This window comes from Streptomyces sp. NPDC060232 (assembly GCF_042726555.1).
Taxonomy (GTDB): Bacteria; Actinomycetota; Actinomycetes; order Streptomycetales; family Streptomycetaceae; genus Streptomyces.
The window spans coordinates 1-51,158 of the sequence record NZ_JBHXAG010000019.1; the positions used below are offsets into that span (position 1 = coordinate 1).

Sequence of the window (51,158 nt, forward strand, 5' to 3'; positions counted from 1 at the left end):
GAGGGAGTCGACGCGGAGCGTCGGCGACTGACGACAACGCCGGAAGCGGCGGCACCAGACACCGCAACGCCGCGGGGGAACTCCAGACAGGACCTAGGCCGTACATGACCGACGCATCGCTCCTTCCGGCCGACCTCGCCGGTCGCGCCACCGCCGTGGCCGACCTGATCGGGGAGCGCCTGGACACGCCGGCGCGCGCCGACGCCGCGGCCGTGCGGGCCGCCCGGCAGACCGACACGCCCTTCTGGGCCGGTGCCTCCCTCAGCGAGGGCCACGCCGGTCTCGCCCTCCTGCACCTGCATGCCGCGCGCAGCACGGCGAAAGCCGGGACCGGTGAACGTGAGAAGGGGGTCGAGCGCGCCTGCGCCTTCATGCGTGCCGCCTTCTGTGCCACCCGGGAGGAACCCCTGGACCACCCCGGTCTGTTCGACGGGACGGCCGGGTTGGCGTTCGCCCTCCAGGACCTCTGCCGCGACGAGCCGCGCTTGCGCCCCAGTCTCGGCCGGCTCCACGAACAGCTCGCCCGGCAGGTGCTCGCCGCCGACTGGCCCGAGCAGCCCGGTGCCGTCGCCGACCACCATTACGACCTCGTCTACGGGGCCGCCGGAATCGCCGTCCAGTTGTGCGCCGCCCCGACCTCCCCGGTCGTCGAGGAGGCCCTCGAACGGTGCCTGCGGTACCTCGTGTGGGGTGCCGCCACCCCGAACCGGGCCGTCGCAGGCCGTCTCGACACCGGCATGTCCCACGGCGCCGCCGGGATCGCCGCCGCCCTCGCCACCGCCTGGCGCCTGGACCGCCGGGTGCCCGGGCACCGCGCCGCCCTGGACGGGCTGACCGGGTGGCTGCTGGCCGTCGGCCGCGGTGACGGGCGCCGTCTGCAGTGGCCGCGGGCCGTGCCGACGGACGACGGCGAAGCCGTACCCTCCTGGTGCCACGGCACCGGGGGCGTCGCCGCCGGGCTGCTCGCCGTGGCCCGCGCGACCGGTGACCGGAGCCTGCAGGACCGGGCGTTCGCCGCGCTGGACGGGCTCCTCGACCGGGTCGACGCCGGGGACGTACCGCGCTCGCCCACCGTGTGCCACGGCCTCGCCGGCCTGGCCGCGCTCGCCCACGAGTTCGCCGCCCACGGCAGTACCGGGGCAGCCCGCGCCCTTCCCCGCCTCGCCCGACGGCTGGTGGACGCCGCCGACCCGGACCTTCCCCTGGTCTACCGCGACCACGAGACCACCGGGCACGTCGTCGACAACCCCGGTCTCCTGACGGGCGCCGCCGGTGTCGCGCTCACCCTCCGGACCCTCGCCACCGGCCACCGGCCCACCTGGTGGACCGCGCTGCTCCCCCAGTGACCCGACCGTGCGGTGACCCGACCGTGCCCGAGACCCACAAGGACCCGACCCGCGCCATGCAGCGGTACCACGCCCTCGACTTCCACCTTCTGCGCGCACCGGCCCTGCCCGTCGACGTGTGGCGGAACGCCCTCGACGGGGGCGACCGCGACCGCACCCGAGCCCGGCTGCGCGACCTCACCGACGACCCCCGGGTCCGGCACGGGCTCGTCGCGGCCGGGAGCGGGCTGCTCGACGGGCTCGCGAAGCTCGACGGGACCGACCGGGCCGACCGGGCCGCCGGCACGGACAGCGGCAGCAAGGAGGCCCGGCGGGTCCACTCGCGCGCCCTGCGCTACCTCACCCGCATGAGCACCCGTCCCACCCCCTTCGGCGCCTTCTCCGGCGTCGCCCTCGGCACGTTCGGCGACACCACCACCGCGCGCCTCGGCGGCACCGCGCTCGGCGGCGCGCACGTACGGACCGACATGGCCTGGCTGCTCGCCCTGGTGCAACGCCTGGAAGGGGATCCGGAGGTCCTGGCCCGGCTCGGCGTCTGCGTGAACGGTATGGCGCGCCCGGTGGGCGACCGGCTGGTGCTGCCCTCCTGCGGAGTGCACGGTGACTCCGCCGACCGCCGAGCGGTCCGCGTCCGCCTCACCGCGCCCCTCGCCCGGATCCGAAGCCTCGCCCCGCCCGCCGCCCCCGCCCCGTACGCCACGCTGGTCACCGAACTGACCGCGAGCTTCCCCGCGGCCGGCCGTCAGCGGATCGGCGCGTTCGTCACCGAACTGGTCGGCCTGGGGGTGCTCGTCACCGACCTGCGCCCGCCCGTCACCGAGCCGCGCCCCGAGGCGTACGTCCTGGACCGCCTCTGCGCCGCCGGCGTCGACCATCCCGCGGTGGCCGCGCTCCGGGAGGTCGTCGGGCTGACCGGCCCCGCGGCGTACGGTGACACCGCCACCCTCCAGCGGCTGCGCACCGTCCAGCGCGCCCTCGTCCCCGGCCACAAGGCCCAGCCGTTCCAGGTCGACTCCGCCCTCGACCTCACCGCGGGCACACTCAACCGGCAGGTCGCCGACGAGGTCGCCGAGGCCGTCGGGTGCCTGGCCCGGCTGAACCGGGCCGCGCCCGCCGGATACGACCACCTCGCGGCGTACCACCAGGCGTTCATGGAGCGGTACGGCACCGACGCCCTCGTGCCCGTCCTGGACCTCCTCGGCGCCGAACACGGCCTGGACGCGCCCAACGGCTACCTCACCCCGCCTCGCGCCATGGTCATGAACCAGCACGCGGGGGAGGGCGATCCGCACACGGACCGGGCGCTCCTCGCCCTGGCGGCCGATGCCTGGCGCCGCGGTGCGGACGAGGTCGAACTGACCGACGAGGTGCTCCGGCGGCTGCTGCCCCCTGCCGCACAGGACACCCCGAACACCCGTGGTGCCCGGACCGACGACGCTCCCGGCCGCCCCGCCTGCCCCGGCGTCGACGCGTACGTCCAGATCAGCGCCGACAGCCCCGAGGCCGTCGACCGGGGCGAGTGGCGGGCGGTGCTCAACGGCGACGGCCTCGGCGAAGGCGGCCGTACCTTCGGCCGGTTCTTCCACCTCCTCGGACCGGACGCCACCGACCGCCTCCGTGCATACGCGCGGGCCCGCGAGGCCCTGGAGCCGGACGTCGTCGTCGCCGAGCTGGCGTACCTTCCCGCCAACGGCCGCGGCGCGAATGTGGCGATCAGGCCCGCGGTCCACGCCTACGAGATCCCCGTCAACGTCGCCCCCTCGGGTGACCCCGAGCGGACCATCGGCCTCGCCGACGTCCACGTCGGCGCCACCGACGAAGGCTTGCGCCTCTACTCGGCCCGGCTCGGGCGCGAACTGGTCGTCGTCCAGAACCACATGCTCAGCCCCTTCGGGGCACCCAACGTCTGCCGCTTCCTCCTGGAAGTCTCCCGGGCCCGCTACGCCACCCCCGCCGGCTTCGGCTGGGGCCCCGTCGAGGGCGCCCCGCACCTGCCGCGCGTCGTGCGCGGCCGGGTCGTCGTGCGCCCCGCCGAGTGGAACCTGTATCCGGCCGGCGCGCAGGCCTCCCCCGCCGCGGCGGGGCCGGTGGCCGTGCCGCGCACGGCGGACGACGTGGCCGGGTGGCGCCGCACCTGGGGGGTGCCCCGCCACGTCTACCTCGCGGACGACGACAACCGGCTGCTGCTCGACCTCGACCACCCGGCCTGCGTCGACGAGCTGCTCGCCGACCTGCGCACCGCCACCGGCCGCATCACCCTGCAGGAGGCCCTGCCCGGCCCGGACGCGGTGTGGCTGCGCGACGGCTCGGGGCACGGCCACCTGTCCGAGGTGGTCGTCCCGCTCATAGCCACCCCGCAGGAGGCGGCGGCGCAGGACCGTCCGCGTGCCCCGGAGGAGATCCGGCGCAGGGCCGCGCCCGACGCGCACCCCGCCCACCTGCCGGGCTCTGCATGGTCGTACCTCAAGCTGTACGCGGCCCGGGACCTCCACGACGAGATCGCCGCCACCGAACTCCCCGCCCTGATCGAGCAGATGCGGGAGGCGGGCGCCGACCCGGACCGCTGGTTCTACATCCGGTACGCCGATCCCGATCCGCACCTGCGCATCAGGACCCGTACGGCGCCGGCCCCGGACTCCGGTACGGCCGCGCTGCCCGCGCTGCCCGCGCTGTTCGCCTGGGGCGAGGGACTCGTACGGCGCGGGCTCGCCGAGCGCCTCGAAGTGGCCACGTACCACCCGGAGATCAGCCGCTACGGCGGTCCCGCCGTGTACGACCACCTGGAGAACCTCTTCGCCGCGAACTCGGCGGTCTCCTGCGGGCTGCTGCGCCTGCTGTGGGACAAGGAGCCCGGCCTGGAGCCCGGGGCCGTCGCCGTCGCCGCCGTCGACGCGCTGTACGCGCAGTGGGGGCTCGACGTCCGCGAGCGGCTGGCCGTCATGCCCCGCCCGGCCGAGGACCCGGAGGCCCGCGAGTGGTACCGGAAGGACCGCGACTACCTGTGCGAGCTGCTCCGGCCCTGGGACCGCCGGCCGCACCCGCTCGGCCGCGCCCACCACGAGCGGCTGACCGCCGTCCTCGACGCACAGGCCGCTGCCGTGGGCCGGGCCGCCCGCGCAGTCGCCGAGGCGGAGGCCGCAGGCACGCTGTGGGGTACCCGGGACGCCATCCTGGCCAGCCTGGCGCACATGCAGGTGAACCGGCTGCTGCCCATGGACCGGCCCGCCGAGAACCGCTGCTACCTGGTGTGGGGGCACGTCCTGAACTGTCTGCGCGGGAGGCCCCAGTGACCGGCGGGCCCACCACCGCGGACCAGGACGCCGTGTCGCAGGAGCACCGGCGGCTCTCCCGGGATCTGCGCTACTGGTGGCAGGTGCTGCGCTCCTTCTGGGGGCTCAGCCCGCTGCGGGTGAGCGCCCTGACCCTGCTCACGCTGCTGACCGCCGGCGTTCCGGCGGCCGGGATCTGGCTCACCGCCGACGCGGTGCAGGCCGTCGCCGACGCCGTCGAGCACGTCCCGGGCGCCGGGGACCGGCTCGCCGCGGCGGCCGCCGGGCTGGTCGTGGTGGCAGTCGCCGAGCACGTCCTGTCGTCGGTCGCGCAGTATCTGAGCTCCCTGCTCCAGCTGGAGTTCAGTGCGGAGATCGGCGAGCAGGTGATGGTCAAGGGCACCCGCATGGACCTCAGCGCCTACGAGGACCCCGAGGCCTACGACCGGCTCCAGCGCGCCCTGCGCGAGAGCGGCGGCGGCACGGCCTTCGAAGTCTTCGAGGAGATGCTCCGCACCTTCACCTCGCTGGCGTCGCTCGTGATGGTCAGCTCGGTGCTGTTCTCCTGGAACCCGTGGCTCGCGGTCGTCATCCTGCTCGCCCCGGTGCCCGCGCTCGCCGCGCACATCGTGTTCAGCAAGGAGGGGTACGCGGTCGAGTACCACCGCGCCCAGGACCGCCGCCGTGTCTTCTACTACCAGGACCTGACGACCACGGACTCCTCCTACAAGGAGGTGAAGCTGTACCAGCTGGGCCCGTATTTCGTGGGCCGCTACCGTGCGCTGGTCCAGGAGTTCTTCCGGGTGGACCGCAGGCTGGCCCGACGGCGCCACGGCTGGTCGGCGGTGCTGGGACTGGTCAGCGTGGCCGGCTCGGCCGGAGCGCTGGTCTTCGCGCTGACCTCGACCGTGTCGACGGGGCGCCTCGGCGAGCTGGCCGGGTACCTGCAGGCCCTCGGCGCCGTGCACGTGGCGGCCGGCGGGCTGCTGCTCGGCGTGGCCACCCTGTACCAGAACACGCTGTTCACCGGGAATCTCTTCGACTACCTCTCCCTGCCGGAGGGGAGCATCACGGGCGGCACCCGGCCGTTCCCGCGCCGCCTCACCCATGGCATCGAGTTCCAGGACGTGACCTTCACCTACCCGGGTACCGAGACCACCGCCCTGAACCGGTTCAGCTGCTTCATCCCCGCCGGCACCTGCTGCGCCCTCGTCGGCGCCAACGGCGCCGGCAAGAGCACGATCGTCAAGCTGCTGACCCGGCTCTACGAGCCCACCAGCGGCCGCATCCTCATCGACGGCGTGCCCATCGAGGAGTACGACACGACCGACCTCCAGCGGAACATCGGCGTCGTCTTCCAGGACTTCATCCGCTACGAGATGCCCGTCCGCCACAACATCGGCTTCGGGCGCGTCGAGGAGCTCGACGACACCGACCGCATTCGCGCGGCCGCCGAGGCCAGCGGGGCCGCACCGTTCGTCGACCGGCTCGGCGCCGCGTACGACACCGTGCTGGGTCGCCACTTCGAGGGCGGCCACCAACTGTCCGGCGGGCAGTGGCAGAAGATCGCCCTCGCCCGGGCGTTCCTGCGGGACGCGCCGATCGCGATCCTGGACGAGCCGACGGCCGCGATCGACCCGGAGGCGGAGGCGGACGTCTTCGGCCGGCTGCGCACCATCTGCGCGCGGGCGACCTCCCTGGTGGTCTCGCACCGGTTCTCGACCGTCCGGGTCGCCGACAGGATCCTCGTGATGGACGACGGCTCGCTCATCGAGGAGGGCAGCCACGAAGAGCTGCTGGCCCTCGACGGAACGTACGCCCGGCTCTTCCGGCTCCAGGCCGACGCGTACCTGGCGCCGACGCCGCTGGGGTCCGAGCGCGCCCAGGCCCTCGCGTGACCGGCCGGCCCCGCCCCCGCCCCGCCCCCGCACCAGTGCCGGCACCGGCACCCCCGATGTCCACGAAAGACGCCCATGACCTCGAACACCCCGGCCGCCCGGAGCACGCCGAGCGCCCCGCCGCCGCTGGCCCTGATGTACCCGCTGATGGTCTGCGACCTCGGCGAGCTCGCCGCCTTCGGCCGGACCGTCCGTGAGCTGTCGCTGGAGCGCCTGTACCTGGGGCAGTCGCTGGTCGTCGACACCCACCAGGCGTTCGCCCATCTCGCCGGGCTCGGCATCCAGGTGCCCGCGGGTACCAGCGTCGCGCTGACCGCGCTGCGCCATCCCCTGGACGCGGCCGTGCAGGCACGGTCCCTGGCACTGCTGACCGGGCAGCCGGTGGTCGCCGGGTTCGGCACCGGGGACCCCGACTTCGTGGCGGCGCTGCGCGGCGAGCCGTACGAGAGCCCGCTGACCGCCGTCACCGAGTACCTGAGCGTGATGCGGCGGCTGCTGGACGGCGAGGTGGTGGAGGACTTCCGGGGACGGTACGTACGGCTCGACGGCGGGCCGCTGCCGGAGCCGCACCCGGGCGTACCCCGTCCTGCCGTGTCGCTCGGCGTGGGCGTGCTCCGCCCGCGCATGGCCTACGTGGCCGGGCAGGTCGCCGACGTGGCGATCACCCTGCTGACCCCGGCCGCCCACCTGGCGGACGAGATCGTCCCCGCCCTGGCGCGGGGCGCCGCGTCCCGCGGGCGGACGGCGCCCGGCGTGACGTCGATCGTGCCGTGCGCGGTGCGCAGGCCCGGCCGGGATCCCAGGAAGCTGGCGTACGCGGCGCACCAACTGCACCTGGAGGGCGCGCACTACGCGGCCATGCTGCGCTCGGCCGGTCTCGACGTGGACGTGTCCGACCCATGGGCGGGGGCGGGCGCGCTGGTCGACGGCGGCGTCTTCGCGTACGGGACACCCGACGAGGTGGCCGACCACCTCACCGGTTACGGTGAGGCGGGGGCGACCGAGATCGCGTTGAGCTGCGCGGGGGTCCTGCTGACCGAGGGTCCCGAGGCGGCACTGGCCGATGTGCGGGCCATCTCCGAGGCGGCAGGCGACAGGGCGGCGGCCCGCGTCCGGTGACCGCCCTGTGCGTGCTCGCACGCACAAGCCGGCGGACGGCATCCGCCCGCGCCTTCCATGAGTCGTCCGAGTTGAGGAGCGATCGAACACATGCTGTTGCTGGAACTCGCCTTGCATTCCCTGATGGATCTGGTGTTGTGGGTCGGCGGCAAGGGGCTCGACCGGGCCCGTTCGGCCCGCCGCATCGCCGCGCTGCGCAACGGTGAGCCGGTGACGCTGCGCTGCCGGTACCGCACCGGCGCCCAGGCGTCCGGGATGCAGCCCGGGAAGCTCATGGTGAACCGGTCCGGCGCCACGCTGGACGGGCCCCGCGCCAACGGGCTGCAGCTGACCGGACCGACCGAGGCGGCCACCGGAGGCGGGCGCGGCGGTACGGTCCTGGTCTGCGCGACCGCCCAGGGCGAGCGCGCCGAACTGCTGCTCCTCACCTGGGACTCCACCCTGGTCGCGCTCATCAAGGAGCGAGTCGACGCGCGCGCCTGAACCCCAGCGCGCGGAACAGCCGGCCGGACCGGTAAAGCGGTACCCCGCGTTCCACCGCGTCCACCCCCGCGACGTCAACCCCCTTTACCGAGTTGATACCTTGATCGGCGTGCGGCCAAACGGGGTGGCCGCTCTAAGGGGGCGTGGTGATACGCGTGATGGTCGTCGACGACGAGGTCCTGCTGCGGTCGTGCATGCAGCGCATTCTGGAGGGCGAACCGGACGTCGACGTGCCGGTCGTCTGTGACGGGGCGGCGGCTCTGGAGGCCATCGAGGTCCACCGGCCGGACGTGGTGCTGCTCGACCTGCGCATGCCGGACGTGGACGGGTTCACGGTCCTGGCCGGCCTGAGCACCCTGCCGCACCCGCCGGCCGTGGCGATCCTGACGACCTTCCTGGCCGACGAGGACATCGCGGCCGCGCTCGGTTCCGGTGCCCGAGGCTTCCTGCTGAAGGACGCGACGCCGCAGGAACTCATCCATGCGGTACGGGTGCTGGCCTCCGGCGGGACGGTGCTGTCCCCGCAGGCGGCGCGCATCGTGGTGGACGGCTACCTCAGCGGCGGGCCTGGCCACGACGGACCGAACACGCACGCGCACACACACCCGGACACCGGTGCGGACGCCCGACTGGACTCGCTCACCGAGCGGGAGCTCCAGGTGCTGGACCTGCTTGCGGAGGGCCTGACCAATGCCGACATCGGGCGCCGGCTGCTGCTGAGCGCGTCGACGGCCAAGGAGCACGTCAGCGCCATCCTGGCCAAGCTGGGCCTGGCCAACCGCGTGCAGGCGGCCGTGGTGGCGCACCGCGCCTCCTCCGCTCCGGGCCGGCACCACGCGCCGGCCCTCGTCAGCACGCGCTGAGTCGGGCTGAGGTCCACCCGGGCCGAGGCAGCGTGGGTTGCCGGGCCGGGACCCGACCACCACCGCCTCGAACACCACCGGACCGTCTCCTTCGGCCCGGCCCCGACCGTGCCCCAGGGCACCCGTTTGGAGTGACACCCTCATGACCCTCGGCAACGCGCTGTACGACCAGAAGCTGGCGAGCGTGTACGACCGCATGTACCCGATCGACCACGACACCGAGCAGGCAGTCGCCTTCGTCGCGTCGATCACCCCGCCGGGCGGCAGCGTGCTCGAACTCGGCGTCGGCACCGGCCGCATCGCCGTCCCGCTGGCCGGCCTCGGCTTCGCCGTGCACGGCATCGACGGCTCCGCGCCGATGCTCGACGAGCTGCGCGCGCGGGACCCGGAGGGCACAGTGACCACGCAGCTCGGCGACTTCACGCAGGAGAGCACCGGGCGCACCTTCGACACCGTGACCCTGGTACTGAACACGTTCTTCGTGGCGATCAGCAAAGAGCAGCAGCTCGGCTGCCTGCGGCGCGTCCGGGAGCAGTTGGCGCCCGGCGGACGGTTCGTGCTGGAGGCCTTCGACCCGGCGCCGTATCACCACATGGACAAGCCGGACCACTCGATGCGCCACCTCGACGAGCGGTCCGTGATGCTGGACACGCTGACCGTGGACCGCTCCCAGCAGCTCATGCTGTCGACCCACACGATCATCGACGGCAGCGCACCGGAGACCCGCGAGCACCTGCTGCGCTACGCCTTCCCCTTCGAGATCGACCTGCTGGCTGAACTGTCCGGACTTCGCCTGCTGGAGCGCGCGGAGGACTGGGCGGGGACCCCGTACACCTCCTCCAGCCTGCGGCACGTGTCGGTGTACGAGGCGGACCCGGACTCCCCCTGGGCGACGGCACGCTGACGCAGCGGCAGCTCGGCGCAGACGGCGAAGCCGCCCTCCGGGGTGGCTCCGGCACGGAAGGAACCACCGACGAGGGCGGTGCGCTCCTCCAGGCCGGTGAGTCCGAAGCCGCCGGCGGGCGCGGCGGCGGCGGAAGCCGGGGCGTGCGGGGCGGGCCCGTTGCGGACCTCGACGAGGAGGGCGTCGCCTGCGGCGGACGGACCCACGGTGACCTGAACGCGGGAACCAAGGGCGTACTTGCGGACGTTGGTGAGGGCCTCCTGGACGGTGCGGTAGGCGGCCTGCTCGACGGCCGGGCCGCAGCTCCGGCCCTCGGGGAGGTCCAGGTCGAGGGCGAGGGCCGTGTCCAGGCGGGCCTCCTGAACCAGAGTCCGCAGGTTCGCCAGGCTGGCGGGGTCGCCGTCCTCGGCCCGGCCCGCCGAGTGGCGCAGGACGCCGACGATGTCGCGGAGTTCGGCCAGGGCGTCGGCGCTGTGCCGGCGGATCACCTCGGCGTCCTCGCGAACCGCGTCGTCCGGGGCGGTGGTCCACAGGGCGCCGGACTGGGCGGCGATGATGCCGAGGTGGTACGAGACGGTGTCGTGCATCTCGCGGGCCATGCGCGTGCGCTCCTGCGCGACGGCCCGCTCGGCCTCCAGGCGGCGCCCATGCGCCTGGGACGCGGACAGCTCGGCGATGTGGGCCCGCAGCTCGGACCTGGTACGGGCCAGCAGACCCAGGCCGGCCGGGCCGAGGCTGAACATGAGGGCCACCTGGACGACGATCAGGTGGTCACTCCACGTCATGGCCGAGTCGTCGACGGTGACGCCGGCCCACATGGTCGCCGCGAAGAGGGCCGATCCAGCGCCCAGGACCACGCGGCGGCGGGCGGTGCACGCGGCCACCGTGAACATGGCGACCATGGGGGCGAGCCACAGGAAGCCGGTGGCCATCGACGGCAGGGTGGCCAGGAGCACCGTCACGGGGAACCTGCGCCGCAGCATCAGGGCGACCAGTGCGGGCGGACAGACAAGCGCGGCCGTGGTGTCGAGCTGGCCGTGCAGGGTGATCAGTTCCAGGGCTGCCACGACGGTGACCGCGGCGTCGACGGCGAGGGCCTTGGGGTGGAAGCCTCGGAGGGACGGGCCGGCCGGAGCGGGCGGTGGGGCCGGGACGGATCCGGGCATGGCCGTGCTCATGTGGTGTTTCCTCATGTCTCACAGGTGTGGGGCTTCCGCGTTGCCTCCGGCAGTATCGCCGAGCCCTCGGACACCGGTTCTGGCGCGGGGGACGCCCGCGTAGGCGCCGGCTCGGCCCTCGCGGCGGTCCGGCAGATCGGCCGCCGCTCGGCGAGGTGGGGACGTCGTGGCCCTGTCCACCCGAGCAGGGCCACAGCCTCTTCGACCGCAGCGGTTCCAAGCCCTGCTGTCGCGATGGGCCCTCTCCGGTCAGGCGTGCTCGTCCGACGGCTGCCGGGCGGGCTGGACCGACCAGCTTGCCGGCTCGTCGTCGCCCGAGTCCTCGTCGCGCTCCGCGTCGGCGGCTGTCGCATGGACCTTGCCCGCCGCGTGGTGGACCGGCGCGTAGACGGCGTACAGCTGCAGGGGCTCGTCACCGATGTTGGTGACGTTGTGCCACGTGCCGGCGGGTACGAAGATCGCCCAGCCGTCCTCGACCTCCCGGTCGAAGTCGAGTCGGTCCTTCGTGGGGCCCATCTGGACGCGGCCCCGGCCCGCATCGAGTCGCAGGAACTGGTCGGTCTCCGGGTGCGCCTCCAAGCCGATGTCCTCACCCACCGGGATCGACATGAGGGTCAGCTGAAGGTACTTACCGGACCAGGCGACCGCGCGGTAGTCCGTGTTCTCAAGCGTCGCCTTCTCCAGGTCGAAACTCTGTGGTTCCGGCCCGATGTCCTTGATGGTCATATGTCTCTCCCAGTCGACGAAGGGCGCGGTGCGCGGCACACGGTCGCAGTGTTGCGCCAGCCCACGTCAACATTCCCAGAGACGCGGGCTCTTCCGGCACAAGCACGCGCGCCGCTCCCCCACAAGCGGCGGCGAACCGTGCCGCACCGCGCCGTGCGTCGGTCGGGCAGGCGAGCTGCAGGGTGCCCACAGCCTGGCCCCGGTGGAACGAACGGCGCGGGAACATCGTCGGATGCCCAGGAGTACGCCACCAGTACGATGAACCGCCCCGCGGTCGCGGCGGGCTGATGACGGGAGGTCGACGGCATGGCGGACCAGGTCAAGGGCGGTGCCGGACAGGATTCCCGCCGGCGGGGGCAGGGCGAGCTGGAAGGCCAGGTACTGGCCGCGCTCAACGAGGCTCCGGGGCCGGTGAACGCCGCCTGGGTGCAGGAGCGGCTCGGCGGCGGCCTCGCGTACACGACCGTGGTGACGATCCTGACCCGCTTGCAGGCCAAGGGCGCGGTCACCCGGCAGCGGGCCGGACGGTCGTTCGAGTGGACGCCGGTGGCGGACGAGGCGGGTCTGGCCGCACTGCGGATGCGCAGAGTGCTGGACGCGGAACCGGACCGCGAGGCCGTGCTGGCGAGCTTCGTGACCGCACTGCCTCCGGGAGATGAGCAGCTGCTGCGGGAGCTGCTGGCGCAGGCCGCCGAGGAAGGGGAAGACTGACACCCATGGGGGTCTTCGTCTTCCTGCCGCTGGTCCTTCCCTTGACGGCGTGGCCGATCGCGCGCCTCGCCGAGCACCACCTGCACCCGCGGGCGGCGACATGGCTGCTGACCGCCGTGGCGGGTGTGCTGGCGGTGTGCAGCACGCTGTGCCTCGCCCTGCTGATGGTGGTCGGCACCGCGCAGCTGCCGGGCAATCCGCTGCCGGACGGCTGGTCCGATCCGGAGGTGCGTGAGGCGGTCCCCTACGACGAGGTCGCGGGCAGGGCCGCGATTCCGGCCCTGCTGGTCGTGGTCGCTTCCTGTGCACGGACGGCGTGGCGGCACCACCGGATCCGGCTGCGCGCCGGCCAAGCCCTGGCCGGGCTGCCGACCACCTCGGTGGCGGTCCTTGCCGACGAGGATCCGTACGCGTACGCGCTGCCGGGCCGCCGGGGCCGGGTCGTGGTGACGACGGGGATGCTGGCGCTGCTCAGCTCGCGGGAGCGGCGGGCCCTTTTCGCGCATGAGCGCGCGCATCTGGCGGGGCGGCATCACCGGTTCCTGCTGGCGGTCCAGCTGGCCGCGCGGGCCAATCCGTTCCTGCGTCCGCTGCGGACGGCGGTGGCGTTCACCGCCGAGCGGTGGGCGGACGAGGAAGCCGCCTCTTCGGTGGGCAGCCGGCGCACCGTGGCGCGGGCGGTCGGCAAGGCGGCTCTGGTCTCGCGCGGCGCCCCGGCTGCGACGCTGGCCGGTTTCGCCGATGCGGGGCCGGTGCCGCGCCGGGTGGCCGCGCTGCTGGGGCCTGCGCCGAGCACCTCGTGGTGGCCGCGCGCCCTCACGCCGGTGGGCATGGCGGCCTGGGGGGCCGCTGCCGGGACGGCCGTATCGGCGCTGTCCTCGGCGAACTCGGCCGTCACCCTGTTCTTCATCCTGGAAGCCGCCACCCCTCTGTAGACCGGGTAGGGCGGCCCCGCCGTCCGCGTCGAAGCGCACGGGGCCGCCGCCTTGGCCGCCGAGAGGTCGCTACGCCTCGTCGTCCCCGCCGTCTTCGTCGTCCCCCTCGAAGAAGTCGCCCACCTCGTCGACGACCTCGGCGGCGGCCATCCCGCCGACCACGCCGACGGCCAGACCTGCCGCGCCTGCGGCGACGACCGTGCCCGTGCCGGGGCCGGGGCGGTGGCCGTGATGGTGGTCGTCGTGCCCGTGATGGCCGTGGTCCTTGTCCGCGTACGGGTCACTGTGCCCGTACGCGCCATGCGCTCCCTGCGGGGCGTGGGAGGCGCGGTGCTCGACGAGCCGGCGGATCCAGGCGTCGACCTCGGCGTTCCAGTTCCGGCTGTGCACGTCGGCGTGGGGCACGGTGTGGCGGGAGAGGGCATCGTGGCCCTCGGAGAAGAAGCCGCCGCGCTTGTCGGCTTCGAGGACGACCTCCAGTCCCGCCGGGCCGGCGAGGAAGGTCACCTCGATCTCGTTGACCAGGTGCGCGTGAGCGGGCGGGGGGCTGAGCTCGATCTCCTGGTAGAAGGGCAGCTGCTGGCCGGTGCCGCGGATCTGCCCGTACTCGAGGTCGGCGGACTTGAAGCCGAAGCCGAGCCGGCCGAGGGCGTCGAGGATCGCCTCCTGCGCCGGGAGGGGGCGGACGGTGAGCGGGTCGAGGTCGCCCTTGTCCTTGGCGCCGGCCACGCCGAGCTCCGTGCGCACGCCCAGGACGATGCCGAGCGGCTGGCCGTACAGCTCGGTGATGGGGGTCTCCCACGGCAGCGGGAACGCGAAGGGGAGGCTGCGGTGCTCGCCCTCGGCGAGGCGGAAGTTCCCGCCTACGGCGATCCGGTGGAAGACGACCGCGCCCTCGGACTCGCGGTGGCCGTGCTCGGCCTCGACGCGGGCGATCAGCTCCAGCGTGATGTGGTCGATCGTGAAGTCGGCGTTGCCGCCCTTGAGGTCGACCTGCCCGGACAGGGTTCCGCCGGGGACGGCGGAGACCGGGTCCAGGACCGTGTCCACGGACGGGCCGCCCACGCCGAGCGAGCCGAGCAGTCGCTTGAACACCATCGTGGCGTTCACTCCTTCATGTGATGCGTACGGTGCGTCGAAGCAGCGGGCCGGTGCCCCGCCGTCACCGCGGCGGGGCACCGGCCCGGGCAGGGATTACTTCGCGGAGGTGTCCAGCGCGGCCAGGGCCTGCGCCCAGCGCGCGTACTTCAGCTCGGCCAGGTCGGCGACGGTCTTGATGCCGAACGCCTCCTGGAGCAGGTCACCCTGCCGGTCGGAGACACCCTTGAGAGCGGAGACGGGCGCGGCGAGTATCTCCGCCAGACCCTTGTCCGCCCACGCCTTGTCCAGCACCTTGTCCAGGTCGATCGAAGCCATGACTACCCCTCCCAGTGGATCGCGGAAGAACACGGGACGTGCGGGCAGCAGGCCCGCGGACGGGAATGATCCCGCCGACCCTCGCGTTCTCTACACAACTGTAGAAGCATAGAGTCGGAGCGGTCGCCACAGGAGCGGATCGGACGATCTGCCGGAGAAAGTCCGAAAGCGGCGCCGTCGTGAGCCACACCACTCTGCGAGCGGGGGGCTTTGCGATCCCTTTACTATGAGTTCGGGGACCCTACTCCCCACCAGACGACCCCCGTGGATCCCGCCCGGTCCACCGAGCAAAGAAGGAGCAGCAGACCCGCAATGGGTGAACCTCCCAGTCCCAGCCGTGCCACGCCCTGCCCGAGAACCACTGAGCCGGGAGCGGGGGTGGCACGGTGACCGAAGTCCTGCTGCTGCTCCTCGCGCTCGCTCTGACGCTGGCGTGTGCGGTGTTCGTCGCCGCCGAGTTCTCGCTGACCACCGTCGAGCGCAGTGAACTCGAACGGGCCGCCGCGGCCGGTGAGCGAGGCGCCGAGAGCGCCCTCAAGGCCGCCAAGCGGCTCACCTTCCAGCTTTCCGGCGCCCAGCTGGGCATCACGGTGACCTCGCTGGTCATCGGCATGCTGGCCGAGCCGTCCGTCTCCGCGCTGCTGCGCGGCCCGCTGGAAGCCGTCGGCCTGCCCTCCGGGGCGGTGTCCACCACGGCGACGCTCCTGGGCGTCGCGCTCTCGACCGTGGTGCTGATGGTGGTCGGCGAACTGGTGCCGAAGAACTGGGCGATCTCCCGCCCGCTGGCCGTCGCGAAGGTCGTCGCCGGTCCGCAGCGCGCTTTCACGGCTGCTTTCGGCCCCCTGATCCGGCACCTGAACAACACCGCGAACCGTCTCGTACGCCGCTTCGGACTGGAGCCCGCGGAGGAGCTGGCCTCCGCCCGTACCCCGGAGGAACTGGTCGCTCTCGCCCGGCACTCGGCCCGTGAGGGAGCCATCGAGGCGGACTCGGCGGAACTGTTCGTGAAGTCCCTGCAGCTGGCCGAGCTCACCGCGGAGAACGTGATGACCCCGCGCGTGGACGTCCGGGCGCTGGAGGCCCAGGCCACCGCCGCCGACGCGGCGAACCTGACCCTGGCCACCGGAGTCTCCCGCTTCCCCGTCTACCGCGACACCCTCGACGAGGTGATCGGCACCCTCCACATCCGCGACGTCCTCGCCCTGGAGGAGGAACAGCGGATCAAGACCCCGGTCACGGACCTGATGACCTCCGCCCTGCTGGTGCCGCACTCGCTCCCCGTGGACACCCTGCTGGGGCGGCTGCGCAAGGCCCGCACGATGGCGGTGGTGATCGACGAGTACGGCGGCACCGCCGGTGTCGCGACCGTCGAGGACATCGTGGAGGAGGTCGTCGGCGAGGTCCGCGACGAGCACGACCCGATCGAGGTGCCCGACCTCATCGAGGCACCCGAGCAGGACGGCCGCAAGGGCTGGGAGGCCGATGGCAGCGTACGCCTCGACGAACTGCAGGAGATCGGCTTCGACGTGCCCGAGGGCCCGTACGAGACCCTCGCCGGCCTGCTCGCCACCGAGCTGGAACGCATCCCCGCCGAAGGCGACACCGTCACCGTCGCCGGATGGGAACTCACCGTGCTCGACATAGAGCACCACCGCGCGGACCGGGTCACGATCACCGCACCCGCGCCCGCCGCCGACGATGAGACCGCCTCCGGGGAGGATGTCCGATGACCGCGATCCAGCTGCTGATCGGCGCCTTCACGCTGATCACCAACGCCTTCTTCGTCGGCGCCGAGTTCGCCCTGATCTCCGTACGCCGCAGCCAGATCGAACCCGCCGCGCTCAAGGGCCACCTGCGGGCCAGGACCACTCTCTGGGGGCTGGAACACCTCTCGGCGATGATGGCCACCGCCCAGCTCGGCATCACCGTCTCCTCGCTGGTCCTGGGCGCGGTCGCCGAGCCGGCCATCGCGCACCTGCTGGAGCCGCCGTTCCACGCCATCGGCGTGCCGGAGGGCCTGATCCACCCGATCGCCTTCGTCATCGCGCTCACCCTCGCGACCTACCTGCACATGCTGATCGGCGAGATGGTCCCCAAGAACATCGCGCTCGCCGCGCCGGCGCCCACCGCGCTGCTCCTCGGGCCGCCGCTGGTCGCGCTGACCCGGGCGCTGCGCCCGTTCGTGTTCGGCATCAACGCCTTCGCCAACGCGCTGCTGCGGCTGCTGAAGGTGGAGCCCAAGGACGAGGTCGGCTCCGTCTTCACCGACGACGAACTCGCCCGCCTGGTCAAGGACTCCTCCGCGGCCGGTCTCCTCGGCCCCGAGGACGGCGAGCGCCTCCAGGACGCCCTGGAGCTCGGCACCCGCCCGGTCGGCGAGGTGATGGTGCCCCTGGAGCGCGTGGCGACCGTCGGCCACGACATCACCCCGCGACAGTTGGAACGCACGGCCTCCGACCACGGCTTCTCCCGCCTTCCGGTCACCGGACCGGGCGAGGAGATCTGGGGCTACCTGCACATCAAGGACGCCCTCGGCGCACCCGAGCGCGACCAGCCCTTCCCGCGTACGTCGCTGCACCCGATCACCAAGGTCGCACTCGACACACCGCTGGACGACACCATGACCGCGATGCGCGCGGCGGGCACCCACCTCGCGGCCGTCACCGGCAGCAAGGGCACCGTCCTCGGCTTCGTCACCATGGAAGACCTCCTCGAAGAACTCGTCGGCGCCGCACACGACCCCAGCGCCTGACGGCGCTGACGGACTCCCGCGCCGCGGGGGTCCGTCAGCGACTGGGATCCCACGGCGCCCGCCGGACCGCAGCGGCCGGGAACCACGGGGTCTCGGCGGGAGGTGCCGATGCCCGGTCCGTGAGGGCGGGACCGTTGCCCGCATGCTGTTCACGGGCAACGGTCACGGATCTTGCCGACTGCTTTCAGGGTGCGCAGTGCTGCGGCCTTGAGCCGGGGCCGCTCACGAACGAACCCGCGGACGGCTCGCGGTGGCTCGTGGCTGAGCCAGTGCAGAGCCGCCCCGGGTCCGGCCCGGAGTACGGCGCCCTCGTGCACGATCAGCTCCCGCGTTTTGAGGGAGTCCTTGTAGACGGCGTCGCCCCTGCCGAGGTCGAGCAGGTCGATGCCCGCGGCGGCAGCTGCCTCGATCATGCGGAGGTAGAGGACGCGTCCGGGGGAGAACGTGGCCAGGGCCCGGTCGTAAGCGGGGAACCAGCACGACAGCACGGTGCGCGAGCGCAGACCGAAGTGTGCGGCGACCGGCCGCTCGCCCGCATAGAGCACCGACAGCAGGCCCGAGCAGGCGAGGGCGTCCGTCTCGGCGAGCATGCGCACCAGGTTGTTGATCCAGTCCTGTGCGAACCGGTCGCGCCGGCCGGTTCGGCGGTACTGGGCGGACTTCCACGTCATCAGCGTTCGCAGGGCCGCCGGGTTCCGTTCGTCGAACACGAACCTCAGCGGCCCGACCTGCCGTGCCAGGCGGCGTTCCTGTGCCCGGGTCGACTTCAAGAAGGTGCGGGAGCCGGCCCGGAGCAGGCTTTCGTAGCCGGCGTACCCGCCGGTGAGATCGATGACGGGCGAGGCGAACCGCCCCGTCGCGAACGGCAGGAACACGTCCTGGCCGCTTTCCAGGTGGTTGAACTCCCAGACGGACAGGGAGCTGGCACGCAGCAGCTCGTGCGGGTCCACGGCCAGTCCGGGGCGCAGGACGGCGCCCTGGCAGTCGGAGACACCCAGGCCGATCGCACGGCCGCGGCCCCACCGGCCGCGCTCGAAGGGGAAGAACCCGACCGGCTCGCCGTCCTGTCGCACCACCGCGACCTTGGCACCCGGCCGGACACGGCCGACCGCCTGGCAGAACTCCGGGCTCATGAAGGGGTTGGCCTCCGGTGCCGTCATCGCCCGCAGTTCGCCCCACAGCTCCAGGTCCGCCGGGCTCAGGTCGGCAGGGTGAATCACGTCGATGCGTTGAACGGTCACTACGGCTCCTGGTTCGTCGGATGGCTCACCCGACCGTGGCCGATCTGCCACCACACGAGCAGTGGGCTGCGGCCAGGCCGAGGCGACGGGCGCACCCCATGGCCCCGAGCGTCTCAGCGAGCCGGGGGTCCCTGCGGACCTCCGGCTCGGCAGCGACGTCGGGGACGGTGTGCGTGGTCGCTCTGTGGTTTAACGACTGTCGGAGTGTCAGGCAGCACCGGGAAGCCGCTGAGGCGGGCCTCGACGCACCACCGCATCGACCAGGAGGGCTTCGTCAGGGAATGCACCCTCTCTGACGTGCTCGGGAGCCGGCGAACGGCCCGGTGGTCCGGAGAACGGTGGCCCGGAGAACGAAGGGGAAGCACACCTGCGCGTCCCGGCCCCCTCGTCCGGTCAGGCTGTGGCGTAGTCGGCGAGCGAGGGTTCCAGCAGGGCGAAGGCGCTGTCCGCCTCCGTGGCGACGGTGGCGCGGATACGGGCGTTGTCCTGGCCGGCGAGGGTGAGTTCCTGGATGCGCTGGAACAGGGTGCGGTGCACGGCACCGAGCAGGGCGGCGGCGGTGCGGGGGGTGATGTCGCCGCGGGGGGTGCCGGTGGCGTCGGCCAAGGCGTCCGCCAGGGCGGTTTCCCGCAGGTCGTGCAGGTCGCGCAGGCGGGTGGTGAGGGTGGGGCTGTCGGCGATCATGCGGGCGAAGTCGGGGCCGGAGAACCCGGCGACCGGGTCGGCGTCCGCGGCCGCGTCGGCGAAGGCGCGGCGCAGGGCCGAGAGCGCCGATTCGCCGGCCCGGCGGCCGGTCACCGTATCGGCCAGCGAGGCGGTGAAGGCGTCCTGGCTGTCCAGGGCCAGGTCCTCCTTGTGGGGGAAGTAGTTGGTCACCGTCTTCTTCGCCACCCGCGCGGCAGCGGCGATCTCGGCGATGGTGGTCCGTTCGAACCCCTGGGTGAGGAACAAGCCGGTGGCGACGTCGGAGATGAGCTGCCGGGTCTCCTGCTTCTTCGATTCCCGCAGGCCGGGAAGGGGTGCGGGCGAAGTGGCGTCAGCGGTCATGGAGCAATCTTACATCCGTAGCATTTTTATATTGACACCCTTACCACCCTCGGGCTAATTTTACGTCCGTCGCAAGTTTACCCCCGGCCTGCAGGCGTCGGCCCGTGCCCCCGCCGTCCGAAGATCCATGAGGAGAAGCGCCTTGCAGATCACCGCGTCCACCGTCTCGCTCACCGTCGACGACGTCGCCGCCTCCCAGCGGTTCTTCACCACCCACCTCGGCTACACCGAGCAGGCCGCCGCCGAGGGATTCGCCTCGCTGTCGCGCGACGACGCGGCGGTGGACATCGTCCTGCTCGCGCGGGGCACCGAGGTGCTGCCGGCCGACCAGCGCGACCGGCGCGCCTCCGGCCTGATCCTCGCCTTCACCGCCACCGGCATCGAGGGTGAGGAGGGGCGGCTGCGCGCCGAGGGCGTCGAGATCACCATGCCGCTGCGCGAGGAGCCCTGGGGCGAGCGCCTCTTCCAGGTCACCGACCCCAACGGCGTGATCGTCCAGTTCGTCGAGTGGGTCACTCCGTCCGCCCCCGAGAACGCCTGAGGCCGAATGAATACCTGTGCTCGCGGCCTGAGAATTTAGCCGCCCCGGCGGCCAGGCTTTTTGTCGGCACCACGTAGGGGAAACATTCGACGCACACATTTTATGGATGCATGCTACTGTCGAAGTCAGTTGCAGTTTTGGTACCCGTAAAACTTCAAGCGCCTCCGGCCGGCACACGCCGAACGGAAGCGCTTATTTCCGGTCATTTTCCGGGCAGGGCATCATCGCGGCGACACGGCGTCCGTACGGTACGGAGGCCGGCGTACTGCCCCAAAGGAGACATGGCATGGCTACTGGCACTGTGAAGTGGTTCAACGCGGAAAAGGGCTTCGGCTTCATCGAGCAGGACGGTGGCGGCGCCGACGTGTTCGCCCACTTCTCGAACATCGCCGCCCAGGGCTTCCGCGAGCTGCAGGAAGGCCAGAAGGTGAGCTTCGACATCGCGCAGGGCCAGAAGGGCCCGACGGCCGAGAACATCGTTTCCGCCTGACGCTGACGCACGATTCGTAGCTGGGGCCCGCATCCCTCGGGGTGCGGGCCCCAGCTGCGTGCATTGAGCACCTTCTCACCTGCGCCTGCGCGGCCGCGGCTTTTCATCCCGCCCGCCCGTGCGCCGACGGTTCTCCGTCTGAGCAAATCCGCTCGCTTTCACATTTCATTCGGCCCGTGCCTGTGATTCCCCTTGCTGTCCATCCGCTGCGGGAATTCCTCGATACGCGCCGTATCAAGGAAGGTTCTGCATGAACCCCACACGCACGAACAGTCGTTCTCCCCTCGCCCGCCGCAGCGGCGGCAGCCACACGTACGGCGCCCCCGGCGCCTCCGGCCGAGGCGGTCGCTCCGGTTCGTCCGCCCCGAACCGCTCGGGAGGCCCGAGCCGCTCAGGCGGCTACGGCCCGCGTCCTGCCGCGGTGCGGGGAGAGTTCGCCCTGCCGAAGACGATCACCCCGGCGCTGCCCGCCGTCGAGGCGTTCGCCGACCTCGACATGCCCGGCGAGCTCCTGGCCGCGCTCACCGCGCAGGGCGTGTCCGTGCCGTTCCCGATCCAGGGGGCGACACTGCCCAACTCCCTGGCGGGCCGCGACGTCCTCGGCCGCGGCCGGACCGGCTCCGGCAAGACCCTCGCCTTCGGCCTGGCCCTGCTGGCCCGCACGGCCGGTCGGCGTGCCGAGCCGCGGCAGCCGCTGGCCCTGGTCCTGGTCCCCACCCGGGAACTCGCCCAGCAGGTCACCGAGGCCCTCACCCCCTACGCCCGCGCCGTGAAGCTGCGCCTGGCCACCGTCGTCGGCGGGATGCCGATCGGCAGGCAGGCGGCCGCACTGCGCGGTGGTGCGGAAGTCGTCGTGGCCACGCCCGGCCGCCTCAAGGACCTCATCGACCGCGGTGACTGCCGGCTGGAGCAGGTCGCCACCACCGTCCTCGACGAGGCCGACCAGATGGCCGACATGGGCTTCATGCCGCAGGTCACCGCGCTCCTGAACCAGGTCCGCCCCGAGGGCCAGCGGATGCTGTTCTCCGCGACCCTGGACCGCAACGTCGACCTCCTGGTCCGCCGCTACCTCACCGACCCCGTCGTCCACTCCGTCGATCCGTCCCAGGGCGCGGTCACCACGATGGAGCACCACATCCTGCACGTGCACGGCGCCGACAAGCAGCGGCTGACGACGGAGATCGCGGCGCGCGACGGCCGAGTGATCATGTTCCTGGACACCAAGCACGCCGTGGACCGCCTCACCGAGGAGCTCCTCAACAGCGGTGTCCGGGCCGCCGCCCTCCACGGCGGAAAGTCGCAGCCGCAGCGCACCCGCACCCTCGCCCGCTTCAAGACCGGGCACGTCACCGTCCTGGTCGCCACGAACGTCGCCGCGCGCGGCATCCACGTCGACAACCTCGACCTCGTCGTCAACGTGGACCCGCCGACCGACCACAAGGACTACCTGCACCGAGGCGGCCGTACGGCGCGAGCCGGCGAGTCCGGCAGTGTCGTCACCCTGGTCACCGGCAACCAGCGTCGCGGGATGACCCGGCTCATGCAGGACGCCGGCATCGTGCCGAAGACCACTCAGGTCCGCTCCGGCGAGGAAGCACTCCGCAGGATCACCGGCGCCCAGGCGCCGTCGGGCGTCCCCGTGACGATCACCGCTCCGCCGGCCGAGGGGCGTAGGGGCGGCGGCACCCCCTCCCGCGGTCGACGCGGTTCCGCTTCGGCTGCCCAGCGCGTGGGCACGCGACGGTCCACCGTCAAGGCGGCGGCCTGAGCGCCGCGTGATCCGGAAGCTGACCCATCTCCTCAGGAGGCACGTCGTGATGTTGGTCCAGATGCAGCCCCGCTCGGCCCAGACCGCCCCCGCGCCCGGGACGGTGAGGAACTGGGACCCCATGGACCCGGCGGAACTCCAGGTCTGCGACGACATGACCGTCGAGGTGGCGCTGGCCGTCATGGCGGGCGCCCGCAGCGCCCACCTCCTCGTCTGCGACGGCGACGGCCTCGCCGCCGGCCGCGTCACCCTGGCCCGGCTCACCGCCGTCCGCGAAAGCTCCGCCTACACCGACCGGCTCCGGCTGCGCGACGTCTCCGGCGACGGCGAGCCGCTCACCCCGGCCACCGCCCTCACGGCCGGGCGGGCCCTGCGCCTGCGCCGGCTCGGCGCCCCGACCGCCACCGGCGGACAGGAAGGCCCCCCGGGCACCCCCGCGCCCGCCCTCGCCCTCGCCCTCGCCTGACCCGCCTCACCCCGGCGGAACCCTCCCCTTCCTCTTCCTGTGAGGCATCGATCGTGCGCTGTGTCATCGCCCGCTTCCCCTTCGAGCTCACCAAGAGCGGCGTCCTGGACTCCATGAAGGGCGTCAAGCCCGAGGAGGCCACCGGCGAGTGCGTGGTCATCGGCCGCCGCACCTACCCCGTCAAACAGGTCGGTCAGATCCTCACGCGCCAGGACCGCCGCGATTTCAGCGCCGGCGAGGTCGTCCGGGCCATGACCAAGCTCGGCTTCACCTGCCGCGGCCTTCCCCAGGCTGTCGAACCCGCCCGCGGGTTCGACCCCTTCCAGCGCGCCTCCGCGCTGCTCGGCGTTCCCGCGGTGGCCTGACCGCGACCCACGAGCGAACGTGCGCTGACTGCGGTCAGCCCAGAGGGCCCGACCGGCACACGCCGGCCGGGCCCTCCCGCGTATCGGGGAGCGACCGCGCCATGTGGCGCTCCGCGCCCTCGGGGTCACTCGTCGAGGTCGATTACCTGCCCATCGGACACACGAAAATCTATGTCGGCCGGAGTAGACATCGGGTGGTGGCCTGGGTATGGTTTCTCACGTAGCCCAGAGAGACAGCAGGGCCTGGCAGAGACGAACTGCCGGCAAGCAGGATCAGCAGTAGAGAGAAATCGCAGTACGCAGGACGGTGCGGCGGTGGAGTTCCGAAGCCGGGGCTTTCGCAGGATGGCGACGGAACTGACGGCTGGACCGGGTGGCCCGCAGTGATCAGGGGCCGCCTAGAGCGGGACCGCGGGCATGACGGATGCGGGCCCGTGACGGCAGTACGCAGTACCCAGCAGTACCCAGCAGTGATGTCAGTGAGCAGTACCCCATGGTAAGAAACTGATCACCGAGGGAAGAACGGAGGAACGCGGCGCCATCAGGATCGCCCGGTCGGAAGTCTCGCGACCGGGTACCGCAGGACATCGATAGTGAGGTGGTCTCCGGTCAAGCAACCGCGATCCCCGCACACCCGACAGCCACTGGGTCGGGTCGGCGGACACAGAAGGCCGGCGCAGTATCAGGGCCGGCAGGTGGTGTAGTAGTTCCTTCGGGGCCCTGGTGCCGTACGGCACCAGGGCCCCTCTACGCGTTTCACAGAGAGGTGCAAATGACAGCAGACGACTCGTACGGGCGACTCGACGACGACGACTACCCCGCCTACACCATGGGCAGGGCTGCCGAGATGATCGGCACCACCCAGGGCTTCCTCCGCGCCATCGGCGAAGCCCGCCTCATCACCCCGCTCCGCTCCGAGGGCGGCCACCGCCGCTACTCCCGCTACCAGCTGCGCATCGCCGCACGCGCCCGGGAGCTCGTCGACCAGGGCACCCCCATCGAAGCCGCCTGCCGCATCATCATCCTCGAAGACCAGCTCGAAGAAGCCCAGCGCATCAACGCCGAGTACCGCCGTGCCGCGGAATCCGGCACGCCACCGGCCTCGGACCGTCTGTGACGAAAGTCTGACGTCGCCCGGACCTCCCTGGCCATCCGCACCCCGTGGTGGTCGACTGAAGGGGTGACGACAGACAACCCCGACGACACCGAGGGCGCCCCCGTCGGGCGCCGTCTGGTGCTCGGCATGATCGGGCTCGGCGCCGGGAGCCTCGTCGCCGCGCCGTATGTGCAGCGCGCGACGGAGACCTTCCTCGGCGCGGCCTCGGACAAGGACCCGACCGGACTCACCGGACTGCTGCCCAACGGCGGCGGCTTCCGCTACTACTCCGTCGTCTCCTCCGTCCCCCGCAAGAACGAGCAGAACTTCCGGCTCACCGTGGACGGCCTGGTCGACCACCCCACGACGTACACCCTCGACGCGCTGCGGGAACTGCCGCAGACCCGTGTCGTACGGGACGTGCAGTGCGTCACCGGCTGGCGGGTCCCCCAGACGCCCTTCTCCGGCGTCAGGCTGTCCCTCCTGCTGGACGCGGCCGGGGTCCGACCGGAGGCGAAGGCGATCCGCTTCACCTGCTTCGACGGCACGTACAGCGAGAGCCTCACCCTCCCGCAGGCCCGGCGCGACGACGTGCTGGTCGCTCTGCAGATGCAGGACAAGCCGGTCAGCCACTCCCACGGCGGCCCGGTCCGGCTCTATGTGGCGCCGATGTACTTCTACAAGTCGGCGAAATGGCTTTCCGGGATCACTCTCACGTCCGAGGTGCGGCCCGGCTACTGGGAGGAGCGGGGCTATGACGTCGACGCCTGGGTCGGCGGATCCAATGGGCGCAGTGACACACCCACGGTCTGAACCGGCCGGGCGGGTGGGCAGGTTCACCCGCGCCGAGCGCTGGATCCACCGCACGACGGCCGGCCTGATGCTGCTCTGTGTGGCGACCGCGGCCGCTCTCTACATACCGCAGGTCGCCGAACTCGTCGGCCGCCGCGCTCTCGTCGTCACCGTCCACGAATGGGCCGGGATCCTGCTGCCCGCACCCTTCCTGCTCGGTCTGGCCTCTCCCGCCTTCCGGACCGATCTGCGCAGGCTGAACCGCTTCGGGCCGCACGACCGGAAGTGGCTGCGCGCGGTACGGCGGCGCGACCGCCGCTCCGGGTCCCGGCCCGCGGGCAAGTTCAACGCCGGGCAGAAGATCTACGCGTCGTGGGTGGCGGGCGCCGTCCTCGTGATGCTGGCGACCGGTCTGCTGATGTGGTTCACGCACCTGACGCCGCTGGTGTGGCGCACGAGCGCCACCTTCGTGCACGACTGGCTGGCCCTGGCCATCGGCATCGTGGTGGCCGGGCACATCCGCATGGCGCTCGCCGACCCGGAGGCACGCAGGGGCATGCGTACCGGGTCGGTCGAGCGCGTCTGGGCGAAACGGGAGCACCCGCTGTGGCTGCGGAACGATCCGCAGGACGCTCCGGATGACACGCGGGATGACACGTCGGCGGACAAGGGCGCCTGACGGACCAGGCCGGGTGCAGCCCCGGCTCCTCCGGCCCTACCGGCCCTCCCGGCTCCGGCCGGCACGCGCTGCCCGCCGGGCACCGCACGGTACGGGTCCCGCCGCCGAGCTCCGGCAGTCCTGACCCGGCCGGTCCGGATGCGTTGCGCCGGATGCGTTCCGCCGGGTGGGGTGGCGGCGCCGGCCGCCGTGTCGGCGCGGGCGCGGGCGGCGGCGCCACGAGGATGTGGCCGACGTTTCCCGGGAGCTCCCGCGAGTACCGTGGGAGGGGCATCCGGGGCCGCACCGGCGGATGGGGATGACAGGCGTGTCGACATCGAGTCACGAAACATTCGGCGCACCCTGCTGGGTCAGCCTCATGGCGCGCGACATCGGCGCGGCGCAGGCCTTCTACAGCGCGGTCCTCGGCTGGCGGTTCGGGAACGACCGCCTCGGCGGGGGGTTCGCCGTCGGCTTCAGCGACGGGATCCCGGTGGCCGGCCTCGGTTCCATGCCCACCGGCGTCACGATCCCGGTCGCCTGGACCCCGTACTTCGCCGTGGACGACGCCGACGTCACGGCCGCACGCATCCTGGAGCGCAGCGGGACCGTCGCCGTCGGCCCCCTCGCCTTCGGTACGGGACGGGCGGCGCTCGCCGCCGACCTCGACGGCGCGGTCTTCGGGATCTGGCAGGGCGACGCCATCCCCGACTGGGGCATGGGCGGCGATGCGGCGCCGGCCTGGCTGGAACTGCGCACCAGGAACGCCTTCGACGCCGCCATCTTCTACGGCGAGGTCCTGGACTGGGCCTGCTCCCAGGCGGGGTGCTGCGAGGTCGCCTACGTGGAGGAGGACAACCGCATCCTGCTGCGCCACGCGGGCCGTACGGTGGCCCGCCTGCACGGCGGGACGCTCGCGCAGGCCCCCGACCCGAACCTGCGGCCGCACTGGCACGTCCACTTCCGGGTGCCCGACCTCGAAACCGCGGTGAAGGCCGCGATCGGTCTGGGCGGCAGCACCGTCTCCGCGGCGGACTCCGGTCCGCGCCCGCACGAGATCACTCTGCGCGATCCCGAGGGGGCGCTGTTCGGCATCGTCGGACCGGCCGATTCCGTTCCCTTCTGATCCTCAGCCCCCCTCGTCTCCGATCCCCTGCCGCTCCCCGCAGGACGCGATGCTCGCCTGCGGCGCCCCGCGCCTGAGACGAGCGAGGCGGTTGAGGCGGTTGAGCCGGCTGAGGCGACGTCACCTGTAGGGCCCAGCTGAACAGGCGCGTCCGGTGACGGCCTGGGTCCAATGGCAGGGAGCGGCTGTCCGCCGCGCCCTGCCGTGCCCCGTCGTCCCCGGGAGTGCCATGAGCGAGCCGTCCGCGTCACCCGGCGATCCGCCCGGCACGGCGCCGACCGCCCGGCCGACCGCCGCGCAGGGCGGCGGATCCCGTGGCGGGCGCATCGCGAAGAGCGCCGTGTCGGCGGTACTGATCACGCTGACGTGCATCTTCGTACCGATCTCCCTGCTCACCGTCTGGGTGCACGACATCGTGCTGGACACCGACCGGTACGTCTCGACAGTCAAGCCGCTCGCCTCGAACCCGGCGATCGAGCAAGCCGCCGTGGGCCGCATCACGAAGGCGGCCGACGCACGCGTGGACGGCTCCCAGATCACGGCCGACCTGGCGAAGTGGCTGGAGTCGCAGGGGCTGCCGCCGCGCGTGGGCGCGGCGGTCAAGGCGCTGGGCCCGCAGCTGGACTCGGCCGTCGACCAGGTCGTCTCCAAGGTGGCGACCCGGTTCGTCGAGAGCGACCGGTTCGAGAAGGTGTGGACCGGGGCCAACCGCGCCGCCCACAACGCGGTGGTGCACGCGCTCACCGGCCAGGGGCGCGGTGCGGTCGGCGTCGACGGAGGCACCGTCACCCTCGACGTCGGCGAGGCGGTGGACAAGGTCAAGGAAGAGCTCGTGGCCGCCGGGGTCTCCCCGGCGGAGAAGATCCCTGAGGTCGACAAGAAGATGGTGCTCTTCCAGAACGACAAGCTGGGGCAGATCAGGGGCGCGGTGCGGCTGCTCGACGTTCTCGGCAACTGGCTGCCCGTGCTCACGGTCGTCCTCGGCGCGGCCGGCGTACTGCTGGCCCGGCGCCGGCGGAGGGCCCTGGTGACCACCGCCCTGTGCGCGGCGTTCGCCTGCCTGCTGGTCGCCATCGCCCTGGTCGTCGGCCGCCGCTACTACCTCGACCACCTTCCCCCGGAGGTCCAGTCCCCGGCCGCGGCGGCGGCCGTCTTCGACACCCTGGTGCGGTTCCTGCGGGTCAGTCTGCGGACCGCGATCGTCCTCGGGGTCGTCGTGGCGCTCGGCGCCTACCTGTCCGGCGCCGGCCGGCTGCCGCGCGGGGTGCGCGGCCGGGCCGACCGTACGGCCGACTCCGCCGCCCGCTGGGGCGCCGGACACGGGGTGCACACGGGCTCCGCGGGCCGGTGGGTGGAAGCCCACCGGCACGCGCTCACCGTGGGCGTGCTGCTCGTCATCGCGCTCGTGTTCGCGTTGTGGAACCACCCGACCGTGCTGACGGTGCTGCTGCTGGTGCTGATCCTGCTCGCGGTGCTCGCCGTCCTGGCCCTGCTCGCGGCCGGCGGCCGCGTCGCCGACGCCGCGAGCGGCGCCGTCGGCCCTGCTGACCGCCCGGCCCCGCCCCCGGACCGCGAGTGAACCCGTCGGCGCTCGTGGGGCTCGCGGGGCTCGGGCCAGGATCCTGGCCCTGGCGCGCATGCCGCATCTTTTGCACCCGTCCGTGGGGCAGGGCAACCATGGACGCGTGAGCATTCCCCTCCCGACCTGAGGAGGGGGCAATACACCGACGGGGAAAAGCCGATGGTGCTTGACCTGATCGTCATCGGGCTGATCATCACGCTCTATCCGCTGCCCATCATGGCCTTCGTGCTGGTGGTGTCCGCGCCCGGCGGCCTGTGGAAGGGGCTCGCCTTCATCCTGGCCTGGCTCGGCTGCCTCGTCGCCGTGATCGCCGTCGTCCTGCTCCTCACCGGCGGCCAGCCCCCGCCGCCGCGCTCCCCGCCGTCCACCGCCGGGCTCGCGGTCCGGCTGGTCATCGGCATCGGGCTGGTCGCCTACGCCGAACACCGGCGACGGCGGCGGACCGGGGCCGCCGGCACACCGGGCCCCGAAGGGCCCCGGCCCGGCCCCGCCGCCGACGACGACGCGCACCCCATCGCCTCCCGTATGGACCAGGCGTCCGCGTGGTCCGCCGCCGGGCTCGCGGTGCTGCTCCAGCCGTGGGGCATGGTCGGTGCGGCCGCCACCACGGTCATGGAGGCGAACCTCTCCGACAGCGCCACGTACCTGGCCCTGTTCGGCTTCTGCGTCCTGGCCTCCTCCACCCTGCTGGCGATGGAGCTGTACATGGTGTTCGCCCCCGAGCGGGCGGCGCGGGCGCTGGCGGACATGCGGGCATGGCTCTCGAACCACAAGGACCCGGCGATCGTCTTCGCCTGTCTCTCCCTCGGCCTGTGGCTGGGCGGCACGAGCCTCTACGACCTCACGCGCTGACGGCAGCACGGCATCACGGCATCACGGCATCAACGCGGCGCGCGTAGGGCAGCGTCTCCGGTCGCCGTATGAGGTCAGGGCCGTTCTCCTGAAGGCATGGAACGCAACGCAGCCCGTCGCCGCCGGCGCGCCCTGCTGATCCACGGCGTGCGCGCCACGGCCGCTGCGGGCCTGCTCACGACCCTCTACTACGTGGCGCCCCTGGACGGCGGCTTCGGCGTCCTGACGGTCCTGACGCTCGTGCTGGGACTGGTGGCTTTCGGTCTGCTGACGGCCTGGCAGGTCTCCGCCATCGCCCGTTCGGAGTATCCGCGGCTGTCCGCTCTCGAAGCGATGGCCACCGCCGTACCGCTGTTCCTCGTCGTCTTCTCGGCGACGTACCACATGCTCTCCGATAGCGTGCCGGGCAGTTTCTCCGAGCCGCTGAACCGCACGGACGCCCTCTACTTCACGGTCACGGTGTTCGCGACCGTGGGCTTCGGCGACATCGTCCCGGTCACCGGGACCGGGCGCGTGCTGGCCATCGTGCAGATGGTCGCCGACCTGGTCGTGGTCGGCGTCATCGCCAAGGCCCTCTTCGGCGCTGTGAGGATCGGCATGCGCAGGCGGAGCGGAGGGCGGCTCCCGTTCGAGGACCAGGACCACGAGCCCTGACGCGGCAGAAGACCCCGCCCGGGGGGCCGGGCGGGGTCTTCTGCGCGGAGCGGCGGCAGGGGACGGGAGCGGTCACCCGCACTTGAGGCCGGAGGAGGCGGTGGACGCGGCGTCGCCCAGCTGCTGGATCTGGGGCTGGAGCTGGGTGAGCGCGTCCTTGCCGGTCGTGTCGCCCGGCAGGTCCTCGTAGCCCTTCTTCAGGTTCTCGGCGGCCGACTGCACCGCGGACCGCTCCGCGTCCTTCATCTTGCTCGCGTTCTCCTTGACGCTCTCCCAGTCCTGCTGGACGGCGTCGTGGGCTTCCTCGATCTGGTCCTTGGTCGCGACGGCGGGGTTCAGGGCCTTCAGCTTGGCGGTGTCGGCCTTCAGGGCGTTCAGGTCGGTGCACAGGTCGGCCGCGGCCTCGGAGGCCTCCTCGGCGGGCGAGGGACTGTCGTCGGAGCACGCGCTGAGACCGAACACCGCGCTCAGGCAGAGCACACCGATCACCGGGAAACGCTTCATGGAGGGGGCCTTCCTCGATCAGGGCAAACCAGGTGTACGGGACCATCCGGTACTACGACAAAATATGCACAAGCGGACACACTCCGCATTCCCGCCGATTCGCCCCGCCACCGCCCACCACCGGTCCCGCCAACCGCCGCGCCACCGGCCGCGCCGGCCGCAGACCCCTCAGGCGGCGGGCTGGATGTTCTGGTTCAGGTGGAAGAGGTTGTCCGGGTCGTAGGTCCGCTTGACCTCGGCCAGACGGTCGTAGTTCCCCTTGTAGTTGGCCCTGATCCGGCTCTGGTCGTCCTCGGCCATGAAGTTGATGTAGCCGCCCTCCTCCGAGTGGGGTGCGGTGGCCTCGTAGTAGTCGCGGACCCAGGCGGTGTTCGCCTCGTTGTCCGCGGGGTCCGGCCACATTCCCGCGATGACGGTGGCGAACGAGGCGTCGCGGTAGGCGAAGGCCGTCTCCTGCGGCCCCACGCGGTGGCAGGCGCCGTTGATCGGGTAGATGTGGACCGTCGAGTTGACGGCGGGCAGCCTCGGGCCGTGCACCAGGTGCGCCTCGATCGCGGAGTCGCTCAGCTCGGTCACGAAGTTGGCCTTCCAGTAGTGCTGGAGGCCGGGCGGCACCAGAGCGTCGAAGGCACTGTTGAGCGCCGGATACGGCATGGGGCCGACGTGCTCCGCGACCACCGGGGCGAAGTCGTGGAAGGCCCGGAAGGCCTTCTCGCCCTCGTCGAGCGGCCCGGCCCAGCAGCCCACGATCAGGGCGAACGGATCGCCGTGCCGGTCCGCCGGGATGAACGGCAGCGGCGGGGCCAGCTGGAAGGCCGGGAAGCCGCCGAGCTGCTCCGGGGCGTCGGCGATGTAGTCGGCGAAGGACCTCAGCACGGTGGCCGCGTCGTCCAGCTCGAAGAGCATCGGGCCGCCGTAGATGTCCTTGACCGGGCTGAGCCGGTATGCGAAGGAGGTCACCGCACCGAAGTTCCCGCCGCCGCCGCGCAGCGCCCAGAAGAGGTCCGGGTTCTCCTCCTCGCTCGCCACGAGGATCCGGCCGTCCGCCGTCACCACATCGGCCGAGATCAGGTTGTCGCAGCTCAGACCCAGTCCGCGGCACAGGTAGCCGATGCCGCCGCCGAGGGTGAGACCGCCGATGCCGGTGGTGGATATGATCCCGCCGGTGGTGGCCAGCCCGTAGGCGTAGGTCGCCGCGTTGAGGTCGCCCCAGGTGGCGCCGCCCTCCGCACGCGCCGTGCGGCGCGCGGCGTCGACGCGTACCCCGCGCATCCCCGACAGGTCGGCGACGACCCCGTCGTCGCAGGTGCCGAAGCCGGGCACGCTGTGCCCGCCGCCGCGGACCGCGAGGTCCAGCGCGTTCTCCCGCGCGAAGTCGACCGCGGCCATGACGTCACCGGCGTTGGCGCAGCGCACGACGACGGCCGGCCTCCGGTCGATCATGGCGTTGTGGACCGCGCGCGCCTCCTCGTAGGCGGCGTCGCCGGGGGCGACGACCGCCCCGCGTACCCGTTCCCGCAGCTGGTCGATCGCGAGATTGCCCATGACCATCGCTCCTCGTCGCTCGTGCCTCGCTCCCACGCCGCGCCGAACCGCGTGCGCCGGGTGCTGCCCCTAGGGCCCCAGGTGGCTGAAGCCCACCTCGAAATGCTCGACCGTGACGACCTGCTGACCCTCCCGCCGGGCGGTCTCCTCGCGGATCCGGTGGGCGAGTTCCTCGCTGTCCCGCATGCTCTGCTCGTCCTCCCACAGGGTCAGCGACTTCGCCTCTCCGGTGGCCCGGTCGACCAGGTAGTAGACCCCCCGGAAACCGGGCGCGTCCTGCACCTGCCGGACGATCTCCTCCGAATGCGCGCCCAGGTCTCCCTCCGCGGGGACGGGTGATCCCTGGTAGGTGCTCAGCCTCGCGAACATCAACGGCAGTCCTTCCTTGACCGGGCCGCCGTCGGGGGACAGGCGGCTCCACGACCAGCGTGCTCCGGCAGGCCGCGCCGCGCATGCCGGAGCGGCGCGACAATGGTGGCGAGTACGCGTCTGCCGGTGCCTTCACGGAGAGGCGGGACGTCGAGGTGACATACATAGCTGTGACCGCCCTGAGCCATGTCGGGCTGGTCCGCGAGCACAACGAGGACAGCCTCGTCATCGGGCCGTGGACCCTGTGCGGGACCGTGACCCAGAACCCCCAGACGCTGGTCTTCCCCTTCGGCAGACCGCTCGTCGTCGCGATCGCCGACGGGCTCGGCGGGCAGCCGGCCGGGGAGGTGGCCAGCGAGCTCGTGGTGCGCCAGCTGTCCTCGCTCGGCCCCTCACTGGACTGTGCGGAGGCCGTCGCCGGCGCCCTGGACCTCTGCAACGACGCGGTGTACTCGGCCGCCGACGGCCGGCCGGACCTGACCGCCATGGGGACCACGGTCGCGGGCGCCCTCCTCCTGGCCGAGTCGCTGCTGGCCTTCAACGTGGGCGACAGCAAGGTGTTCCACGCGGCGCGCGACGGCCTGCGCCAGGTGAGCGTGGACGACAGCCCGCCCCCGGCGCCCGGGCACCGCACCACCTCCGCCGTCACGCAGGTGCTCGGCGGCAGCCGCAGGCACAGTGCCGTCACCCCGCACATCGAGACCTTCCCGCTGGCCGAGGGCGACCGGTACCTGGTGTGCAGCGACGGGCTGACCGATCCCGTGCCGGACGACGCGATCGAGGAACTGCTGCGGGTGCACGACGACGGCAGGGCGGCGTTCGAGCTGTGGAAGGCCGCGATCGACGCGGGAGGTCCCGACAACATCACGCTCGCACTGGTCCGCATCGGCGCCTGAGAGGCTGATGAGGGGCCTGATGGGGGCTGTGCGGCCTGAGGACCACCCGAAAGCCGACGGCGCGTTCATAGGATTTAATAACCGGGTATCCGATATCGCGACGCGGCGCTATCAGAACGGAAAGACCTTCCCGGCCCACCCGTTTCCCTTGTGCTACGGTGACGCCAGTTGCGGTTGTGGTCCCCAAAAAGCTTACAAGTGCTCTCACCTGATGTTCCGGTGGGTGCACTTTTCATTTCCGGTTCAGATTTCCGGTCGGGGCAATCATCTCGTCGACGCCGGGTCCGCACAGTGCGGCCCGGGCACTGCCCCAAAGGAGAACTCGCATGGCATCCGGCACCGTGAAGTGGTTCAACGCGGAAAAGGGTTTCGGCTTCATCGAGCAGGAGGGCGGCGGCGCGGACGTCTTCGCCCACTACTCGAACATCGCCACGTCCGGCTTCCGTGAGCTCCAGGAAGGCCAGAAGGTCACCTTCGACGTCACGCAGGGCCAGAAGGGCCCGCAGGCCGAGAACATCGTTCCCGCCTGACTCTGAGGCGGTCGCCGCGCCAGCCCTGACAACCGGTGCCGGCGCGTGAACGAACGGGCCCGCGGCCCGCACCCACTGCGTGCGGGCCGCGGGCCCGTCTGCCCGCCCGGCGGGAATCGGCCGCCGCCGCGCCGGAAGCACTGCCCGGGGCCGGGCCCGCTTGCTAGAGTCCCTGCCCATGTCGATCCCTGACGACCTGCTCCGCGACCTCGCCGCCATGGTCGAGTCGGAACAGACCAATCAGATGTCCTTGACGGTCGTCGTGAACGGCGCCGTCATCACCGGCCGCCTCGCCCCCGAACGCGTCTGGCGCCAGCGCGTGGCGGAGGTCCTGCGGGACTCCGACCAGCTCGGCCCGTTCGCCGAGGTGTTCAGCTCTCCCGAAGGCACGGCCAGACAGCCCGGCGGCCCGCCCTCGCACCTGCACTTCCACGTGGCGCGCATCCTCCAGGGCCCGGTGGGCATCCCCGAGACCGGCGGGATGTACCGGATCGCCCTCGACAACGTCAGCGCCTGGACCGTCGGGGACTTCAGCTACTCCGACAAGTAGCCGCCACCCCGCCCCTACACCCCTGCCCGCACACCCCTGCCCGCACACCGCGGACGGCCCCGCGCGCCCGCGCGGAGGCCGTCCCGGACCGGCCGGCCACTGACAGGGCTGCGCCAGGCGCACGCGCCCGGAATTGCCCTCCGCCGAGTCGTGACGACTTACCTGAATGCACGCACCGCCCGATCGGATCGGCGTCCGGTGCGGCATCGCCGACCGGCCGAATGACGGGATACCGCCGAGCCGCCCCGCGGGAGAGGGCTCCGGTCCACCCCCGCCCTGTCCATATCCTGGACGATTACCCTCGCTTTATGAACGCAGAAGCCGACGCCCTCACGACCGTGAAAGACGCTGACCGGAAGCACGTCTTCCACTCCTGGTCGGCGCAGGAACTCATCGATCCGCTCGCCGTGGCCGGCGCCGAAGGGTCGTATTTCTGGGACTACCAGGGCAACCGCTACCTCGACTTCTCCAGCGCCCTGGTCTACACCAACATCGGCTATCAGCACCCCAAGGTCACCGCGGCCATCCAGGAGCAGGCGGCCAGGCTGTGCACCGTCGCGCCCGGCTTCGCCGTCGACGCGCGTTCCGAGGCGGCCAGGCTGATCGCCGAGCGCACCCCGGGCGACCTCGACAAGATCTTCTTCACCAACGCCGGCGCCGAGGCCGTGGAGAACGCCGTCCGCATGGCGCGGCTGCACACCGGGCGCCCCAAGGTGCTGTCCGCGTACCGGTCGTACCACGGTGCCACCTCCACCGCGATCAACCTGACCGGCGACGCCCGCCGCTTCGGCAACGACTCCGCGACCGCCGGCGTCGTGCACTTCTGGGGGCCCTTCGCCTACCGCTCGCCCTTCTACGCGGCGACGGAGGGCGAGGAGTGCGAGCGGGCCCTGCGCCACCTGGAGGACACCATCGTCTTCGAGGGCCCGCAGTCCATCGCCGCGATCATCCTGGAGACCGTCGGCGGTGCCCCCGGCGTCCTCGTGCACCCCGACGGCTACCTGGCCGGGGTGCGCGCGCTCTGCGACCGCTACGGCATCGTCTTCGTCCTCGACGAGATCATGGTCGGCTTCGGGCGCACCGGTAAGTGGTTCGCCTCCGAGCACTGGGACGTCACCCCCGACCTGATCTGCTTCGCCAAGGGGGTGACCAGCGGCTACGTGCCGCTCGGCGGTGTGGCCGTCTCGGCGGCCATCGCCGAGACCTTCGCCCGCCGGCCCTACCCGGGCGGGCTGACGTACTCCGGGCACGTGCTGGCCTGCGCGGCCGCCGTCGCCACGATCAACGTCATGGAGGAGGAGGGCGTCGTCGAACAGTCCGCGCGCACCGGCGCCGAACTCCTCGGCCCCGGCCTGCGGGCGCTCGCCGAACGCCACCCCTCGGTCGGGGAGGTCCGCGGCCTCGGCACGTTCTGGGCGCTCGAACTCGTCCGCAGCAGGCAGACGCGCGAGCCGCTGGTCCCGTACAACGCCGCCGGGGCGGACAACGCGCCGATGGCGGAGTTCGCAGCCGCCTGCAAGAAGGGCGGGCTCTGGCCGCTCGTCGCGGGCAACCGGATCCACATCGCCCCGTCCTGCAACATCTCGCCGCAGGACGTGGAGAAGGGTCTGCGGATCCTGGACGAGGCCCTCACGGTGGCCGACGCGCACACCGCCTGACCTGCACATCTGTGGGGTCGCCCAATCCGCTGGTGCCGGTGTTCGGAGGATCCGTGCGGTGGTCATCCCGCCGTGCGCATGCTGCAATCCGTGCAGGCCACCCATGCCAGAACAGGCCGAGCACCTACGGACCGGGATGCACGTCAGTCCCGGGGCGGCCCCTCGGGGCCGAACGGCGGGGAGCGGGACGACCGCTGGACGCCGGGCGTACGGGATCCAGAAGTACGGACTCCGTGTTCCCGAGTACCCGAAGGAAGACAGCATGAGCAAGCACGTCCTGGCACAGAACCAGTACGGCAAGGCCGAGAACCGCATCGTGAAGGTCACCCGCAAGGGCAACGACGGCTCCTGGCACGAGATCCGCGACCTCAACGTCTCGGTCGCGCTCCGCGGTGAGTTCCGCGACGTCCACCTCACCGGCGACAACGCCAACTGCCTGCCGACCGACACCACCAAGAACACGGTGTACGCCTTCGGCAAGGAGCACGGCATCGAGTCCCCGGAGGCCTTCGGCATCCTGCTCGCCAAGCACTTCGTCACCTCGCAGCGGCCGATCCGCGAGGCCCAGATCCGCATCGAGGAGTTCGCCTGGGAGCGCACCCCGGTCCCCACGCGCAAGGAGCAGCACTCCTTCGTCCTCAAGGGCCAGGAGGTGCGCACCGCGCAGATCACCTACAGCGAGACGACGGGCCTGCAGGTCATCTCGGGTCTGAAGGACCTCACGGTGATGAACTCGACGAACTCCGAGTTCCACGGGTACGTCAAGGACGCGTACACGACGCTCAAGGAGGCGTACGACCGCATCCTGGCGACCAAGGTCACCGCGCGGTGGGCGCACTCGGCGCTGGCCGCCGACGACCCCGGCCACGACTGGGACCAGGCGTACAAGAAGGTCCGCAAGAACCTGCTGGAGGCCTTCGCGGAGACGTACTCGTACTCGCTCCAGCAGACCCTGAACCAGATGGCCGAGCGCGTGCTCGACCACTGCCCCAAGGTCAACGAGGTACGGCTCAACCTGCCCAACAAGCACCACTTCCTCGTCGACCTGGAGCCCTTCGGCCTGGAGAACGACAACGAGGTCTACTTCGCGGCGGACCGCATGTACGGCCTGATCGAGGGCACCGTCCACCGTGACGGCGTACAGCCCGTGATCGCGACGTCCGACTGGATCGTGGCGTAGGGCGTGTCCGGCAGCCCGCGCCGGTCGTGAGCCGGGCCCGGACCGCGTCGCGGGGTCCGGGCCCGTTCTCGTGGCTGCCCCGCTACGCCCCGGGCAGCTCCTCCTGCGGACGGCCCACGAGGAGGTTCCAGCGCCCGGCCCGCCCGGTCAGGGTGGTCACCGAGTCCGGCCGTACGTCGAGGCGCCAGAAGGCCGCCGCCGGGAGCTCCAGGGCGTGCACCACGGCCGCCCGCACGACGGCCTGCTCGACCTCGGCCCGGTGCGTGCCCGGGGCCAGGCCGGCCAGTTCCGCCCCGACGCGGGCGATCAGCGCGTCCACGGACTCGCCGCCCGGTGGCGCGTAGCCGGGGTCGGTCAGCCAGGCGTGCAGGGCCGCCGGGGCCTCGGCCGCCACCTCGTCCAGGGTGCGGCCGGCCCACTCCCCCGTGTCCAGACCGCGCAGGCCCCCGTACCCGGGGCACGGCCGCGCGTGACCGAAGCGGCCCTGGCGGGCGGCAGTGTCCAGTGGGGGGCGCACGAGGTGGACGCGCACCGACTGACTCTTCATAAGGGGAGCCTAAGCGCGGTACCGTCACGAACGAGACAAGTCCATGACGACGGGACGCGGAAGCACCGGTGAGAATCCGGCACGGTCGCGCCACTGTGAATCCTCCCGGAGGGGGAGGCAAGTCAGACCCGCCACCGTCGTCGAATGCACCACTGACCGGGACGCGTGTTCCCTCTGGAGGTTCTGCAATGGCCAACTCCGCCGTACCCACGACGAATGCCCCCGCCATCGCCCCCATCTCGCTCTCCGTGCTCGCCCCCTGGGCGGTGTTCGTCGGCATCCTGATGCTGGTCCTGCTCTACTTCGTCGGCGCCGAACAGGGCGCCACCGCCGTCTTCGAGGGCGAGACCGTCCACGAGTGGCTGCACGACGGCCGCCACCTGCTCGGGTTCCCCTGCCACTGATCCGCTTCCCCTGCTCACCGGCCTCCGTCTCGGCAAGGGAACCGAACCATGAACTCCGCATCCCCGTCCCCCCGCACCCTGCTCGTCCGGGGCATGCTCGCCGGCCTGCTGGCCGGCGTGGCCGCCTTCCTCGTCGCGTACCTCCTCGGTGAGTCCAAGGTGGACGCGGCCATCGCCATCGAAGAGGCCGCCGCCGGGGCCGGACACGACCACGGCGGGGAGGCCCCGGTCAGTCGGGCCCTCCAGGCCACGGCCGGTCTCGGTACCGGCGTCGTGCTCTACGGGGTCGCGCTCGGCGGCATCGCCGCGCTCGCCTACTGCTTCGCGCTCGGCCGCATCGGCCGCTTCGGCCCGCGGGCCACGGCGGCACTGGTCACCGCGGGGCTGTGGGTCGCCGTGACCCTGGTGCCCTTCTTCAAGTACCCCGCCAATCCACCGGCCGTCGGCGATCCCGACACGGCCGCCCGGCGGACCGCCCTCTACCTCCTGATGATCGTGCTGAGCGCGCTGCTGGCGGCGGGCGCGGTGATCCTCGGGCGCCGGCTCGCACCGAGGCTCGGCGGCTGGAACGCGTCGGTCGCCGCCGGGGGCGGCTTCGTCGTCGCCATCGGGATCTCCTACGCGGTCCTGCCCGGCGTAGGCGAGGTGCCGACGGGCTTCCCGGCCGCGCTGATCTGGGACTTCCGCCTGGCGTCCCTGGCCATCCAGACCGCACTGTGGACTACTTTCGGCCTGGCCTTCGGTTTTCTAGCCGAACGGACCCTTGTGCCCACCCGCGCACCCAAGGAGGCTGTGCAGCCGACAAGTTGACGATGAAAGGGCCGATAATCCATGGCGACGGCGATCAGGGAATGGCGGGGCTGGACGGGTGCCGCACCCTTCTGGCTGAATTCCTTCCTGCTGCTCCTGGCCCCCTGCTGCGCCGTCACGCTGTTCGGCCAGATCGGCATCATCGCCGGCCTGGCCGCACTCGGTGGCCTGGCCCGCCACCTCTGGTACGGCGACTACGGACACCCGGCCGTGCACCTGGCCGCCGTGGCCATGGGGGCGGGCACGGCGGCCGTCGTCATGTGAGCCCGCGGGTCGGGGCCGCGGAGCGCCGCCACACCGGCCCGACGGCGCCGTCGCGACCCGCCCCGGCGCCGTCGGACCCTCACCCGTTCGGGCGTACCCGCGCCGAACCCGGCGGCCGGCGCCCCGGACCGGGGCGAGCTGCGAAGACTCCCCGATCGTGCGACGACACGCCCGTGACTCCTTGTCAGTCTCTCGTGTTTCACGGTGTGCCGATGGGCAGAGGAAGTGTCCACTGCTCACATGACCCGGCCGCACGAGCCGGACAGGAGGGAATCCCATGCCCCGCGCCAAGTGGGTCGTCGCCTCTCTGACGGTGGCTCTGCTGGCCACCACCGTCGTGGTGTTGCAGCGGACCGAGGGGGCCGCGCCGCCTGCAGCCGCGACCACCGACGATGCACTGCCCTCCCGGGCGTTGGGGCTGTCCGGTCACCGCCGTCTCGTACGGGAGCTGGAACAGTCCGGCGAGAACGACCCCGGTGAGGTGACGCGGCCGCGCAGGATCGCCGCCGGGCCGCTGAGGACGGTCTCAGGACCCCTGCGGGCGGCCCGGCCGCTGCGGTTGCGCATCCCGAGCCTGGGCGTCGACGTGCCGTTCGGCGGCGAGGGCGAGGATGCCTCCTGGGACTCCGGAGGGCCCGCGCCCGGTGCGGCCGGAACCGCCGTGGTCACCGGAACCGGGCTGCGGCTGGGGGAGTTGCGCCGGGGCCGGACCATCGAGATCCCGCGTGCGGACCGCCGCACGGCCGTGTTCACCGTCGTGGGGGTCTCGCCCGGCAGGACTTCCGGGCGAGAGGACCTGCCCGGCCCGGCCCAACTGCGCGTGATCGGCGGCGAGACCGCCGTGCTGGCCCGGCTGACCGGGCACCGCAGCAGCAGTTGACGCCTGGCGGCCTGTCAGCCGTGTGGTGTGTCTTCGTCCCCCGGTCGGGGGCTTCTGGCGGTGCGTCCGGGAGCCGTCCGGCGTGGCGGGGCAGACCCCTCGCATGACCTGGAGGCGACACGCACGCGCGGCACTGACAAGGGCGCTCACCGCGACCTGCGTCGTGCTGCTGTGCGTCTTCGGTGCCGGTCCGGCCGGCGCGGTCGCCGCGGAGCACCGCCCGGCCTCCTCGGCACCCATGGAGCCCATGGCTCCCGCCGAGCCCTCGGAGCCCACGGAGGGCTCCACCGATCCGGCCGCCGACCCCGAGGCACGCGCGGCCGTACGGGCACCCGCGCGCGGGCTCGCCGGCGTACAGCGGACCCCGTTCGCCCTGTTTCACGTGAAACAGGGCGAGGCCCCGGGGTGCGGGGCTCGCGCGGGAGCGGCGGCCGAACCGGCCCTGTCCCTGCGGACGGTGCGGAGTGTGGTCCTGCGCTGCTGAGCGGACCGGGTCCCCAGCGCATCCCCCACACCCCCCTGAGCACCGTGAGGTTCCGCCATGCCCATCGACCCGTACGCCGCACTGAACGCCATGCTTCGCGCCGAGGTCTCCCGCTTCGCGCCGCCCGTACGCCAGGCCGAGCCGAGCGCTCCGCCGAAGACCCCGGCGCCCGCAGCCGAGGACGAGGGTGATCCGCAGCAGACGCCGGCCGCGTAGGACCTGTCGGCAGACATGAGGGCGCCGGCTCCTCCGCCCCGGTCACGGGCGGGGGAGCCGGCGCCCCTGCGCGTCGGGGCCGTACGGCCCCGCTCAGTCCTCGTGCGTGTAGTAGCGGTAGAAGGCGGTGGCGCCTACGCCCACGGCGACCGCCAGGCCGATCACGACGGACGTCAGGATCGACTCGTCGGTGAGGCTGTGCAGATAGCCCACCGCGATGCCGCCGAAGGCTCCGTAGGCGGTGGCGTGGACCTCGCGCATCATCCGCGGGCCGATCCGGGCCAGGGCGAACATGATCCCGGCGAAGATCGCGCCGCACAGGATCCCGTAGAAGACGTTGGCCGCCGTCACCGGGCCTTCCTGGCGCTCGATGAAGGCGCACCAGACGCCGTAGACGAGTCCGAGGAGCAGTGGCCTCACGTAGGCGCCCTTGCTCAGGTGGGTCATGTCCGCCATCTGCCGGTGCCGCCGGGGGGCAGCGGGTGCCGCATGTGCCATGACGGGCTCCTCTCTCCCATCATCCAGGGCACACCCGCTGCCACCGACCGGCAAGTGGATCAGCGGTCAGGGCGTGCGCACCGCCACGGCGTCGATCTCGAAGAGCATTCCGGGCAGGGCCAGGGCGGCCACGCCGATGAGGGTCTGCGCGGGAAGTTCGGTGCCCCAGGTGGCGTGCAGGTGCCCCAGCAGCACCTCCAGCTTCCGCTGGTCGTGGCCGACGACGTAGGTACCGATCCGGACCACGTCGGCGGGGCCGAGGCCGACTGCGGCGAGGGCGGTGCGGAGGTTGGCGAAGGCCCGCTCCACCTGGTCGGCGAAGTCGTCGGAGACGACGTGGCCGCTCTCGTCGGAGCCGTACTGGCCGGCTATGAAGACCTGTTCGCCGGGGGCGGAGACGATGTGGCTGTAGCCGTAGCCGGTCGGGGTGTGGAGTCCTGCCGGGTTGATGATGCTGCGCGTCATGCCGAGCTCCCTGCTTCCGTTCGCGTGTCCGTGCGTGTCCGTGCGTGTCCGTGCGTGCCCGTGCGTGGTTTTGTTCGCCCTTGCTTGTCCTGGCTCGTGCGTGCGCTATGGCGCGGCGAGCCAGGCGCGGAGCCGCTGCGGGGCCTGGGGGGCCTGCCGTTCGGCCTGCTGCCGGATCTCGTCGAGGTTCTGGGCCGCGAGCGCCTTGCGCCAGGCCAGTTCGGCCCGGGTCATGGCGTGCGCGATGGCGCAGTCGGCGGCGTCGGAGCCCTCGGCCGCCGGGTCGCCCGCGCCGGGTCCCTGCCTGCGGATCTCCGCGCAGCGGAAGGCCTCTTCGGGCCCCTCGACGGCGGCGACCACGTCCATGAGCGAGACGGCGGCGAGCGGGCGCGCGAGCCGGAAGCCGCCGCGCGGGCCGGGGCTGGAGGTGAGGATGCCCGCCCGGGCCAGCGCCTGGAGCTGCTTGTTGAGGTAGGCCGCGGGCAGGTCGTGCCACGCGGCGAGCCTCGCCGCCGACACCGCCCGGTCCGGTCCGCTCCAGGCCAGGTTGACGCAGCTGTGCAGCGCCCACTCGACGCCCTCGCTCATCTTCATAATTCTGGATATTAAATATCCAGAATTGAAAGGGCAAGGATCCCACGGCGTCACCGAGCCCACCACCCGCCCGCAGCAACACCGCTCGCGCCCCGGCCCGTCCCCGCTTTCCCTGGTGACGTGCGCACCATCCTGTCGGCGGTACTCATCGTGCTCGTGGCCCTCCTCGTGCCCGCGAGCGCCGTCGCGTACTGGGCCGACCGCGATCTGGGCGACGCCGACCGCTACACCGCCGCCATGTCACCCCTCGCCGAGAACACGGCCGTGCGGGACGTCGTCGTCACCCACACCGCCCGCGCCCTCACCGGGCAGATCGACGCCGGCCCGTTCCAGGCGGGAGTGGACTCCCTGCTCGGCGAGGCGCTGCACTCCTTCGCCGACACCGCCGCCTACCGGACGGCCTGGGACGCGGCCAACCGCGCCGCCCACGCCGCCTTCCTCGACGCCCTCACCACCGGCCACGGCAACGCCGTCACCATCGACCTCGCGCCCGTCGTCGCCCAGATCAAGAGCGAACTCCTGGCCGACGAGGTGCCCTTCGCGGACCGCATCCCGGTGACCCGGCTGTCCGTGGAAGTCATGGAGTACGACAACCTCGGCGCTCTCCGGAAGGGGTTCCGCATGCTCGAGATCGCCGGCGTCTGGCTCCCCGTACTGACCCTGCTCCTGGCCGTGGCGGCCGTCGCGGTCGCCGTCCGCCGGCAGCGCGCCGTGATCGCCACCGGCCTGGGACTGGCGGTCGGGGCCGTGCTGCTCTGGCTCACGGTGGAGGTGTGCCGCCGCCTCACGCTGGACGACCTGCCCGCCGACATCGACCGCGCCGCGGCCGGCGCGGTGTACGACGCCCTCACCGCGTTCCTGCGGACCACCGCCTGGGTCGTGCTGCTGATCGGGCTCGCGGCGGCTCTCGCGGCATGGGTGACGGGACGACTACGCCGCACCCCATAAGCTCGGAAGGTACAACACGCGCAGAACGGCGCAGAAGAGCCCAGAAGAACCGATTCGCGAGCGGCGGCACGGAAGCGGGAATGAGCACCGAACGCACCGAACACATATCGTCGCGGCGCCCCCGGCACCACCCGCTGGCTCCGCCCGCCTGGCTGCTCGAAGGACTGAAGCCGACCACCGCCCCCGTCCCCTGGGCCGCCGCGGCGCGAGCGGCGGTCGCGCTGTCCGTCCCGCTCGCCGTCGGCTTCGCCCTGAACGAGCCCGAGTACGGCGCGCTCGCCTCCATGGGTGCCCTGTCCGGGGTCATCGGCGACACCGCCGACGCCTACCGGATGCGCGTCCTCAACATCGCCGTCCCGCAGTTCTTCGGCGCGGTCGGCGTGGCCCTCGGCACCCTCGTCTACGGCCACGGCTGGGTGGCCGTCGGGGTACTCACCCTCATCGCCCTGGTCTCCGGGATGATCTCCTCCATCGGCACGGTCGCCTCCGTGTCCGGACTGCTGCTCCTGCTCGACGCCGTGGTCGGCGCCGGGCTCCCGCTGCCGCAGCCCTGGTGGACGGCCCCGCTGCTGCTGGCCGCGGGCGGACTCTTCGTCCTCGCCCTGACCCTGCTGGGCTGGCCCCTGCGCGGACGCCAGCCCGAACGGGCCGCGGTCGCCGCCGCCTACCGGGCCCTGGCCGACACCCTGGAAGCCGCCGGCGGCCCGAGCGACCTCTACGACGAACGGCGCCGCCAGGTCACCCAGGAACTCAACCAGGCCTACGACCTGATCCTGGGCCGCCGGGCCCGGGTGCACGGCCGCAGCCGGTCGCTCGTCCGCATGCTCGCCCAGCTCAACGTGGTGATCCCGCTGGTGGAGGCCGCGCCCGCCGCCCACCTGCGCGGCCGGCCGCTGCCCCCGGAGATCCCCGCGGCCGTACGCGAGCTCGCGGCGGTCGTCGAGGAGGGCCGCACCGAGGCGCCCGTACTGGACCTGCCTGTCGCCCGCACCCCCGCCGAACGGGCCCTTGACGCGGCACTGCGGCACGCCGCGACCATCGTGCACCTCCGCGAACCGGACCCGCACAACGTGGACGACCGCCTCGGCCGGCCCGCCGCGCTGCGCGTGCGCGCCCGCCGGGCGGTGCGCGACATGATGATGTCCGAGACCTCCTGGCGCTACGGGCTGCGGCTCGCGCTGTGTGTGGGCCTCGCCCAGTCCCTCGTGTCGGTGGTCGAGATCGAGCGGTCCTACTGGGTCGCGCTGACCGTCACCTTCGTCCTCAAACCGGACTTCGGCTCGGTGTTCTCCCGGGCCCTGCTGCGCGCGCTCGGCACCGCGATCGGGCTGGTCACCGCCGCCGCCGTGCTCGCCGAGGTACCGCGCGGCTGGTGGGACGTGCCGGTGATGATGGTGCTCGGGGCGCTGATCCCGGTCTTCTCCGCCAAGGGATACGCCTTCCAGACCGCCGCGATCACCCCGGTGATCCTGCTGCTCTCGGACCTGCTCAACCACCAGGGCTTCGACCTGATCCGCCCCCGGCTGCTCGACAGCCTGATCGGCTGCGCCATCACCCTGATCGCCGGGTACCTGCTGTGGCCCGAGAGCTGGCACACCCGGATCGGGGACCGCCTCGCCGACACCGTGGACGACGCCGCCCGCTACGTGGAACGGGCCTTCGCGCCGGCCGCGGACGACGCGGCGCGAGCGGCGGCGCGGACCGGCCGCCTCCAGGCCCGGCGGCGGCTCTACCGCGACCTGTCAGGCGTGCGCAGCGAGTTCCAGCGGGCGCTGACCGAGCCGCCGCCGACCGGCACCCGGGCGGCCGCCTGGTGGCCGCTGGTCGTCGCCGTCGAACGGATCGTCGACGCGGTCACCGCGGCCCGGGTCCGCGTCGACCACGGCGCCCCGCCCCCGGCCGCCGAGGAGGTGGCGGGCATCGCCCGACAGCTGCGGGAACTGGCCGTCCGCGTACGCAGCAGCACCACCCCGGTACGGAGCGAGGGCGAACCGGCGGGCGAGGAGTCGGGCGTCCTGGCACCCGTCCACCAGGAACTCGCGGCGGCCCGCGCCATCACCCAGCCGGAGCGCTGACCGGGCCGGGCCGGGCCGGACGGGGGAGCATCGGAGCATGTACCGCGCCCCGGCCGCCCTGGTCCTCGTCCTGGCCCTGGCGGGGTGCGCCGACGTGGAAGGACTCCAGAACGAGGGCGACCTGGGCACGGTGCACGCCCCGCAGCGCCTGTGGAAGGACATCCGCCCCGACCCGCCCGACGCGGCCCAGAGGCCGGGCACGGCCTCCGTCGTCCCCGGCCTGCCCGAGGTGCCCGACCTGCGTGTGCGCAGCGTGAACCCGGTGAGCGTCCTACGCGCCGACGTCACCTCCGCCACGGAACAGGACGGCGGTACCGGCCGGCTCGTCGACCCCCGGGCCGCCCAGCGGCTCGCGCGGTGCACACAGGCTGTGGACGGCGGGCCCGACTGCCCGGTGCGCCCCGCGGTCTTCCACGACCTGACGGGCAACGGCCGGGAGGAGCTGATCACCGCCCTGGACCTCGACGGCCGGCTCAGCGAACTGCGCGTCTACACCGTCCAGGCCGACGGGCGGATCGCCCGGATCCTGTCCCGCCGGGCAGTGCTGGAGGGAGTGGAGGTGGCCGCGGAACACCTGGCCGTCCGCGAACCCACCTCGAACCCCGCCTACTTCGCCGTCTTCGACTACGTGTGGGACCCCAAGGCCGGGATCATGAACCTCAGCCAGCTCACGCTCGACGACTGCGCGTCCCTCACCGGCGTCCCGCTCAGCCCGGACGCGCGGCGATGCACGCGCTGAGCAGCCTGCGCTGGAAGATCGCGCTGACCACCACGGCGGTGTGCTGCATGGTGGCCGCGGCACTCGGGATCCTGGTGCACAACGTGGTCTCCCGGCAGATCGTCGGCGAGGTCCGCAAGGATGCGGACACGGCCCTGGAGCACGCCCTCAGCCACTACGAGTACGGCACCACGCACGGCGACGTGAACGTCGTCCTCGCCCCGCCCCAACTGCCCCGCCCGCTGCGCGACCTGGTCGCCCGCGGCGACACCGGCAGCATGGTCGGCTCGTTCGACGGCAAGCCCGTGATGTGGGCCGCGGCTCCGGCCGACCAGCAGGCCCTCGCCGTGTGGATCCCGTTCCAGGGCACCCGCGAGCGGCTGCGGGACATCGACACCGCGATCCTCGCCTCCGCCGCGCTGGCCGCCGGGGTGGTGGCGCTGGCCGGGCTCTTCCTCGCCGACCGGATCAGCCGGCGCCTCGCGACCACCGCCGCCGTGGCCCGCCGGATCAGCGCCGGGGACCTGGACGCCCGGGTGGACTTCCCCTCCCGCGCGGCCGAGCGGCGGCAGGGCCGCCGCTCCCGGGACCGGGACGAGGTACGGGACGTGGCGCAGGCACTGGACTTGATGGCCGGGTCCCTCCAGGAACGGCTGGAGGCCGAGAAGCGCTTCACGGCGGACGTGGCGCACGAGCTGCGGACACCGCTCACCGGCTCGCTGGCCGCGGCGGCGCTGCTGCCGGAGGGCCGCCCCAAGGAAATGATCAACGACCGGCTGAAGGCCCTGCACCTGCTGACCGAGGACCTGCTGGAGATCTCCCGGCTGGAATCGGGCGTGGAGCGGGCCGACCTCGCCCTGGTGGAACTGGGCCGGGCGGTGGAGCGGGCCGTCGCCGGAGCCGGGCCCGCCGTCTCGGTACGGGTGATCCGCGACGCGGCGGTGCTCACCGACCGGCGGCGCCTGGACCGGATCCTGACGAACCTGCTGGGCAACGCCCACAAACACGGCCGGCCGCCGATCGAGGTGACCGTGGAGGGCCCGGTGGTGACGGTCCGCGACCACGGGCCCGGCTATCCGCCCGAACTGATCGAGCAGGGCCCGCAGCGCTTCCGCACCGGAGACCCCGGACGGGGGCGCGGCCACGGACTGGGGCTGACGATCGCGGCAGGACAGGCGGCGGTCCTGGAGATCGCGCTGATCTTCGCCAACGCCCCGGACGGGGGCGCGTTGACGACGCTCAGGCTTCCCGTCGGGCGTCTGCCGGGGGGAAGTTGACGCGCCGGGCAGGCGTTCCACACGCGCGGTGATGGTGTTTCACGTGAAACATCTGCCCGGCGCAGGGATCAGACGCCGATGTTCTTGCCGTCCTTGCGCCAGACCGAGACGACGGCCGGGCGGACGATCTTGCCGGGGCCGTCGGGCCACACCGACTGCGGCTTCTCCACGGACGCGCCGTCGATCTCGCCCGGGTGCTGGACGGCCACCAGGACGCGCTTGTCCTGAATGATCGGGCCGCAGGTCTCGGCGCCACGCGGCACGGTCAGGAACTGCTTGAGCTCACCGCGGCGCTCACCGCTGGTCGCGACGCCGAACAGGCCGTCGTGGGAGCCGAGCTGGTTGCCGTCGGTGGAGATCCACAGGTTGCCGTGCGGGTCGAAGGCCACATTGTCCGGGCAGGAGATCGGGCTGACCTTGTCCTTCGGGAAGCCCGCGAAGTAGGTCGCCGGGTCGTTCGGGTCGCCGGCGACCAGGAAGAGCCGCCAGGCGAAGCCGTCGCCGGCCGGGTCGTCGAAGTTCTCGGCGAGCTCCAGGATCTGGCCGTGCTTGTTCAGGTTGCGCGGATTGGCCTCGGTCGCCCCCTCCGCCTTGCCGGGCTTGCCGCGGTCCGTGTTGTTGGTCAGCGCGACGTAGACGCGGCCGGTGCGCGGGGAGGGCTCGACGTCCTCGGGGCGGTCCATCTTGGTGGCGCCCACCTTGTCGGCGGCCTGCCGCGTCAAGACGTACACCTCCTCGGCGGTCATTCCCTCGACGTGCGAGACGTTGCCGGTGGCGAGCTTGATCCAGACGCCGGAGCCGTCGAACTCGCCGTCGGAGGGGAGCTTGCCGGTGCCGTCGAGCTCGGTGGCCGGGGAGTCGCCGGTGAGTTTGGCGACATAGAGGGTGCCCTCGTCGAGCAGCGTGAGGTTGTGCTCCTTCGCCGCACGGGAATTGCCCTTTTTCATCCGCTTCGACGAGACGAACTTGTAGAAGTAGTCGAAGCGCTCGTCGTCGCCCATGTAGACGACCGGACGTCCGTCCTCGGTCAGACGGGGCGCCGCGGCCTCGTGCTTGAAGCGGCCCAGCGCGGTGCGCTTGCGCGGCACGGAGTTCGGGTCGTAGGGGTCCAGCTCGACGACCCAGCCGTGGCGGTGGGACTCGTTGGGCTCCCGGGCGACGTCGAAGCGCTTGTCGAAACGCTCCCACTTGCGCTCGGTGGCCCCGGCGGTCACACCGTAGCGCTTCAGGCGGGCGGCGGCGGTGGGGTCGGTGACCTGGCCGGCGTTGCCGAAGTACTGGTTGAAGTTCTCCTCGCCGTGGAGGGTGGTCCCCCACGGGGTGGTGCCGCCTGCGCAGTTGTTGAGGGTGCCGAGCACCTTGGTGCCGGTGGGGTCGGCGGAGGTCTTCAGCAGGGCGCCGCCCGCGGCGGGACCGGTCATCCGGAACTCGCTGGTGGCCGTCAGGCGGCGGTTGAGGTGGTGGCGGGAGACCGCGGTCAGCTTGCCGCTGCGGTGGTCCTCCTGGACGACGACCACGGACAGGCCGTGCGCGGCCCAGGCGATCTCGACCTGCTCGCGGGTCGGGTTGGCCGGGTCGTACGCCTTGAACATCAGGACTTCGTCCGTGTACTCGTGGTTGGCCACGAGCAACTGCTGGCGCTCGTAGTCTCCGCCGAGCGGGAGGAGGCTCAGGAAGTCGTTGTTGTAGCCGAACTGACCGGCCTGCGCCGCGGCGGTCTGCTTGTCGGCGTTGAAGCCGGGGGCGCCCTTGATGATCGGGTCACCCCAGCGGATGACCACGTTCTGCTCGTGGCCCTCGGGGATGGTGACCTTGTCGTCGGTGTTCGGCGCGACGGCCTTGAAGCGCAGGCCGCGGGCGGCCTCGCCGCCCTTGCCGACCTTGCCGGCGCCGGAGGCCTCGGCGGCGGGCGCCGCGTTGGCGATCTGCCCCGGGCCGCTGAGCGCGACGGCGGAGCCGGCTGCGGTGGCGACCGTCACGACGGCGGCGGAGCGCAGCATCGAGCGGCGGGAGTAGGCGCGGGCTATGACATCGCCCGCGTACTCGTTGTCGCTTGTGTTCGGCACCTCGTGGAAGCAGGCGTCGCCACAGCGGTAACGACAGGTGAGAGCGGAACGGCCGCTCCCATGCGGGTTGCCGATGAACGGCAGAAGCTTGCGCACGAGTGTCCTCCGAGTAGCTGCGTGGCCGCCGACAACGTGTCGGAACAATCCAGCCGCGACGGTAGGCCCGGGTTGCGCCGAAGCGGCGGCGCAGGGATGAACGGTGAGTGAACCCGGCACGTCGGAGCGGCAGTTCGGGAACGGCGTGATCACCTCTGGGAGCCGGGCGCCACGAAAGGCGCCCCTGCCGAAGATCCAGCCGGGCGGCCGATAACCTTACGTGTCCACTCTGGGCAGGGATCAACCGCGCAGCACGGACAAATGACGCACGCACTCATGCGAAAGGCCTGGCCCATGGGTATTCGGAGCTTGTTGCGCAAGGTGTTCGGACGGTCTGCGGAACCGGTTCCGGAAACTTCGGACGCCACCTCGGCGGCTGTACCGAACCAGGCGGAACGCAACCCCCTGGACGCCGCCGCCGAACTCGTGGCGGCGTCCTTCGACAATCCGACGGTTCCTCCGCAGACCACGCGGGACCGCGAGGCGGGCACGGTCCTGACGGCCCCCGCACCGGCCGCCGACCCCACGGTCCCGGAGGCCCGCCGCCCCTCGCCTGCGGGATCGCCTGCGGGATCGCCTGCGGCGAAGCCCGACCCGACCATCCCCGCTCCTGCGGAGCAGGCCGAGCCGGCTGCCGCCGAGGCGAAGGCCCCCGCTCCCGCGGAGCCTGCATCGCCGCAGACGGAAACTGCTGCTCCTGCGGAGCCGGAGACCCCCGCTCCTACCGCCGCTGCCGAGCAGGCTGCCACCGAGGCCCCGGCCGCCACCGCGGAGCAGGTGGAAGCCGAGCCGGAGGCTGCCGCTCCTGCGGAGCCCGAAGCCGCCGAGCCGCAGGCTCAGGACGAGACCCCCGCTCCCGCGGAACAGCCCGCCGAGGCCGCACCGCAGGCCGACGCTGTCCAGGCAGAGACTCCCGCCCCCGAGGAGCCCGCACAGGGCACCGAACCGGCTGCGGAGCAGGTCACCGCCGACGCGCCGGAGGCGGAAACCGCCGAGCCGCAGGCTCAGGACGAGACCCCCGCTCCCGCGGAACAGGCCGGTGCCGCCGAGCCGGAGGCCGCATCGCCGGAGGCGGAAGCTGCTGCTCCTGCCGAGCCGGAGACCCCCACCCCTGCGGAGCAGGCCGAAGCCACCGTCACGGCCGAGCCGCCGGCCGCGGACGCGGCCACGGCCACCGAGCAGGCTGCCACCGAGGCCCCGGCCGCCACGGCGGAGCAGGTGGAAGCCGAGCCGGAGGCTGCCGCTCCTGCGGAGCCCGAAGCCGCCGAGCCGCAGGCTCAGGACGAGACCCCCGCTCCCGCGGAAC

Annotated in this window: 51 protein-coding genes and 2 pseudogenes; 39 read left to right on the forward strand and 14 right to left on the reverse strand. The window is 72.4% G+C overall.

All coding sequences use genetic code 11. From position 1 onward, the window contains the following. The first annotated feature begins 104 nt into the window (after positions 1-104). The 7 genes from ACFWFZ_RS24950 to ACFWFZ_RS24980 all read left to right on the forward strand — a co-directional run bounded on the left by ACFWFZ_RS24950 (position 105) and on the right by ACFWFZ_RS24980 (position 9,882). Positions 105-1,346 (forward strand): lanthionine synthetase LanC family protein, encoded by a 1,242-nt coding sequence (locus ACFWFZ_RS24950; protein WP_387125117.1) that lies wholly within the window; start codon positions 105-107, stop codon positions 1,344-1,346. A 23-nt stretch (positions 1,347-1,369) separates the two neighbouring features. Beyond that, entirely contained in the window at positions 1,370-4,636 is a 3,267-nt protein-coding gene (locus tag ACFWFZ_RS24955; protein WP_387125119.1) for a lantibiotic dehydratase, read from the forward strand. Then, complete coding sequence (locus ACFWFZ_RS24960) at positions 4,633-6,513, forward strand: ABC transporter ATP-binding protein (protein WP_387125121.1); 1,881 nt, start codon at positions 4,633-4,635, stop codon at positions 6,511-6,513. Before ACFWFZ_RS24955 ends, ACFWFZ_RS24960 begins: the two co-directional genes overlap by 4 nt. 75 nt (positions 6,514-6,588) lie before the next feature. Further along, positions 6,589-7,632: an LLM class flavin-dependent oxidoreductase gene (locus ACFWFZ_RS24965; protein WP_387125123.1), complete on the forward strand. Its 1,044-nt coding sequence runs from the start codon at positions 6,589-6,591 to the stop codon at positions 7,630-7,632. Between the two features lie 90 nt (positions 7,633-7,722). Beyond that, positions 7,723-8,115, forward strand: a complete 393-nt coding sequence (locus ACFWFZ_RS24970; protein WP_387125125.1) for a hypothetical protein — start codon at positions 7,723-7,725, stop codon at positions 8,113-8,115. Between the two features lie 146 nt (positions 8,116-8,261). After that, positions 8,262-8,978 carry a response regulator gene (locus tag ACFWFZ_RS24975; protein ID WP_387125316.1) on the forward strand — a complete coding sequence of 239 codons (717 nt, stop codon included), beginning with the start codon at positions 8,262-8,264 and terminating at the stop codon, positions 8,976-8,978. Positions 8,979-9,120: 142 nt separating this feature from the next. Next, positions 9,121-9,882, forward strand: coding sequence for a class I SAM-dependent methyltransferase (locus tag ACFWFZ_RS24980; RefSeq protein WP_387125127.1), 762 nt, complete (start codon positions 9,121-9,123; stop codon positions 9,880-9,882). A gap of 431 nt (positions 9,883-10,313) precedes the next feature. Here the strand turns inward: ACFWFZ_RS24980 and ACFWFZ_RS24985 are convergent. Together ACFWFZ_RS24985 and ACFWFZ_RS24990 are read right to left on the reverse strand one after the other, a co-directional pair. Next, positions 10,314-11,075: pseudogene (locus tag ACFWFZ_RS24985) on the reverse strand (histidine kinase); the annotation flags it as partial. A gap of 234 nt (positions 11,076-11,309) precedes the next feature. After that, the gene (locus ACFWFZ_RS24990) at positions 11,310-11,786 is read right to left on the reverse strand and encodes a cupin domain-containing protein (protein ID WP_387125129.1); all 477 of its coding nucleotides are present in this window, start codon (positions 11,784-11,786) and stop codon (positions 11,310-11,312) included. Positions 11,787-12,092: 306 nt separating this feature from the next. Between ACFWFZ_RS24990 and ACFWFZ_RS24995 the strand changes: the two genes are divergently transcribed. After that, entirely contained in the window at positions 12,093-12,497 is a 405-nt protein-coding gene (locus tag ACFWFZ_RS24995; protein ID WP_387125131.1) for a BlaI/MecI/CopY family transcriptional regulator, read from the forward strand. A 5-nt stretch (positions 12,498-12,502) separates the two neighbouring features. After that, entirely contained in the window at positions 12,503-13,432 is a 930-nt protein-coding gene (locus ACFWFZ_RS25000) for a M56 family metallopeptidase (RefSeq protein WP_387125133.1), read from the forward strand. Positions 13,433-13,501: 69 nt separating this feature from the next. Here the strand turns inward: ACFWFZ_RS25000 and ACFWFZ_RS25005 are convergent, their stop codons facing one another. Further along, positions 13,502-14,530, reverse strand: a complete 1,029-nt coding sequence (locus ACFWFZ_RS25005) for a sporulation protein (protein WP_387125135.1) — start codon at positions 14,528-14,530, stop codon at positions 13,502-13,504. Positions 14,531-14,626: 96 nt separating this feature from the next. Then, complete coding sequence (locus ACFWFZ_RS25010) at positions 14,627-14,848, reverse strand: hypothetical protein (RefSeq protein WP_387125137.1); 222 nt, start codon at positions 14,846-14,848, stop codon at positions 14,627-14,629. Positions 14,849-15,234: 386 nt separating this feature from the next. Here ACFWFZ_RS25010 and ACFWFZ_RS25015 point away from each other — a divergent pair, with 386 nt between their 5' ends. Then, a complete protein-coding gene (locus ACFWFZ_RS25015) occupies positions 15,235-16,578 on the forward strand; it encodes a hemolysin family protein (RefSeq protein WP_387125139.1) in 1,344 nt (447 codons plus the stop codon). Beyond that, positions 16,575-17,600 (forward strand): hemolysin family protein, encoded by a 1,026-nt coding sequence (locus ACFWFZ_RS25020; RefSeq protein WP_387125141.1) that lies wholly within the window; start codon positions 16,575-16,577, stop codon positions 17,598-17,600. The genes ACFWFZ_RS25015 and ACFWFZ_RS25020 overlap by 4 nt, the downstream gene beginning before the upstream one ends. Positions 17,601-17,749: 149 nt before the next feature. Here ACFWFZ_RS25020 and ACFWFZ_RS25025 read toward each other — a convergent pair whose 3' ends face one another. Both ACFWFZ_RS25025 and ACFWFZ_RS25030 read right to left on the reverse strand, forming a co-directional pair. After that, complete coding sequence (locus ACFWFZ_RS25025; RefSeq protein WP_387125143.1) at positions 17,750-18,841, reverse strand: GNAT family N-acetyltransferase; 1,092 nt, start codon at positions 18,839-18,841, stop codon at positions 17,750-17,752. Between the two features lie 393 nt (positions 18,842-19,234). Further along, on the reverse strand, positions 19,235-19,888 hold the full coding sequence (locus ACFWFZ_RS25030; RefSeq protein WP_387125145.1) for a TetR/AcrR family transcriptional regulator: 654 nt from the start codon (positions 19,886-19,888) through the stop codon (positions 19,235-19,237). A 142-nt stretch (positions 19,889-20,030) separates the two neighbouring features. Here ACFWFZ_RS25030 and ACFWFZ_RS25035 point away from each other — a divergent pair, with 142 nt between their 5' ends. The 12 genes from ACFWFZ_RS25035 (at position 20,031) to ACFWFZ_RS25090 (ending at position 30,278) form a co-directional block, all read left to right on the forward strand. After that, on the forward strand, positions 20,031-20,429 hold the full coding sequence (locus tag ACFWFZ_RS25035) for a VOC family protein (RefSeq protein ID WP_387125147.1): 399 nt from the start codon (positions 20,031-20,033) through the stop codon (positions 20,427-20,429). A 286-nt stretch (positions 20,430-20,715) separates the two neighbouring features. Then, complete coding sequence (locus ACFWFZ_RS25040; RefSeq protein ID WP_072489439.1) at positions 20,716-20,919, forward strand: cold-shock protein; 204 nt, start codon at positions 20,716-20,718, stop codon at positions 20,917-20,919. Positions 20,920-21,169: 250 nt separating this feature from the next. After that, entirely contained in the window at positions 21,170-22,687 is a 1,518-nt protein-coding gene (locus ACFWFZ_RS25045) for a DEAD/DEAH box helicase (RefSeq protein ID WP_387125149.1), read from the forward strand. 46 nt (positions 22,688-22,733) lie between these two features. Further along, positions 22,734-23,153, forward strand: coding sequence for a CBS domain-containing protein (locus ACFWFZ_RS25050; protein ID WP_387125151.1), 420 nt, complete (start codon positions 22,734-22,736; stop codon positions 23,151-23,153). A gap of 53 nt (positions 23,154-23,206) precedes the next feature. Beyond that, positions 23,207-23,518 (forward strand): SCO5918 family protein, encoded by a 312-nt coding sequence (locus tag ACFWFZ_RS25055; protein ID WP_387125153.1) that lies wholly within the window; start codon positions 23,207-23,209, stop codon positions 23,516-23,518. 772 nt (positions 23,519-24,290) lie between these two features. After that, a complete protein-coding gene (locus tag ACFWFZ_RS25060; RefSeq protein ID WP_387125155.1) occupies positions 24,291-24,635 on the forward strand; it encodes a MerR family transcriptional regulator in 345 nt (114 codons plus the stop codon). 126 nt (positions 24,636-24,761) lie between these two features. Further along, positions 24,762-25,427 (forward strand): molybdopterin-dependent oxidoreductase, encoded by a 666-nt coding sequence (locus tag ACFWFZ_RS25065; RefSeq protein ID WP_387125317.1) that lies wholly within the window; start codon positions 24,762-24,764, stop codon positions 25,425-25,427. Next, positions 25,399-26,085, forward strand: a complete 687-nt coding sequence (locus ACFWFZ_RS25070) for a cytochrome b/b6 domain-containing protein (RefSeq protein ID WP_387125157.1) — start codon at positions 25,399-25,401, stop codon at positions 26,083-26,085. The genes ACFWFZ_RS25065 and ACFWFZ_RS25070 overlap by 29 nt, the downstream gene beginning before the upstream one ends. 298 nt (positions 26,086-26,383) lie before the next feature. Then, the gene (locus ACFWFZ_RS25075) at positions 26,384-27,190 is read left to right on the forward strand and encodes a VOC family protein (protein ID WP_387125159.1); all 807 of its coding nucleotides are present in this window, start codon (positions 26,384-26,386) and stop codon (positions 27,188-27,190) included. Between the two features lie 229 nt (positions 27,191-27,419). Next, entirely contained in the window at positions 27,420-28,769 is a 1,350-nt protein-coding gene (locus tag ACFWFZ_RS25080; RefSeq protein WP_387125161.1) for a hypothetical protein, read from the forward strand. A gap of 162 nt (positions 28,770-28,931) precedes the next feature. Beyond that, positions 28,932-29,624 (forward strand): GAP family protein, encoded by a 693-nt coding sequence (locus ACFWFZ_RS25085; protein ID WP_387125163.1) that lies wholly within the window; start codon positions 28,932-28,934, stop codon positions 29,622-29,624. A gap of 96 nt (positions 29,625-29,720) precedes the next feature. After that, complete coding sequence (locus tag ACFWFZ_RS25090) at positions 29,721-30,278, forward strand: potassium channel family protein (RefSeq protein ID WP_387125165.1); 558 nt, start codon at positions 29,721-29,723, stop codon at positions 30,276-30,278. A gap of 72 nt (positions 30,279-30,350) precedes the next feature. On the opposite strand, the gene ACFWFZ_RS25095 is transcribed toward ACFWFZ_RS25090, so the two are convergent. The 3 genes from ACFWFZ_RS25095 to ACFWFZ_RS25105 all read right to left on the reverse strand — a co-directional run bounded on the left by ACFWFZ_RS25095 (position 30,351) and on the right by ACFWFZ_RS25105 (position 32,696). After that, positions 30,351-30,782, reverse strand: a complete 432-nt coding sequence (locus ACFWFZ_RS25095) for a hypothetical protein (protein WP_387125167.1) — start codon at positions 30,780-30,782, stop codon at positions 30,351-30,353. Between the two features lie 168 nt (positions 30,783-30,950). Continuing rightward, positions 30,951-32,327, reverse strand: coding sequence for an FAD-binding oxidoreductase (locus ACFWFZ_RS25100; protein ID WP_387125169.1), 1,377 nt, complete (start codon positions 32,325-32,327; stop codon positions 30,951-30,953). 69 nt (positions 32,328-32,396) lie between these two features. After that, positions 32,397-32,696: a hypothetical protein gene (locus tag ACFWFZ_RS25105; protein ID WP_387125171.1), complete on the reverse strand. Its 300-nt coding sequence runs from the start codon at positions 32,694-32,696 to the stop codon at positions 32,397-32,399. Between the two features lie 155 nt (positions 32,697-32,851). On the opposite strand from ACFWFZ_RS25105, the gene ACFWFZ_RS25110 reads away from it, so the two are divergent. The 5 genes from ACFWFZ_RS25110 to pucL all read left to right on the forward strand — a co-directional run bounded on the left by ACFWFZ_RS25110 (position 32,852) and on the right by pucL (position 37,510). Continuing rightward, positions 32,852-33,592, forward strand: coding sequence for a PP2C family protein-serine/threonine phosphatase (locus ACFWFZ_RS25110; RefSeq protein ID WP_387125173.1), 741 nt, complete (start codon positions 32,852-32,854; stop codon positions 33,590-33,592). Between the two features lie 326 nt (positions 33,593-33,918). Further along, positions 33,919-34,122: a cold-shock protein gene (locus ACFWFZ_RS25115; protein ID WP_030030412.1), complete on the forward strand. Its 204-nt coding sequence runs from the start codon at positions 33,919-33,921 to the stop codon at positions 34,120-34,122. A gap of 178 nt (positions 34,123-34,300) precedes the next feature. After that, entirely contained in the window at positions 34,301-34,672 is a 372-nt protein-coding gene (locus ACFWFZ_RS25120) for a hypothetical protein (RefSeq protein WP_387125175.1), read from the forward strand. Positions 34,673-34,980: 308 nt separating this feature from the next. Beyond that, positions 34,981-36,330 carry an aspartate aminotransferase family protein gene (locus tag ACFWFZ_RS25125; protein ID WP_387125177.1) on the forward strand — a complete coding sequence of 450 codons (1,350 nt, stop codon included), beginning with the start codon at positions 34,981-34,983 and terminating at the stop codon, positions 36,328-36,330. Positions 36,331-36,592: 262 nt separating this feature from the next. Next, the gene (gene pucL, locus ACFWFZ_RS25130) at positions 36,593-37,510 is read left to right on the forward strand and encodes a factor-independent urate hydroxylase (protein ID WP_387125180.1); all 918 of its coding nucleotides are present in this window, start codon (positions 36,593-36,595) and stop codon (positions 37,508-37,510) included. A gap of 82 nt (positions 37,511-37,592) precedes the next feature. Here the strand turns inward: pucL and ACFWFZ_RS25135 are convergent, their stop codons facing one another. After that, positions 37,593-38,057: a histidine phosphatase family protein gene (locus ACFWFZ_RS25135; RefSeq protein WP_387125182.1), complete on the reverse strand. Its 465-nt coding sequence runs from the start codon at positions 38,055-38,057 to the stop codon at positions 37,593-37,595. A 188-nt stretch (positions 38,058-38,245) separates the two neighbouring features. Between ACFWFZ_RS25135 and ACFWFZ_RS25140 the strand changes: the two genes are divergently transcribed. From ACFWFZ_RS25140 to ACFWFZ_RS25165, 6 genes are all read left to right on the forward strand, one after another. After that, positions 38,246-38,461: a CbtB-domain containing protein gene (locus ACFWFZ_RS25140; RefSeq protein WP_387125184.1), complete on the forward strand. Its 216-nt coding sequence runs from the start codon at positions 38,246-38,248 to the stop codon at positions 38,459-38,461. A gap of 48 nt (positions 38,462-38,509) precedes the next feature. Further along, entirely contained in the window at positions 38,510-39,271 is a 762-nt protein-coding gene (locus ACFWFZ_RS25145; RefSeq protein WP_387125186.1) for a CbtA family protein, read from the forward strand. Between the two features lie 21 nt (positions 39,272-39,292). Beyond that, positions 39,293-39,535, forward strand: coding sequence for a hypothetical protein (locus ACFWFZ_RS25150; protein ID WP_387125188.1), 243 nt, complete (start codon positions 39,293-39,295; stop codon positions 39,533-39,535). A gap of 277 nt (positions 39,536-39,812) precedes the next feature. Next, on the forward strand, positions 39,813-40,415 hold the full coding sequence (locus tag ACFWFZ_RS25155) for a hypothetical protein (protein ID WP_387125190.1): 603 nt from the start codon (positions 39,813-39,815) through the stop codon (positions 40,413-40,415). Between the two features lie 103 nt (positions 40,416-40,518). Next, complete coding sequence (locus ACFWFZ_RS25160; protein ID WP_387125192.1) at positions 40,519-40,899, forward strand: hypothetical protein; 381 nt, start codon at positions 40,519-40,521, stop codon at positions 40,897-40,899. Positions 40,900-40,956: 57 nt separating this feature from the next. Continuing rightward, on the forward strand, positions 40,957-41,115 hold the full coding sequence (locus tag ACFWFZ_RS25165; RefSeq protein ID WP_387125194.1) for a hypothetical protein: 159 nt from the start codon (positions 40,957-40,959) through the stop codon (positions 41,113-41,115). Between the two features lie 93 nt (positions 41,116-41,208). On the opposite strand, the gene ACFWFZ_RS25170 is transcribed toward ACFWFZ_RS25165, so the two are convergent. From ACFWFZ_RS25170 to ACFWFZ_RS25180, 3 genes are all read right to left on the reverse strand, one after another. Next, positions 41,209-41,613: a hypothetical protein gene (locus ACFWFZ_RS25170; protein ID WP_387125196.1), complete on the reverse strand. Its 405-nt coding sequence runs from the start codon at positions 41,611-41,613 to the stop codon at positions 41,209-41,211. Between the two features lie 66 nt (positions 41,614-41,679). Next, positions 41,680-42,078, reverse strand: a complete 399-nt coding sequence (locus ACFWFZ_RS25175; RefSeq protein ID WP_387125198.1) for a RidA family protein — start codon at positions 42,076-42,078, stop codon at positions 41,680-41,682. Positions 42,079-42,183: 105 nt separating this feature from the next. Then, the gene (locus tag ACFWFZ_RS25180) at positions 42,184-42,666 is read right to left on the reverse strand and encodes an RrF2 family transcriptional regulator (protein WP_387125200.1); all 483 of its coding nucleotides are present in this window, start codon (positions 42,664-42,666) and stop codon (positions 42,184-42,186) included. 126 nt (positions 42,667-42,792) lie between these two features. Here ACFWFZ_RS25180 and ACFWFZ_RS25185 point away from each other — a divergent pair, with 126 nt between their 5' ends. The 4 genes from ACFWFZ_RS25185 to ACFWFZ_RS25200 all read left to right on the forward strand — a co-directional run bounded on the left by ACFWFZ_RS25185 (position 42,793) and on the right by ACFWFZ_RS25200 (position 47,690). Continuing rightward, positions 42,793-43,620 carry a hypothetical protein gene (locus tag ACFWFZ_RS25185; protein ID WP_387125202.1) on the forward strand — a complete coding sequence of 276 codons (828 nt, stop codon included), beginning with the start codon at positions 42,793-42,795 and terminating at the stop codon, positions 43,618-43,620. 80 nt (positions 43,621-43,700) lie between these two features. Next, on the forward strand, positions 43,701-45,695 hold the full coding sequence (locus ACFWFZ_RS25190) for an FUSC family protein (protein ID WP_387125204.1): 1,995 nt from the start codon (positions 43,701-43,703) through the stop codon (positions 45,693-45,695). Positions 45,696-45,732: 37 nt separating this feature from the next. Further along, positions 45,733-46,434, forward strand: a complete 702-nt coding sequence (locus ACFWFZ_RS25195; protein ID WP_387125206.1) for a hypothetical protein — start codon at positions 45,733-45,735, stop codon at positions 46,432-46,434. Continuing rightward, positions 46,422-47,690: a sensor histidine kinase gene (locus ACFWFZ_RS25200; protein WP_387125208.1), complete on the forward strand. Its 1,269-nt coding sequence runs from the start codon at positions 46,422-46,424 to the stop codon at positions 47,688-47,690. The genes ACFWFZ_RS25195 and ACFWFZ_RS25200 overlap by 13 nt, the downstream gene beginning before the upstream one ends. Positions 47,691-47,758: 68 nt before the next feature. On the opposite strand, the gene ACFWFZ_RS25205 is transcribed toward ACFWFZ_RS25200, so the two are convergent. Then, positions 47,759-49,852, reverse strand: coding sequence for a PhoX family protein (locus tag ACFWFZ_RS25205; RefSeq protein WP_387125210.1), 2,094 nt, complete (start codon positions 49,850-49,852; stop codon positions 47,759-47,761). Between the two features lie 426 nt (positions 49,853-50,278). On the opposite strand from ACFWFZ_RS25205, the pseudogene ACFWFZ_RS25210 reads away from it, so the two are divergent. Then, positions 50,279-51,158, forward strand: a pseudogene (locus ACFWFZ_RS25210) (hypothetical protein); the annotation flags it as partial.

Coding starts and splice junctions, on each gene's coding strand:
- ACFWFZ_RS25165 (WP_387125194.1), top strand. CDS start 40,957: ATGCCCATCGACCCGTACGCCGCACTGAACGCCATGCTTCGCGCCGAG.
- ACFWFZ_RS25190 (WP_387125204.1), top strand. CDS start 43,701: ATGAGCACCGAACGCACCGAACACATATCGTCGCGGCGCCCCCGGCAC.
- ACFWFZ_RS25020 (WP_387125141.1), top strand. CDS start 16,575: ATGACCGCGATCCAGCTGCTGATCGGCGCCTTCACGCTGATCACCAAC.
- ACFWFZ_RS25090 (WP_387125165.1), top strand. CDS start 29,721: ATGGAACGCAACGCAGCCCGTCGCCGCCGGCGCGCCCTGCTGATCCAC.
- ACFWFZ_RS25200 (WP_387125208.1), top strand. CDS start 46,422: ATGCACGCGCTGAGCAGCCTGCGCTGGAAGATCGCGCTGACCACCACG.
- ACFWFZ_RS25000 (WP_387125133.1), top strand. CDS start 12,503: ATGGGGGTCTTCGTCTTCCTGCCGCTGGTCCTTCCCTTGACGGCGTGG.
- ACFWFZ_RS24965 (WP_387125123.1), top strand. CDS start 6,589: ATGACCTCGAACACCCCGGCCGCCCGGAGCACGCCGAGCGCCCCGCCG.
- ACFWFZ_RS25115 (WP_030030412.1), top strand. CDS start 33,919: ATGGCATCCGGCACCGTGAAGTGGTTCAACGCGGAAAAGGGTTTCGGC.
- ACFWFZ_RS25125 (WP_387125177.1), top strand. CDS start 34,981: ATGAACGCAGAAGCCGACGCCCTCACGACCGTGAAAGACGCTGACCGG.
- ACFWFZ_RS25175 (WP_387125198.1), bottom strand. CDS start 42,078: ATGACGCGCAGCATCATCAACCCGGCAGGACTCCACACCCCGACCGGC.
- ACFWFZ_RS25135 (WP_387125182.1), bottom strand. CDS start 38,057: ATGAAGAGTCAGTCGGTGCGCGTCCACCTCGTGCGCCCCCCACTGGAC.
- ACFWFZ_RS25120 (WP_387125175.1), top strand. CDS start 34,301: ATGTCGATCCCTGACGACCTGCTCCGCGACCTCGCCGCCATGGTCGAG.
- ACFWFZ_RS25145 (WP_387125186.1), top strand. CDS start 38,510: ATGAACTCCGCATCCCCGTCCCCCCGCACCCTGCTCGTCCGGGGCATG.
- ACFWFZ_RS25100 (WP_387125169.1), bottom strand. CDS start 32,327: ATGGGCAATCTCGCGATCGACCAGCTGCGGGAACGGGTACGCGGGGCG.
- ACFWFZ_RS25095 (WP_387125167.1), bottom strand. CDS start 30,782: ATGAAGCGTTTCCCGGTGATCGGTGTGCTCTGCCTGAGCGCGGTGTTC.
- ACFWFZ_RS25065 (WP_387125317.1), top strand. CDS start 24,762: ATGATCGGGCTCGGCGCCGGGAGCCTCGTCGCCGCGCCGTATGTGCAG.
- ACFWFZ_RS25195 (WP_387125206.1), top strand. CDS start 45,733: ATGTACCGCGCCCCGGCCGCCCTGGTCCTCGTCCTGGCCCTGGCGGGG.
- ACFWFZ_RS25010 (WP_387125137.1), bottom strand. CDS start 14,848: ATGGCTTCGATCGACCTGGACAAGGTGCTGGACAAGGCGTGGGCGGAC.
- ACFWFZ_RS25105 (WP_387125171.1), bottom strand. CDS start 32,696: ATGTTCGCGAGGCTGAGCACCTACCAGGGATCACCCGTCCCCGCGGAG.
- ACFWFZ_RS25030 (WP_387125145.1), bottom strand. CDS start 19,888: ATGACCGCTGACGCCACTTCGCCCGCACCCCTTCCCGGCCTGCGGGAA.
- ACFWFZ_RS25155 (WP_387125190.1), top strand. CDS start 39,813: ATGCCCCGCGCCAAGTGGGTCGTCGCCTCTCTGACGGTGGCTCTGCTG.
- ACFWFZ_RS24950 (WP_387125117.1), top strand. CDS start 105: ATGACCGACGCATCGCTCCTTCCGGCCGACCTCGCCGGTCGCGCCACC.
- ACFWFZ_RS25160 (WP_387125192.1), top strand. CDS start 40,519: ATGACCTGGAGGCGACACGCACGCGCGGCACTGACAAGGGCGCTCACC.
- ACFWFZ_RS25070 (WP_387125157.1), top strand. CDS start 25,399: ATGGGCGCAGTGACACACCCACGGTCTGAACCGGCCGGGCGGGTGGGC.
- ACFWFZ_RS25085 (WP_387125163.1), top strand. CDS start 28,932: ATGGTGCTTGACCTGATCGTCATCGGGCTGATCATCACGCTCTATCCG.
- ACFWFZ_RS25180 (WP_387125200.1), bottom strand. CDS start 42,666: ATGAGCGAGGGCGTCGAGTGGGCGCTGCACAGCTGCGTCAACCTGGCC.
- ACFWFZ_RS25040 (WP_072489439.1), top strand. CDS start 20,716: ATGGCTACTGGCACTGTGAAGTGGTTCAACGCGGAAAAGGGCTTCGGC.
- pucL (WP_387125180.1), top strand. CDS start 36,593: ATGAGCAAGCACGTCCTGGCACAGAACCAGTACGGCAAGGCCGAGAAC.
- ACFWFZ_RS24995 (WP_387125131.1), top strand. CDS start 12,093: ATGGCGGACCAGGTCAAGGGCGGTGCCGGACAGGATTCCCGCCGGCGG.
- ACFWFZ_RS25075 (WP_387125159.1), top strand. CDS start 26,384: ATGACAGGCGTGTCGACATCGAGTCACGAAACATTCGGCGCACCCTGC.
- ACFWFZ_RS24970 (WP_387125125.1), top strand. CDS start 7,723: ATGCTGTTGCTGGAACTCGCCTTGCATTCCCTGATGGATCTGGTGTTG.
- ACFWFZ_RS25080 (WP_387125161.1), top strand. CDS start 27,420: ATGAGCGAGCCGTCCGCGTCACCCGGCGATCCGCCCGGCACGGCGCCG.
- ACFWFZ_RS25170 (WP_387125196.1), bottom strand. CDS start 41,613: ATGGCACATGCGGCACCCGCTGCCCCCCGGCGGCACCGGCAGATGGCG.
- ACFWFZ_RS25060 (WP_387125155.1), top strand. CDS start 24,291: ATGACAGCAGACGACTCGTACGGGCGACTCGACGACGACGACTACCCC.
- ACFWFZ_RS25150 (WP_387125188.1), top strand. CDS start 39,293: ATGGCGACGGCGATCAGGGAATGGCGGGGCTGGACGGGTGCCGCACCC.
- ACFWFZ_RS25005 (WP_387125135.1), bottom strand. CDS start 14,530: ATGGTGTTCAAGCGACTGCTCGGCTCGCTCGGCGTGGGCGGCCCGTCC.
- ACFWFZ_RS25140 (WP_387125184.1), top strand. CDS start 38,246: ATGGCCAACTCCGCCGTACCCACGACGAATGCCCCCGCCATCGCCCCC.
- ACFWFZ_RS25045 (WP_387125149.1), top strand. CDS start 21,170: ATGAACCCCACACGCACGAACAGTCGTTCTCCCCTCGCCCGCCGCAGC.
- ACFWFZ_RS24990 (WP_387125129.1), bottom strand. CDS start 11,786: ATGACCATCAAGGACATCGGGCCGGAACCACAGAGTTTCGACCTGGAG.
- ACFWFZ_RS24980 (WP_387125127.1), top strand. CDS start 9,121: ATGACCCTCGGCAACGCGCTGTACGACCAGAAGCTGGCGAGCGTGTAC.